A 55,421-nucleotide genomic window follows, 5' to 3' on the forward strand; every position below is an offset into this window, starting at 1 on the left:
CTGCGCCGCCGCGCGGTCGGCCTGCGGCGGCAACCAGACCCGCCAGCCGCGCGGGGTGTCGGTGACGTCCCGCGGCGCCGCACGCGCGACGAGCGGCGTCAGCCGCGCCCGCGCGGCATCGCGCGCGCCGGCATCGGGATAAGGCCCGAGCGCCAGACAGCGCAGCGGCGCCACGGTCGCGGTCGCGACCGGTGCTCTGGCCTCCGCCTCGGCCTCGGCCGGATCCGGGTCAGGTTCCGCTTCCTGCACGGGCGTGGCTGCGACGGCGGCAGAAGGCGCCGCGGCAACCTCCGCCTCGCCTGCCAGCTGCAGGCGCGGGACACCGGCCTCCAGGACCACCGGCGCCGGGCCGTCGGGCGCGCCACGGGTCGCCCACCACGTGGCGGCGCCGAGGTTGAGGATCAGCAACAGGACGACGAGCGCGCGGAGCAGCATCGGGCGATTCTAGCGGTGCGGCGGCGCGCTGCCGCCGGTCGCGTGGTGCCAGCGGGCGAGGCCGGCCAGTACGAGGTCCGCACGCAGCGAAGCCTCCGCGAGGCGCGCATGCAGATCGGGCGCGCCGCCGCCGTGCAGCACGAGACATGGACGCGCGCCGAGCAACGTCGTCGCCGCCGCGAGACTGCGCTCGATCAGGCCCAGCGCCGCGCCGTCGCAACCCGAGGCCAGTGCCGCGGCGGTGTCGTCCGCGAACTCGGCGTAGTCGCCGCCGGTCGCCGGCAGATGCGACGCGCGGCGATGCAGGGCCTCGCGCATCAGCGCCGGCGACGGCGCGATCCGTCCACCGCGGTGCAGGCCCGTGGCGTCGAGCAGATCGAGGGTCAGCGCGGTGCCCACGCCGACCAGCAAGGCCGGTGTCGTGGCGTCCGCGCGCAGCGCCAGCATGGCCAGGAAACGGTCCACGCCGAGCCGGGCGGGATCGGGATAGGCGACGGTCACACCGGCCAGGGCGCGTCGCGTGGTAGCCAGCGTGATCCGGCCACAGCGCGCGGTCAGCAGGTCCAGCAGCGCCACCCGCAACGCGGGCGAAGCGACGCTGGCGACCAGCGCGGCAGCGAAGCGCGCGGGCAGGCGCGCCACTTCCGCGGCATCGAACGCCTCGCCGTCATGGGCGATGCCGATGCTGTCGCCGACCGTGCCGTCGTCGTGCAGCGGCGCGCACTTGAGCCGGGTATTGCCGAGATCGAACAGCCAGGTGCTCACGCGCGCGGCGACCGCGGACGCACGCTGATCTCGCCCGCGTGGAAACTCGCCACGCCCGTCGACAAAGCCACGCGCAGCGCGCCGTCGTCGGCGATGCCCAGCGCGTCGCCGTCGCACTCGCCCTGCCCGCCGTGCACCGTCACCGCGCGACCCGCGAGCGCATCGACCGCGGCGAAGCGCGGCAGGAACGGGGCGAGTCCGTCGGCGTCGAACCGGGCCAGCGCCGGCACCCAGGCATCGAGCAGCGCCGCGGCGAGGGTGCTGCGCGAGATCGTCCTGCCGGCGCCCGCCAACGCCGCCAGGTCGACCCAGGGCTGATCGATGGCCGCGGCGGCGGCCTCGGGCATGCGCACGTTGAGGCCGATGCCGAGCACCGCGCGCGCAGGGCCGGCATGCTCGCCTCCGCCTTCGACCAGCACGCCGCCGAGCTTGCGCAGCCCGTCGCCATCGACGACCACGAGGTCGTTAGGCCATTTGAGACGGACCGGCGCGACGCCCAGTGCCTGCAGCGCTTCGACGGCGGCGATGCCGGCGACCAGACTCAGGCCGCCGAGCCGCGCGAGCCCGCCGTCGAAACCACGCTGCAGCGACAGGTACAGATGCGCCGCCAGCGGCGACTGCCAGACGCGACCGCGGCGCCCGCGTCCCGCGGTCTGGCGCTCGGCCAGCTGCGCCTCCGCCAGGGCGCCGGGCATCGGCCGTCGCAGCAGTTCGGCGTTGGTGGAATCCAGCGACCACGCGACATCGAGCGTCGCCAGCTGCGCGCGCGTGGCCGGCGACAGCGCGTCGACGATGGCGTCGGCATCGAGTAGCGTCAGCGGGTGCGCGAGCGTGTAACCCGTGCCGCGCCGCGCGACGATCGGCACGCCGGCCTCGCGCAGCAGGCCGATCCGCTTCCACACCGCGGCACGCGTCTGCCCGCATTCGTGCGCGAGGGCATCGCCGGAGACGGGACCGGCGATCAGGCGTTGCAGCAACGCGCGCTCGGACGTCGGCGGCGCGGCAGGCGGGTGGCGGGACACAGGCATGCCCGGATTATCGACGAGGTCGTCCGGCCTGTCGCGACCCGGCCCGGGTGTCACGCATCGTTGATATAGTGGCGCGCTACCCGCGCCTGCCCGTCCAGCCGGAGTTCCGCCATGTCGATCCGCCTTCTAGCCTGCAGCCTGCTGTTCGTGGCGAGCCTTCCGGTCGCCGCGCGCGACGCGCGGCTGGCGGATGCCGACGGAACGCCGCCGTGCCAGGCCGCGGCCGCGGCGGAATCGCCGGTCGCATCGGATGCCAATGGCAGCGGCAACCGCCGGGCACCGCCGGCCAGCGCGTCACGCGCCCGCAGCGTCTCGCCGGGCGGCGGCGACAGCGAGAACATCGTGCGTCCGCCGCGCTGGCACAGCTTCCTGCCGGGCATGTTCCGCTGACCTCGTGCGGTCGCTGATCCGGCGCCTGTTCGCAGGTCACGCAAACCATCCCGACGCCGGGGACTGGCAGGTCGTCCGCGCGCGTCTGCCGTGGGTGCGCGCCCTCGATGCGCCCCGCGACGCACGCCTGCAGTCGCTGGCGATGACGTTCCTGCGACGCAAGACCATCACCCCGATCGGCGATCTGCGGCTCGACGATCGCGACCGTCTGCTGCTGGCTGCGCTGTGCTGCCTGCCGCTGCTCGAATTCGGCGAGGAAGGCCTGCACGGCTGGTCGCAACTGATCGTCTATCCGGATGCGTTCCGCGTGAACCGCTCGCACGTCGATGCCGCCGGCGTCATGCACGAATGGGACGACGAGCTGATCGGCGAGTCCTGGGACAGCGGCCCGCTGGTGCTGTCCTGGGCCGATGTCGAGTCCGATATCGCCGAGCCCGACGCCGGCTTCTGCGTCGCGGTGCACGAGATGGCGCACAAGCTCGACGCCCTGGACGGCGTGCTCGACGGCACCCCGCCGCTGCCGCGCGACTGGCAGCGGCAGTGGGCACGGACGTTCCAGCAGGCGTACGACGCGTTCGTGGCGCGGGTCGACGCGGGCGACGACACGACGATCGATCCGTACGCGGCCGAGGCACCGGAAGAATTCTTCGCGGTCTGCAGCGAATACCACTTCAGCGCGCCGCAGCTGTTGCGCGAGGCCTGTCCCGACGTCGCCGCGCACCTCGCGCGGCTCTACGGACCATCGCCGCTGGCCTGAATGACCGCGGGCTCAGAAGCCCGGCGGCAGGCGCACCGAGAAACAGGCGCCGCCCAGTTCGTCCGAATGTCCGACGCGGAGTTCGCCGCGATAGCTGTGCACGATGTCCTGCACGATCGACAGGCCGATGCCGTGGCCCTGGACGCGCTCGTCGCCGCGCACGCCGCGCTGCAGGACCGCGTTGATCCGGTCGGCCGGAATGCCGGGGCCGTCGTCCTCGACGATCAGCACCAGGCCCGCGCGGCGGTTGGGCGCGGTGTCGCCGGCCTTGACCACCAGCAGCACGCGCGACTTCGCCCACTTGAACGCGTTCTCCAGCAGGTTGCCGAGCAGTTCCTGCAGATCGCCGGGTTCGCCGTGGAACCGCGCGGCCGGATCGATCTCGAATTCGCAGACCGCGCCCTTCGCCGCGTAGATCTTCTCCAGGCCGCGCACGATCTGCTCGGCGTGCGGCTCGATCTCGACCGCCGCCGCGAACAGCTGGTGGCCGCTCGATGCCGCGCGCGCCAGCTGGTAGGTCACCAGATCGGTCATGCGCTGCAGCTGGGTCGCCACCTCGTCGCGCAGTTCGGTCTCTCCGTCCTGGGCGTCGAGACGCGAGCGCAGCACGGCGAGCGGTGTCTTCAGACTGTGCGCGAGGTCGGACATCGTGTTGCGCTGCCGCGTGAGGTGTTCGCGCTCGCTCTCGATCAGCGCGTTGATGCTCTCGGTCAGCGGCTGCAGTTCGCGCGGATGCTGCATGCCCATGCGATCCGCCTGGCCGCGCTGCACGCGGACCAGTTCGCTCTCGACGCGCCGCAAGGGCAGCAGGCTCCAGCGCAGGATCAGGCCCTGCAGCAGCAGCAGGATCATGCCGGCGATCCCGAGATACCCCCACAGGGCGGCCCGGAACACGCGCACCTGACGCGGCACGGTGCCGGCGTCTTCCATCACGTAGATGGTGTAGGCGAACTCGCGGTCGACGCGCCCTTCCGGAGACCACACCAGGCCCAGACCGTAACGGTAGACGTCGCCCGCGGTGCCGTCGCTGCGGATCATCGGCAAGGGACCTTCGAACTTCTCTTCGCCGGCGCCGAGCATGCCCGCATCCGGCAACTGCGGCCCGAACGCGGACGGCGAACGCCACGCGTTGTTGGGCAGCACGACCTCCGCATAGAGGCCGCTGTTGGGTTGCTGGAACCGGGTGTCGCGTGGCGTTTCGGGCGGGTAGATCTCGCCGCCACGGGTGAACTCGATATCACCCGCATAGCCCATCACATAGGTGCGCAACCGATCGCGCTGGCCTTCGCTGGCGACGTCGATGAAGGCCCGGTCGAGTGCGTAGCCTGCCAGCGCGAGGAAGGCCAGCAGGCCGATGCTCGCGGCCAGCAGCTGACGCGCCTGCAGCGAGCGGGGGCGCCAGTGCAGCTGCCGGCGTTTGTCAGAAGCCATCGTGTGACGCCCCGCCTGCCTGGCGCGCACGCCGCGCCGTCACCGGCATCATCGCGCCGATTCCGGCGCGATGGACACCACGGCGAGCGGAAACGCCGTGCCTCACCCCTCGCCGTTGCGCGGGATCGCGAAGCGGTAGCCGCGGCCACGCACGGTTTCGATGGGCTTGAGCGCGCCATCGGGATCGAGCTTCTTGCGCAGGCGACCGATGAAGACCTCCAGCACGTTCGAGTCACGGTCGAAGTCCTGCTGGTAGATGTGCTCGGTCAGATCGGCCTTCGAGACCAGTTCGCCGGCGTGCATCATCAGGTACTCGAGTACCTTGTACTCGTAGCTGGTCAGGTCGACGTTCTTGCCGTCGACGCTGACGGTCTGCGCCGCCAGATCGAGCATCACGGTGCCGCACTCGAGGGTCGGCTTGCTCCAGCCCGCCGCACGGCGGACCAGCGCATTGATGCGCGCGAGCAGTTCCTCGACGTGGAACGGCTTGACCAGATAATCGTCGGCGCCCTGCTTGAGGCCGTCGACCTTGTCCTGCCAGCTCGAACGTGCCGTCAGGATCAGCACCGGGAACTGCTTGCCTTCCTCGCGCAGGGCCTTGATCAGTTCCATGCCGGACATTTTCGGCAGGCCCAGATCGATGATGCCGACGTCGAACGGCACTTCGCGGCCCATATACAGGCCTTCCTCACCATCCTGCGCCGCATCCACGGCAAAGCCCTCGCGCTTGAGGCGGGCGGCCAGGGTCTCGCGCAGGGGCGCTTCGTCTTCGACGAGCAGGATACGCATGGGTCAACTCCGGTCTTGACGGCCGGATCGGCCGTTGAATAGGGGCTCAGGATGCAGGATCAATCGTCGTCGCGGCGTGCACGGGTCGGGCCCCGGCGGGACTGCGGATCGTCGACGTAGATGCGGGCGGTTGAGATCGCGGCCGTCGGACTGCATGCGCTCGGCGCTGAGCACTCGACCGCGCGTGGAGCGTTCGATGCGGCGCACCGAATCGGACATCGAATCGTGGGCCCGCATGCGGCCCTGCGGCACCGGGCGGACCTCGCTGGTGCGCTCGGCGCGCGGCGGCGGCGGGTCGTTGAAGGCCTGGGCCGGCAACGCGAGACCACCCACGACGCACGCGGGCAACAGGATCAACAGCGACAGACGGGGTACCGCGACGGACACGAGCCGCTCCTGTGGAATCGGAAAGGGGTTGCTGCGGTAAGACGTTGAATTCTTGGGCCGAGGCAGTGAATCCGTCCTTAACTTTTTCTTTGCACCGCAGACCTCGTTCAGGTTGGGGCCGCGATCTGATCGTCAGCTGGTCAGAAGATTTCCGCAACGCAGCACCGCAGCGACCCGCCGGCCGCCTCGATCGCCGGCAGCGGGACGGTCTCGATCGCGAAGCCCAGCGTGGACAACGCGTCCCGCGCGTGGGCCGGCAGCGTCGCGCCGGCCCGCGCGCTCATCCAGACCCGGTCCGGAGACAAACTGATGGCATTGGCGACGAAGCCGGCCTGCGCCTCGCCGTCCACACGCAGTCCGCCGGCGCCATAGAACGCAGCGATGGCCTCGGCGACGGACGGGTCCGCGAAGCCCTGCGGACAGACGAGCGCCGCGCGGCCGGCGAGCACGGCGAGCACGACATTCGTGTGGTATTCGCCGGCGGCCAGATCGAACAGCAGGGTGGCGCGCAGCCCGAACGCGTCGTGCATCAATTGCGCGCCGACGGGATCGCAACGTTCCGACAGACCGCAGAACCCCAGGCCGCGCGCCCGGTCCACGACCAGGGCACCGGTCAGTTCGCAGGGATGCGGCTGGTCTGACAGGTCGATCTCGCGGTAGCCGAGCACGTCGCGGAAGAATCCGCGGATGTCGCCACGCGCGGCCTCGCGCTGGCGTACCGGATGCCGCATGCGGCCGACGATCGCGCGGCCGGCGACGGTCGCGAACACGTTGTTGGGGAACACCGCGTCGGGCGTCGCCGGATCGCCCGGAAAGCACAGCGTCGGCAGCACCTGCGACAGCCGCCGCTGCAGCACGCGATGCTCGCCCAGCGCGGCGTCGGCATCGAAGCCGTCGGCGCGGGCCATGTAGCGGTTGTCGCGCGCGGATTCGTCGGCGCGGGTGAACCCCTCGGGCGCCACCAGGAACGCGGCACGTGCGGTCGCCGGGCCAAAATCCCGGGCGCACGCGCGCGCCACCCGGAAGAACGCATCGACCTCGCGGGTGATCACGCGGCCGCCGAGCGCTGGGGCCGCGCGGTCGCGGCCAGCGCACGCTCGATCAAGGACCAGTCGGCGCCCGGCAGATGCGCGCCCTCGCTGAGCACCTGCCGGAACAGCCGCCCGCCCGGCTGTCCGTGGAACAGGGCGAGCACGTGGCGACTGATGTGCTTGAGCGCGACGCCGGCCGCGAGTTGCGATTCGACGTACGGCCGCAGCGACCGCAACAGCGCATCGCGCGGTTGCAGCGTGCCGCCACGCCACATCGCATCGAGCGCGTGCAGCAGATAGGGGTCGTGGTAGGCCGCGCGCCCCAGCATCACGCCGTCGACGTGGGGCCGCTGCGCCTCGGCGTCCTCGAGCGTCGCCAGTCCACCGTTGAGCACCACCGGCAGGCCCGGCCGTTCGCGCTTCAATCGATGCGCCCAGTCGTAGCGCAGCGGCGGCACGTCGCGGTTCTCCTTCGGCGACAGGCCCTGCAGCCAGGCGTTGCGCGCGTGCACGATCACCATCGCGGCGCCGGCCGCGACGACACCGTCGACGAACCCCGCGAAGGCCGCGTAGTCATCGTCGTCGTCGACACCGAGCCGGCACTTCACCGTCACCGGCACGTCGCTGGCGGCGGCCATCGCCGCGACGCAGTCCGCGACCAGCTGCGGCTCGCGCATCAGGCACGCGCCGAAGCGCCCCGCCTGCACGCGATCCGACGGACAGCCGCAATTGAGATTGACCTCGTCGAAGCCGTGATCGGCGGCCACCCGGGTCGCGGCGGCGAGCGTCGCCGGATCGCTGCCGCCGAGCTGCAGGGCCAGCGGATGCTGCGCGGGCGTCATCGCCAGCAGGCGCGTGCGGTCGCCGAACAGCACCGCCTTCGCATGCACCATCTCGGTGTACAGGCGCGCGCCCGGCGCCAGCAGACGGTGGAACTGCCGGCAGTGGACATCGGTCCAGTCCATCATCGGGGCGACCGAGAGCCGGATCGTCTCGGGGGGCAACATCGTCATCGTGGAAATCCAGTGCGGGCCATCCGTCGCGACGCGCCGTCGACGGCGTCGCGAGCGGCGAAGCGGGGGCGCTCGTCCGCCATTGTCGGTCGAAAGCGGCGACAGGCCCACACCGCGTGCCTGCTGTCACCGCCGCGTCCGGCGCCAGCCGCTACCTTGGCCGCCCGCCTGGCCTGCCCGGCCAGGGTCCCGCAGGCCCGGTTTCCCTCTCCCGCAGGAGCTGTCGATGGTGTTCGTCCTTCTCGCCGCCGCGTGCATCGTGGTCTGGAGTCTCGCCGCGCTGCTGCTGTGGGACGACAGCGGGCGGGCGAACGAGGCGCTCGTCTGGATCGGCGCGGGCCTGGCGTTCGGCGTCGTCGCCAGCCTCGGCTACGGCGCCTGGGGGCTGCTGCGGTTCGGCGACTGGCAGGCCCTCTCCACCGGACGGGCCGTGCACTGGCTGTTCGGGGAAGGCAGCGTGGCGCTGCGGCGGGCCGAGTGGGCCGGGCTGAACCGCGCGGCCGGGGTCTATCTCAATCTGGACATCACCTGGACGCTGGTCGCGCTGTGCGCACTGCAGTTCCAGTCGATCGGATTCTGGTCCCGCATCGCCGACACGAGGCGTCGGCGGCGCCGGCGGGCCGCGACGCGCGACGCGCCCGGCGCCTGAGGCGCTCGCCTCAGCGATCGACCGCTTCGGCCATCACCGACGGATCGCGGCGGGGCGCTTCGGTCGACACCGGCAGCACCTGCAGCTCGGCCTGGCCCCGCGGCCGCGCCAACGGTGCGCCTGCATCGCCTGCCATCGACTGCACCCCGTCCTCGGCGGACGGACTGACGATGCGCACCACCTCGCTGGAGCCATCCGGCCAGACGACGCGGAAGGTCTCGCCCGGCGCCAGGGTCTGGAACGGCGCGCCGGATTGCGCCCGGTGGAGCGCGGCGATCTGCGCGGCGCCGAGTTCCCGCTGCGCGACCGGGGAAGCGGCGGTGGTCTCGGTGACGCTCGACAATCGCCGGTAGTTCTCGGCGACCGCGTCGACCACCACGCCCGCAACCGCCGCCGAATACCCGACGAACAGCACGGCCCAGAACCAGAAGCGCGCCCGGCGCGCGAATGTCCGCTTCGTCATTTCGCTACCACTCCGACCAGTTGTTCTTCGTCGCGCACCAGCGCGTCGACCATTGCCTCGATTTCGTCCGCATCCGCTGGCGGTATCGCCGCCTCCCGGACGAGCGTCTCGAAGTCCGGTTCGCCGTTCTGCGCGCAGATGCCGCCGTTCGCGCAGTACTGCGTCATCAACGCGCTGTCCGGGCCACAGGCCTGGCCCAGCCGGCAGCCCGCCAGATGCCAGGCGAGTTCCGCGCCCTGCGTCCCGGCCACGCGACCGGCGAGCGCCGCATCGTCGCTGGCGGCGACGCCCATCGCCGGCGCCAGCGCGACGAACGCCTCGGGATCCCGCGAGGCCTGCACGCGATCGACCAGCGCCGCCTTGTAGTCCGCGTCGTCGTCGAGCGGTTCGCCCATCGCCAGCAGCGCGGCCTCGGCTGGCAGGCTGCCTGCCAGCGCCGCGGCCTGGCGCGCCTCGACCAGTTGCGTGAAGCTCAACGTGTCGGTCGGCAGGAAGCGGGCGCAGCGGTGACCGACCCGGCTGCGGGCGGCGCTCAGCGGCGCGGCGCCGCGCAGGCCGAGGCTGCCGATCAGCGCGGTATCGCGCGCGTAGCCGATCGGCGAACGGGCGACCGGCGCGCAATACTCGTGGACCCGGCTGGCCAGCCAGCGGGCTTCCACGTCCCCGGCAGCCGCGGCGGATTCCAGCGAGCGCAGCAGCACGAACAGATCGTCCGAGCGTTCGAAGGCGGTCCGCCAGTGCGGCGTCGCACCAGCGACTATCGTCGTGGAAGACACGGAAGGCCCGGCCACGGTGAACGGATCGAGACGCGTGTCGACGGACCCGGTACGGCGGGCAGGCGCCGCCTGGGTCGAATCGCCATCGGCGTACCCCTCGACCGCCGCAGGCTGACGCAGCGCCAGCACGGCCAGCAGGGCAGCGCAGACGAAGATCGCGATCGGCAGTCGTGCGGTCATGGACAGGGCGGGGCGTCGGCGGGGGCGCGACCGCGCCATTGTAGCGAGGGCCGCGCGCGGCGGCGCGACCGGACGCACATCGCGGCGCATGCGTCGTGACGCGCTCTCCCGACGCCGCCCGGCATGCTCGGGAATCCTTAGCTTCGAGACGACGCCCATGCGCCTGCCCCTGCTCTGCTGTCTGTCCGCCGGTCTGCTGGTCCTTGCCGCCTGCGATCGCCGGGACGACCAGGAACTCCTGTCGCCCGATCCCGCCGACACCACGATGCCCGCCCAGGAGACGCCGCCGCCCGACAGCGCCGGTGGCATCACCGCGAACGATCCCGACAACCAGCGCACCGCCGAGCCGGCGACGCCACCTGCGGAAGAGGCCGACGCGACTCCGTCGCGCCCCTGACCACGCCACACGCCGGGCTTTACGTCCGGCGCCTCCGGGCCGAAGATGCCCGCCCTCCCCCCGAGCCCCCTCCATGCCCTTTCTCGAACTGAGCCTGCGCTGCACCGAAGCCGACCAGCCGCGTCACGCGCAGGCACTGGAAGAGGTCGGCGCGCTGGCGGTGACGATGCTCGACGCCGATGCCGACACCAGCAACGAGCAGGCGATCCTCGAACCGGGTGTCGGCGAGACGCCGTTGTGGGATGCGGTCGTACTGACCGCCCTGTTCGACGGCGATGCGGACCCCCGCGCTCGACTGGTCGCGCGCGAGCTTCCGCAAGGTCGAAGACCAGGACTGGGAACGCGCCTGGATGGACCAGTACGTGCCGCTGCAGTTCGGCGCGCGTACCTGGATCGTGCCCTGGGACGCGCCGCTGCCCGACGGCGCCGACACGCCCGAGGCTGCCGTCGTGCGGCTCGATCCGGGCCTCGCATTCGGCTCGGGCACCCATCCGACGACCTCGCTGTGCCTGCACTGGCTCGACGGGCTCGCCGCGGCCGGCGAGCTCGAGGGCCGGCGCGTGCTCGACTACGGCTGCGGCAGCGGCATCCTCGCGCTGGCCGCGCTGAAGCTCGGCGCGCAGCACGCGACCGGCGTCGACAACGACCCGCAGGCGCTGCTCGCCTCGACCGACAACGCGGCCCGCAACGGCGTCGGTGATGCGCTCGCCGTGTCGCTGCCGGCCGATGCGCCGGAGGCGACCTATCCCGTCGTGCTCGCCAACATCCTCGCGTCCGCGCTCGACGCGCTGGCCGAAACCCTGGCGGCGCGCGTCGAGGTCGGCGGGCGCATCGCGCTGTCGGGCATCCTCGACGGTCAGGAAGAGGAACTGCTGCGGCGCTACCGCCCCTGGTTCGACCAGCTCGCGGTGACGCGAGAAGGCGACTGGGTGCGCATCGACGGCGTGCGCCGCGCGACCTGAGTGCCGCATCACGCGCCGCAGCGGCCGTGATTCAATAGCGCGATGTTCATCAGCTGCAGGCATTGCCGCGCGCTGGTCGCGACCGATCCGGTCAGCGACCTGCCGCCGCTGCGCTGCCCGCGATGCCGCGGCGTGCTCCGCGTCGAAGCGGATCCCCCGCACGCGCCGCCGTCGGTCGCGACCTTGCTGCGGCCGGCGGACGCGGACGGCTCCACGTCGGCGCCGCAGACGGACACGACGACGACCGGACGCGAGGCCCATGCGCCGGCAGAAGCGCCGACTGCCGCGGCGCCATCCGGAGACGCATCGGCGGTCGCCGACGACGATCTCGCGACGCCGTCGGCGGCTCCCGACACCGGCACGACCGGCGATGCCGCGCCACCTGCGCAAGCCGCACCCGCGGCGCCGATCGTCGAGCCTGACACCGACCTCCAGGACGTTCCGGACGCGACGCCGGTCGCGCCGCCGCCCGCCACGAACATGTCATCCGCCACAGCGACCTCGCCGTCACGCCCGTCGCCGAGCTTCGTCCGCATCCGCTCGCGGGTCGCCGCGACGCCGGACGCCCGCCGCCAGCGTCGCTGGCTGGTCGCGGCGGTCGTCGCGTTGTCGCTGCTGCTCGCACTGCAGGTGCTGCTGGCCGATCGCGCGCGACTGGCGCGGGATCCCGGCTGGCGGCCCGTGCTGCTGTCGGTCTGCGCCGTGCTGCGCTGCGCGGTGCCGCCGTGGCACGAGCCGGACGCATTGACCCTGCTCGCACGCGACGTGCGCCCGGATCCCGGCACGCCCGGCCAGCTCCAGGTCAGCGCGACGTTCCGCAACGACGCGCGCTGGCCGCAGGCGTGGCCGCGGCTCGTGCTCACGCTGTCGGATCTCGACGGGCATGCCATCGGCACGCGCGTGTTCGCGCCCGACGAGTATCTCGCCGAGGCGCCCGCGACCGGCGTGCTCGGCGCCGGCCAGAGCGCCGCCATCCGCCTGGCGATCGTCGAACCCGACGTACCGGCGGTGTCGTTCGCGTTCGCATTCCATTGAACCGCGTCGTGGCGCGGTTCCGGGCGAGGCGATAGACTGCCCGTCCGCCCTGATCCGGATCGCTGCGCGCCCGCGCGCGGCGGCCCCGTCGACGCTGCCACGAGAGTCTCCTTGAACGCCGCAGACCGATCCGACAGCTCCGCTCGCGCGATGCCGCGCACGCCGTTGCGCGAGCACGTCGCGGTGTCGATCCAGCGCTATCTCGGCGACCTCAACGGCAACGACACCGACAACCTCTACGAGGTCGCGCTGCGCGAGCTGGAGATTCCGCTGTTCGCCGAAGTGCTGAATTTCTGCGATGGCAACCAGAGCCGCGCCGCGGCGATGCTCGGCATCCACCGCGCGACGCTGCGCAAGAAACTGCGCGATTACGGCCTGGTCTGAGCGATCACCGCGTCGCCCCGGGCGATCTGCACCGACAGGTCCCGGCCGGCGCCCGCGGCGCCCGACGCTATAATTCGCGGCCCGCTCCGTTGCCCGCATTCCCCATGACCCAGACGCCCTCCGGCGCGCCCGTGCAGATCCGCCGCGCGCTGCTGTCCGTGTCCGACAAGACCGGCCTGCTCGAACTCGCCCGCGCCCTCGCTGCGCGCCACGTCGAACTGCTGTCGACCGGCGGTACCGCGAAGGCCCTGCGCGACGCGGGCCTCGCGGTCCGGGACGTCGGCGACCTGACCGGCTTCCCGGAAATCATGGACGGTCGCGTCAAGACCCTGCACCCCAAGGTGCACGGGGGCCTGCTCGGGCGTCGCGGCCAGGATGATGCGGTGATGGCCGAACACGGCATCGAGGCGATCGACCTGCTGGTGCTCAATCTGTATCCGTTCGAGCGCGTCGCCTATGCGCCGGACGCCCGCTTCGACGACATCGTCGAGAACATCGACATCGGCGGTCCGGCGATGCTGCGCGCCGCGGCGAAGAACTTCGCCCACGTCGCCGTCGCGACCGCACCGGCGCAGTACGACGCGCTGATCGCCGAACTCGCGGCGCACGACGGCGCGGTGTCGGCGTCGACGCGGTACGCGCTGGCGGTCGCCGCGTTCAACCGCGTCGCCCAGTACGACGCGCGCATCAGCGACGTGCTGTCGTCGATCGCCGAGCCCTCCGATGCCGGCGCACGCGATCGCGCGCCGTTCCCGGCGCAGAGCAACGGCAACTTCGTCAAGACGCTGGACCTGCGCTACGGCGAGAACCCGCACCAGCAGGCCGCGTTCTACCGCGACCTGTTTCCGGTGCCCGGCACGCTGGCGACCTTCGTGCAGCTGCAGGGCAAGGCGCTGTCGTACAACAACATCGCCGACGCCGATGCCGCGTGGGAATGCGTGCGCCAGTTCGACGCGCCGGCCTGCGTCATCGTCAAGCACGCCAACCCCTGCGGCGTCGCCGTGGGCGCGGCCTGCGGCGATGCCTACGAGCTGGCCTACGCGACTGATCCGACTTCGGCCTTCGGCGGCATCCTCGCGTTCAATACCCGGCTCGACGCCGCGACGACGAAGGCGATCCTCGACCGCCAGTTCGTCGAGGTGCTGATCGCGCCGGATTACGACGACGACGCCCTGGCCTACTGCGCGAAGAAGGCCAACGTGCGCGTGCTGCGCATCCCGCACGGCGACGGACGCAACCTGATCGACGTCAAGCGCGTGGGCTCCGGCCTGCTGATGCAGACCGCCGACAACCGCGATGTCACGCGCGCCGAACTCACCGTGGTGACGAAGCGCGCGCCGAGCGCGCAGCAGCTCGACGATCTGCTGTTCGCGTGGAAGGTCGCCAAGTACGTGAAGTCCAACGCGATCGTCTATGCGCGCGACCAGCGCACCATCGGCGTCGGCGCCGGACAGATGAGCCGCGTGTACTCGGCGCGGATCGCCGGCATCAAGGCGACCGATGCGGACCTGCGCGTCGCCGGCTCGGTGATGGCGTCGGACGCGTTCTTCCCGTTCCGAGACGGCATCGATGCCGCCGCCGAGGCCGGCATCGCCGCGGTGATCCAGCCGGGCGGCTCGATGCGCGACGCCGAGGTCATCGCCGCCGCGGACGCGCACGACATCGCGATGGTGTTCACCGGCGTGCGACATTTCCGTCACTAGGGTGACGGCATTGCAGACCGGGATGTCGCCATGCGCCGCTTCGATCCGATGGCCGTCCGCCCGCCGCTGACGGCGCCATGGGCCGCGCTCTGCGCGAGCTTGTTGCTCGCCGCCTGTGCCGAAACACCTGCGGATCCTGCGGGTGCTGCCCTGCCTTCCGCCACGGCGGCGTCCGCCGACACCGCGGTCCGCGCTGCGCCTACAGCGGACGCCGCGGGCATCGCGCCTGACGCCGCGCCCGTCGGTCTGCCCGGCGACGCGGTCCGCGACTTCCTGGTCGCGCGCTACGGCGCGCTCGCGCAGCTGGCCGGCGACTGGCCGGGCACGCCGTTGACGGATGCGGGACTCGGCGACGCGGCTGCGTTACGCGATGTCTGCGTCCGTGCGCCGGTCGGCGAGGCCGATGCACCTGCGGAACTGGTCGTGGTCTGCGGCCTGCCCGACGGCGCCGGCCACGTCACGCCGGCGATCACCGACTTCTTCCTGCTGCGCCGGGACGGCGACACCATCGCGGCGGCGGCCGAATCGCACCAGCAGACGTTCGGCAGCTTCGGCGATCTCGCCGACATCGCCGTGCATCGCGTCGGCGCCAAGCGCTACGGCGTCGTCATCGAAAGCGGCTTCACCGGCCAGGGCATCACCCTCGGCACGCGCGACATCGTGTTGCCGCGGGACGGCGGCTTCGCAGCCGCGGCGTCGTTGCGCAGCACGCTCGACAACGCGGGGTGGATGTCCGCTTGCCTGGACGCCGGCACCTGCGCCGCCGAAGATGCCTTCGACCTGCAGTTCGATCTCGACCTCGACGACAGCCGCTCGGCAGCGGAGGTCTATCCGCTGCTGGTCCGCGAACGCGGCACGGCCTGCGGCCGGCGCATCGACGCGACCTACCGGCTGGCGTTCGATGCGGCCACCGGCGCCTGGCCCGTGCCCGCGGCGCTGCAGCGCGACGGCTGCGACTGAGCGACCCGCGTCGCCGGCGCCGGCATGACCTGCGCATCGGGTCTTGCTGACATCGCACGCTGGCGATGCCGCCGCGTCCGGATGGACGTCGCCCGTCTCGAACCGCCGCGGTCAGCGCGCGCGTTCGCCTGCCCCGTCCGCACCGTCCGGCATCGGTGCCACGGTCTTCGCCGCCGTCCAGATGCTGCGGTCGATGCGATCGCCGAGTTCCGGAAAGTCCGCGGCATCGAAGCGCGGCGACGGATTGCCGGCGCGGATCTGGCGGTCGTAGTCGCGGGTCACCCGGATCACGACGCCCGACAGCAGCACGATGGCGACCAGATTGACGATCGCCATCGTGCCCATCGCCGCGTCCGCGGTGCTCCAGACCAGATCGACCTTCGCGAACGCGCCCCAGGCGACCATCGCCAGGCAGCCCACGCGCAGCAGCAGGATCCCGACCCGGCCGCCGCGCAGATACAGCACCGCGCTTTCGGCGTAGGCGTAGTTGCCGAAGATCGAGGTCGTCGCGAACAGCGACAGCGCGACCGCGATGAACACCGGCCCGAGGCCGCCGAAATGCACGGCCATCGCCTGCTGGGTCAGCACCGCGCCATCGCCGCCGGCCGTCTCGAGCGCGCCCGAGAGCAGGATCATCAGCGCGGTCGCGGTGCAGATCACCAGCGTGTCGATGAACACGCCGAAGGCCTGCACCAGGCCCTGGCTCGCCGGATGATGCGGCGCCGGCGTCGCCGACGCGGCGATGTTCGGCGCGCTGCCCATGCCGGCCTCGTTCGAGAACAGCCCGCGCTTGACGCCGTTGAGCAGCGCGACCGCGAGACCGCCGAGCACGCCGCCCGCCGCCTGCTCGAGGCCGAAGGCGCTGCGCACGATCAAGGCCAGCGTCGCCGGCACCTCGGCCAGATTGACCACGATCACCCAGGCCGCCAGCAGCAGATAGGCGACGGCCATCGCCGGCACCACGATTTCCGACAGCTTCGCCACGCGGCGCAGGCCGCCGAAGATCACCGGCGCCGCGACCAGCACCAGCACGCCCGCGGTCCAGGCCGACGGCACGCCCCAGGCGGCGGCAACCGCTTCGGAAATCGAATTCGCCTGCACCGCGCTGAACACCAGCCCGAACGCGAGGATCAGGCAGACGGAGAAGATCGCGCCGAGCCACGGTGCGCCGAGGCCGCGGGCCATGTACGACGCCGGGCCACCGCGGTACTGGCCGGCCGCGTCGCGCTGTTTGTACAGCTGCGCCAATGTGCTTTCCACATAGGCGGTCGCCATGCCGACGCACGCGACGATCCACATCCAGAACATCGCACCGGGCCCGCCGACGCCCAGCGCGATCGCCACGCCGACCAGGTTGCCGGTGCCCACGCGCGAGGCGAGGCTGGTGCACAGCGACTGCAGGGGCGAGATGCCGGCCCTGTCGTCGCCGGTCCCGCGCAACAGGCCGGACAGCATCTTGGGAAAACGGCGGAACTGGATCGCGCCGAGCCGCACCGTGAACCACAGACCCACCAGCGGCAGCACGCCGACCAGCACGTAATTCCACAGCACGCCGTTGATCGCATCGACGATGGGCGACAGGGTGGCTTCGATCAGCTGGACAAGCGCCATCGCGTCGGCGGCTCCGTGGATGGCAGGGCGATCGAGCCTAGCACCCGCACCGTCGACGGCCCGCGCGCGTCGACACCGGCGCGCTGCGGCGCGGCTGTCGTTAAAATCGACGGTCCTTCCGATGCCCTGGTGTTGCCATGTTGAAGTTGCTCGTCATCGGCGCCGGTGGGCGCGAACACGCGCTGGCGTGGAAGCTGGCGCAGTCGCCGCGGGTCGCCGAGGTCCTGGTCGCGCCCGGCAACGCCGGCACCGCGCACGAGGCCAAATGCCGCAACGTGGCGATCGCCGCGACCGATCTCGACGCCCTGCTCGACCTGGCCCGCAGCGAGGACGTCGCATTCACCGTGGTCGGCCCGGAGGCGCCGCTGGTCGCCGGCATCGTCGATCGCTTCCAGGCCGCCGGCCTGCGCATCTTCGGGCCCAGCGCCGCGGCCGCGCAGCTGGAAGGCAGCAAGGCGTTCGCGAAGGACTTCCTCGCCCGCCACCGGATTCCGACCGCCGACTATGCGGTGTTCACCGATGCCGATACGGCGCTCGAGTACGTGCGCCAGCACGGCGCGCCGATCGTCGTGAAGGCGGACGGCCTCGCCGCCGGCAAGGGCGTCATCGTCGCGATGACACAGGAGGACGCGGAAGCGGCGATCGTCGACATGCTGTCGGGCAATGCCTTCGGCGCAGCCGGCGCACGCGTCGTCATCGAGGAATTCCTCACCGGCGAGGAAGCGAGCTTCATCGCGATGGTCGACGGCACGACCGCCGTGCCGATGGCGACGAGCCAGGACCACAAGCGCGTCGGCGACGGCGACACCGGTCCGAACACCGGCGGCATGGGCGCGTATTCGCCGGCGCCGGTGGTCACGCCCGAGGTGCAGGCACGCATCCTGCGCGAGGTCATCGACCCGACGGTACGCGGCATGGCCGCCGACGGCGCGCCCTTCAGCGGCTTCCTCTACGCCGGGCTGATGATCGACGCGCACGGCGCGCCGAAGGTCATCGAGTTCAATGTGCGCTTCGGCGATCCGGAAACCCAGCCGATCCTGCTGCGCCTGCAGAGCGACCTGTCGGACCTAGTCGACGCGGCGCTCGATGCGCGCCTCGCCGATGTCGACGTGCAGTGGGATCCGCGGCCCGCGCTCGGCGTGGTCATGGCCGCGTCGCCCTACCCCGAGACCCCGCGCACCGGCGACGTCATCGTCTTCGCCGACGCGCCGGCAGCGCCCGACACCAAGGTGTTCCATGCGGGCACGACGCTCGTCGACGGCCAGATCGTGACCGCCGGCGGCCGCGTGCTGTGCGTGGCGGCGCTCGGCGATTCGGTGGCCGATGCGCAGCAGCGCGCGCATGCGGCGATGGCCTGCATCTCGTGGGACGGCGCCTTCCACCGCAGCGACATCGGCTGGCGCGCGATCGAACGCGAGCGCGCGGCGAACGCCGGCCGCTGACGGGCGTCGCGCCGCAGTGCAGAATCGCGGCGTCGTCCGCATCCGTCGCCCGCCACCGAGGTGTCCCGTATGACTCCAGGCAACGCCGAGCTCAGCATGACCGTGCTGATGACGCCGGACATGGCGAACTTTTCCGGCAACGTCCATGGCGGCACGCTGCTGAAGTATCTCGACGAGGTCGCCTACGCCTGCGCCAGCCGCTACGCCGGGCGTTACGTCGTGACCCTGTCGGTCGACCAGGTCACGTTCCGCGAGCCGATCCACGTCGGCGAGCTGGTGACCTTCCTCGCGTCGGTGAACTACACCGGGCGCACGTCGATGGAAGTCGGCATCAAGGTCATCACCGAGGACATCCGCGAGCGCTCGGTGCGGCATACCAACAGCTGCTTCTTCACGATGGTCGCGATGGACGAGGACGGCCGGCCGACGCCGGTGCCGCCGCGCGAGCCGACGACCGAGGAAGGCCGGCGCCGGTTCCGCCAGGGACACCAGCGCCGCGAGATCCGCCAGGAGCTGGAGCAGCGCTACCGCGCCGTCCGCGACACCGCCGAACCGCCGACGGCCTGATCGCGACCGCCTGCCCGTGACGCGCGATGCGTCATCGTCGTTTGCTAGGCTGCGCGCCTGACGCAAGGAACCTGCATGGCCGGCCACTCCCAGTTCGCACTGCTGCGCCAGCGCAGGTTTCTGCCCTACTTCACCGTCCAGGCCCTGGGCGCGTTCAACGACAACGTCTACCGGCAGTCGATCATCGCGCTGCTGTTCTTCCTCGGCGTCGGATCGGCCGAGAAGACGCTCTACACCAACCTCGCGCCGGCGCTGTTCATCCTGCCGTACTTCCTGTTCTCCGCGATCGCCGGCCAGATCGCCGAGCGCATGGAGAAACAGAAACTGATCGTCATCACGACGGCGATGGAGATCGGCATCATGTCGATCGCCGCGCTCGGCTTCGTGCTCGAAAGCATGACCGTGCTGCTGGTCGCGCTGTTCCTGACCGGCACCCAGTCGACGCTGTTCGGCCCGGTGAAGTATTCGATCCTGCCGTCGGTGCTCAAGCCCGAGGAACTGACCGGCGGCAACGGCCTCGTCGAGATGGGCACGTCGATCTCGATCCTCGTCGGCATGCTCTACGGTGGGCTGATCTTCCAGGTGGCCGGCCAGTACGGTCCGGAAGCCGCGGCGGTCTCGGTGATCGTGCTGGCGATCGCCGGCAACGTGGTCGCGCGACGTATCCCGAAGGTCGACGCCGGCGCGCCGGATCTCAAGATCAACTGGAACCCGATCCCCGAATCGATCGCCGTGCTGCGGCTGGCGCGGCGCCAGCTCGCGGTGCGCAACGCGATCCTCGGGGTGTCGTGGTTCTGGTTCGTCGGCACCGTGTTGACCGCGCAGCTGCCGACCTACGGCGAGGTCTACCTGGGCGGCGTGGCCAACGACACCTCGCTGTACATCTTCGCGCTGGCGCTGTTCTCGGTCGGCATCGGTGTCGGCTCGCTGCTGTGCGAGAAACTGTCGGGACGTTCGGTCGAGATCGGCCTGGTGCCGCTGGGCGCGTTCGGCATCAGCGCGTTCCTGCTCGATCTGTACTTCGCGCGCCCCGGCCTGCCACCCGCGACCGGGCTGACGCTCGCCCAGTTCCTCGGCGACTGGGCCGGCTGGCGCATCGCGCTCGACCTGACCGGCATCGGCCTGTGCGCCGGATTCTTCGTGGTGCCGCTGTTCGCGCTGATCCAGAGCCGCACGCCGCGCTCCGAACTCTCGCGCGTGATCGCCGGGCTCAACATCCAGAACTCGCTCTTCATCGTCGGCGCGGCCGTGCTCGGCATCGCGCTGCAGATGGAGGGCGTGACGCTGGGCGGCGTCACGATCCCGCTGCCCGGGCTCGGCATCCCGCAGGTGTTCCTGGCGCTGGCGATCGCCAATGCACTGGTCGCGGTGTGGATCTTCACGATCGTGCCCGAATTCCTGATGCGCTTCGCCAGCATGCTGCTGGTGCGCGCGCTGTACCGCCTGCGCGTGCGCGGCGCCGACACCGCGGTGCCCGACACCGGCCCGGCGCTCGTGGTCTGCAACCACGTCAGCTACATGGACGCGCTGATCCTGTCGGCGGCGATGCCGCGGCCGGTGCGCTTCGTCATGTACCACCGCATCTTCGCCGTCCCCGGCCTGCGCTGGATCTTCCGGCATGCGAAGGCGATCCCGATCGCCGGCGCAAAAGAAGACGTCGCGATGATGCAACGCGCGTTCGACACGGTCGATGCGGCGCTGGCCGAGGGCGAGGTCGTGGGCATCTTTCCCGAGGGCCGGCTGACGCGCGACGGCGAGATGACCGCGTTCAAGACCGGCGTCGAGCGCATCCTCGCGCGCGCCGCGGCACGGGGACAGACGGTACCCGTCGTGCCGATGGCGCTGCGCGGCATGTGGTCGAGCATGTGGAGCCATCACGACACGCGGCTGGGCCGCATGCGCGTGCCGCGCCGGTTCCGCGCCGCGATCGAAGTCGTCGCCGCACCGCCGGTCGACACCGGCGTGCCGACGGCCGCCGAGCTCGAATACAAGGTGCGCGCGCTGCGCGGCGACGCCGCATGACCTGCGCGCGGCATCGCGCCCGGCGTGCTGCGCCGCGTCGCGTCACGGCGTTACAGTAGCGGCGTCACGCCGGCAGCGCCGGACGTGGATCCGTTGTCACCACCCGTTTTTTCTCCAGGAGATCCGACGATGAGTTCGATGCCACCCTCGCCACCGCCACCCCCGCCGCCGCCGCCGCCGACCGATCCCTATGCGGCACCCTACGGCGCGCCGCAGCCGGGCGCGCCGCTCGCGCCTGGCACGGTGCCGAACTACCTGGCGTGGTCGATCGTCGCCACCGTGCTGTCGCTGTGCCTGTGCTGCGTGATCGGCACCATTCCGGGCATCGTCGCGATCGTGTTCGCGGCCAAGGTCAACACGCTGCTGGGCATGGGCGATCTTCCCGGCGCGCAACGCGCGTCGAACACCGCCAAGACCTGGTGCTGGGTGACGACCGGCCTGTGCATCATCGGCCTGATCTGGACGATCTACTCGCTGACGCTCGGCGGCGGCATGGCGATGTACCAGGAAATGTTCGAGCAGATCCAGGCCGGCAACTGATGGCCTCCGCGCACGGCCAGATGCGCCTGCCGCGCGTCCGCGCCACGACCGTCGCCCTCGCGGGCGCCGGCGTGGCCGCGGGCGCGGCGGGCCTCTGGCTGCTGCGCACGTTCGACCCGACGGCGCCGGGCAGCCCGTTTCCGCCGTGCATGTTCTACACCGTGACCGGCTGGCATTGCCCGGGTTGCGGCCTGACCCGTTGCCTGCACGCGCTCGCCCACGGCGACGTGCCGCAGGCCTTCGCGATGAATCCCCTGCTGCTGGTGCTGCTGCTCGCCACGCCGGCGTTCGTCGCCTGGCGTGCGGGTTGGCGACCGCAGTGGCTGCGCCCGGTCGCCCGCCTGCTGTCGACGGCGACGTTCTGGATCGGCCTGCTCGCGCTGTTCGGCATCGCGCGCAATCTGCCGTGGGCTGCGTTCCGCTGGATGGCGCCAGGCTAGACACCCGCGCGGTGCAGTTCGCAGGTACGGGCCGGCTCTTCGCCTCGCATGCCCCGCGCGCTCGGCAGGCGTCCGGCACTCGCGCCGTTCCACCATCCGGGTGCGGACCCATCCCGGACGTTGCCTGTTCGACAGGCGCCTTGCGGCCCCTGTCGTGACACGCGTGCGGTGGCAAGGCAGCGGGCATGCCGCTGCGGATCCGTATTCCGTCGCTACGCGCGTCCCGCGTCCACGTGCTGCGCGTGCCACTGCGCGATCAGCCAGCGCGAGATCGAGAGCTTCGGCGACAGCAACACGCCCGTGTCCCCCGACGCGTCCCGCAAGGCCGCGCCGATCTCGTCGGCGGTGAACCAGCGCGCCTCCTCGAGTTCGTCGTTGACCTGCGGCGTGTCCGGCATCGCCTCGGCGATGAAGCCCAGCATCAGCGACGAGGGAAACGGCCAGGGCTGCGACGCGAGATAGCGGCAGCTGCGGATGCGCACCGCGCTTTCTTCGAAGACCTCGCGCACCACCGTCTGCTCCAGGGTTTCGCCCGGCTCGACGAAGCCCGCCAGCGTGGAATAGCGCCGCGGCGGCCACGCCGCCTGCCGGCCGAGCAGCAGGCGCGCGCCGTCGGTCACGGCCACGATCACGGCCGGATCGGTGCGCGGATAGTGTTCGAGGCCGCACTGCGGGCAGCGGCCGAGCCAGCCGGCACGCGCCCACGTCAGCACGCCGCCGCAGGCGCCGCAGAACCGGTGCCGCGTGCGCCAGTGCAGCACCGCGCGCGCCTGGGCGAAAGCCGTCGCCGCGCGCGCGGGCCAGTGCGCGGCCGCCGTGCGCAGATCCACGACCGCAGCGGCGGCCAGGCTGGCGGGTGCATCGCTGGCCGGCAAGGCGAACCAGGCCTGCGCGTCGTGCAGGCCGAGGAAGATCGCAGTCTCGGGCCGTGCGCCGACGGCGGTGCCGGTCAGCGCCGGCGGCAGGCCATCGGCGTCGACCGCGGCATCACCCGCGGTGTCGAGCAGCAGGACGCGGGCATCGGGCCAGAGGCGCGCCAGCGCCGCGGAATCGGTGCGCAGGTGTTCGGCGCGATCGAGGGGATCGTCGAGGAAACTGAAGGTCATGCGCGCGATTATCGCCGCGCGGCGTGCGAACGCGAGGTCGCGTCGACGTCAGACGGTGAAACTGCTGCCGCAACCGCAGGTCGATTTCGCATTCGGGTTGCGGATCGTGAACTGCGCGCCGTGCAGGCTTTCGACGTAATCCACCGCCGCGCCCATCAGGTACTGGAGGCTCAGCGGATCGACCACGAGAGTGACGTCGTTGGTGGTGATCGCCAGATCGTCCTCGGCGCGCGCCTCGTCGAACTCGAAGCCGTACTGGAACCCAGAGCAGCCGCCGCCCTGGATGTAGACACGCAGGTTCAGCGCCGGATTGCCCTCGCCGGCGATCAGTTCGCGGACCTTCGCCGCCGCAGCGGGCGTGAAGTCCAGCGGGCGGTCCAGCGACTGGTATCCGGGACTTTCAATGGCGAAGACATCGTTCATGCCCCACAGGATGGGGGGCGCATGCCGCTCGATCAAGCGTCGGGGGCGGAACGCGGCGTCACGTCGGCCCAGCTGAACGCACGTTCGACCGCGGCGCCGCCGTCGGGCGCCAGCCGCACCGTGACCCGCAGCGGCTGGAAGCCGGGCGGCAGCACGATGTCGCCTTCGACCTGCTGGAAATACTTGAACGAATAGGCCACCGCTTCCGCATCCGCCTGCTGACGCAGATCGCCCCAGTCCAGGGTTTCGAGCTGGCCGTTGCGGGTGCCCTCGATCGACAGCCGCACCCGGCCGGCACTGGCCGCGTCGCGGTTCAGGCTCTGGGTCAGCGTGGCGGTGAAGTGCCAGCCCTGGTCGGTCTGCGGCTGCAGACGCAGTTCGTGCACGGTCAGGCCGCGACGCTGCGCCGTCGCGCCGACGAACTGTTCGTAGAACGCGACATCCGCCCGCAGCGCGGCGATCTCTTCATCGCGCTCGGCCAGCGTGCCCTGCAGCTCACGGTTGGCGTCCCGGCTGATCTGGTCGGAGCGGGTCAGCGTCGCGACCTGCTGCTCGAGGTCTTCCAGCGTGCCGGCCTGACGGGCGAGCTGCTGGTGCGGATCGTCGGCGGGCGGCAGCAGCACGCGCCAAGCGCCCCACAGTCCGAATGCCAGCGACACGAGCACGAGCGCCGCGACGACGAGCATCCAGCGGGCCGGCGCCAGCGGTGGCGCGGCGGACGGCGCGCGCGGCGGCGGCGCGGCCGCGGGCTCGACGGGCGCGGGCGGGGGTGAGGACGGCTCGGTCATCGCGACGGTATAGCGAGCGGGCGGAACGCGCGTCAACCCGGAGGCGCTTCTATACTCGCGGCCGTTGGGCAGACGTTCCGTTCCGCCCGCCCGGAGTCCGCGATGTCGGAAGCCCATCTGTTCGCGATCGGCGTCCTGCTGGCCTGGCTCGCCGGCATCCGCGTCTACCTGACCGTCTTCGGTCTCGGCATCGCCGGCCTGTTCGGCTGGCTCGATCTCCCGCCGGCGCTGGCGATCACCGCGTCGCCGTGGGTCATCGGCGTGTCGGGCGTGCTGGCCGCGGTGGAATTCTTCGCCGACAAGATCCCCGGTGTCGATTCGGGCTGGGACCTGCTGCAGACGCTGGCGCGCGTGCCGGCGGGCGCGTTCCTCGCCGCGGCCACGCTGTCGCCCGACGGCGATCTCGGGGCCGGCATGCTGGCGACGGGCGCCGGCGTCGCCCTGACCAGCCATGTGCTGAAGGCCGGCACGCGGCTGCTGCTCAACACCTCGCCGGAGCCGGTCAGCAACCTCGCGGCCTCCTTGACCGAAGATGTCGTGACGGTGTCGGCCCTGGCGCTCGCCTTCGCGTATCCGTGGATCGCGCTGGGGCTGGTCGTCGGCATCGGTGTGCTGGGCGCGTGCCTGGTGTGGTGGATCTGGCGACGCGTGTTCCGGCGGGCGCCCCGGGTGCCGGCCACGCGCTGACACGGCGGCAGCGGGCTCCGTTCGCGGCCCGCGCGCTGCCCTCGCGCGCAGACCGCGGATGGGCGTCCTCACAGCCGGGTCGCTAAAGTTGCCTGTTTCCCCACATCCCGGCACAGTCCTCCTCATGTCCGCAGCAGATTCCCGAGACCGCGCAGAAACCCCGCCCACCGCCTACTGGCGTCGCTGGGTCGCGGACGCGGCGCCTGCGGTCCTGCCCGGCCGCGCCACCGACGACGGCAATGCGCCGACGCGCGAGGCCACGGCAGCCGCCGCGTCGGCCGATGCCGCGGCCGAACCGCCGTATCGCGTGCTGGTGGTCGAGGACGACCCCAGCCAGGCGCTGTTCGCCGAAAGCGTGCTCAATGGCGCCGGCATGGAAGCGCACGTGGTGCCGGTCGCCAACGAATTCATGACCACGCTGCAGCGCGTGCAGCCCGATCTGGTGCTGATGGACCTGCACATGCCGGGCATGGACGGCAACGAGCTGACCACGCAGCTGCGGCAGCAGCCGGCGTTCTCGCACATTCCGGTCGTGTTCCTGACCGGCGACGAGGACCCGGACCGCCACTTCGAAGCGCTGGAAGTCGGCGCCGACGACTTCCTGACCAAGCCGGTGCGGCCGCGACACCTGATCGCCGCGGTGCAGAACCGCATCCGCCGGGCCCGTTCGCTTCAGCAGATGCCCGAGCCCGGGCGCCATCCCGTAACCGGCCTCAATAGCCGGCTGCAGATCCTGCAGCGGCTGGCCGAGGCGATTCCCGGCAGCGCGCGCGGCGCACTAGGCTTCATCGAGATCGAAGGCATCACCGCGTTGCGGGACCGCTACGGCTACGCCGGACTGGAGTCGATCCTGACCGACGCCGGTCGCCACGTGCGCGAACTTGTCGGCGACGCGCCGGCGACGCGGCTCAACGACAACACGTTCCTGGTCTTCGCCCCGGGCGTCGCCCGTGTCGAGCTCGATGCGTGGGCGCGCAGTCTGCGCGACGGCATCGGCAGCCATCCGTTTCCGCTCGCCGACCAGCAGATCCGACTGCGCGCCCTCGTCGGCTACGCCGATCTGGCCCACGGCTACGGCGAGCCCGGCGCCGCGCTCGCGGCTGCCGAGCAGGCCCTTCGCGAATCGCGCGGTACGCCGCTCGGCATCGCCGTGCACATGCCGTCCGACGAGCCGGTCGGCGACGAACAGAACGCATTCGGCCAGGACCTCGCCGGCGCGCTAGCCGACAACCGCATCGAACTCGCGTTCCAGCCGATCGTCGCCGTCGCCGGCGGCGACGAGGCGCAATACCAGACGCTGCTGCGGCTGCGCGGTCGCGACGGCGAGCTGCATTCGGCGGCGCGGATCCTGCCGGCTGCCGAAGCGGCCGGCCTGCTGCACGAGATCGACCGCCGCGTGCTCGAGCTAGCCCTCGACACGCTCGAGGTCCACCAGCAACGCGGCGCGCCGATGCGGCTGTTCGTGTCGCAGTCGTCGCGCAGCCTGATCGAGCCCGGCCAGGCCGAATGGCTGGTCGGCACGCTCGCCTCGCGCGGCCTGCCCGGGCCGTCGCTGGTCATCGACGTGCGCCAGGACGATGCGCTGATCCACGCGCTGTCGCTGCAGGATTTCTGCGCGAAGATGGTCCCCGCCGGCGTGCAGCTGTGCCTCGGCCAGTACAGCGCCGGCGACGAGGCCAATGCGCTGCTCGCGCAACTGCCGCTGGGCTTCGTGCGCCTGGCCGCGCGTTACTCGCGGCAGCTCGACGAACCCAAGGTCCGCGACGAAATGCGGGTCTCGGTCGAACGCGCCCACCGGCTCGGCCTGCAGGTCATCGGCCAGCAGGTGGAAGACCCGCAGGCCGCGGCGACGCTGTGGATGAGCGGCATCGACTTCATCCAGGGCAACCTGGTGCAGCGCGTCGATGGCGGCCTGAACTTCGACTTCCACCACTCCGTCCTCTGACCGATGATCTCGCGCCGGCGCCCTTCCGCTCTGATGCTGCGCTGGCTCGCACTCGGGGCCGCCGCCGGTGCCGCGATCACGATGCTGCTCGAGACCCTCGGCCTCGCCGGCCCGTGGCAGGCGATCGCCCTGGTGCTGGCGCTGCTCGCGGTATTCGCGTCGATCGCGGTCAGCGTGCGCATGCACCAGAGCGTGCGCGAACTCGAAGCGGCCGACGAGCGCGTGCGACGCGACGAACTGGCCCTCGGCGAGCTGCAGCGCGAGCTCGACCAGCGCACCCAGCTGGAACTCGAACTGCGTGAAGCCAAGCAGGCCGCCGAGTCGGCGGTGATGGCGAAAGGCGAGTTCCTGGCGACGATGAGCCACGAGATCCGCACGCCCCTCAACGGCATCACGCCGATGCTCGACCTGCTGATGCACGCCAAGCTGGCGCCCGACCACGCGGAACTGGTGCGCACGGCTTACCTGTCGTCGCAGCAGATGCAGCGCATCGTCGACGACATCCTCGACTACTCCAAGCTGGAGTCGAACAAGCTCGATCTCGAGGTCACCGGCTTCCATCTGCGCGAACTGCTCGACAGCGTGATCCAGCTGATGGAGCGCGCCGCCCAGACCAAGGGCCTGCGCATCAGCCTGCAGGTCGATCCGTCCGTGCGGCTGCCGGTGCGCGGGGATCCGGTGCGGATGCGGCAGATCCTCAGCAACCTGCTGAGCAACGCGGTGAAGTTCACCGAGCGCGGCAGCATCGGCGTCAGCGTGCGCCGCATCGGTGAAACCGCGGCCCAGCACCAGTTGCGTTTCGAGGTCCGCGACACCGGCATCGGCATCTCGCCGGAAGGCCGTGCGCGCCTGTTCCAGGCATTCAACCAGGCCGACGCGTCGACTACTCGGCTCTATGGCGGCACGGGCCTCGGGCTGGCGATCTCGCGCCGCATCGTCGAACTGATGGGCGGCCGCATCGGCGTCGACTCCGAGCCCGGCGTCGGCTCGACGTTCTGGTTCGAACTGCCGCTGCTGAAGGCGCAGGGCGACATGCCTGCCGAAGACCACCATCCGCGCGAGGGCCGCGTGCTGTTGCTGAGCGCGGATCCGCGCCTGCGCCTGCGCCTGAGCATGCTGATGCCGAACTGGGGCATGCGTGTGAGCGCGGTCGAGACCACGCAGGAAGCGCTCGACCGCCTGCGGACCGCGGCCAGCCAGGGCGCGCCGTGGGCCTACTCGATCGTCGTCGCCGATCTCACCGGCATGCGCAATACCGCGGTCGCGCTGTACCGCAACGTGACCCGGCAGGCCGCGTACGGGCAGCTGCGCCTGGTCTGCCTGTACGGCGACGAGCCGGTGCCCGAGGAGCTGCGCGGCAACGTCGCCCTGCTCAACCGGCAGGCGCCGGATGCCGATCTGCGGGTCGCGATCCTCGATCTCGACGCCCCGTCCGCGATCGCGCCCGCCGCCGACACCGGCGCAGCGGCAGCCACGGCCGAGCATGCGCCGGCATCGTCTGCGCCAGTGGCGACGCCGGCCGGTGGCGTCGACCTGTCGCCGCAGCCGATTCCGCCCGATAGCCCCGATGCCGCGCGCAGCGCCACGCCGCGCAAGCCGCGCGTGCTGCTGGTCGAGGACAACCCGGTCAACCTGATGGTCGGCCAGCGCCTGCTGGCGGTCCTCGGCATCACCTGCGACACCGCGAGCAATGGCGAAGCCGCCCTGTTGCGCATCACGGGGTCGCGCTACGACATCGTGCTGATGGATTGCCAGATGCCGGTCATGGATGGCTACACCGCCACCCGCCGCTGGCGTGAGCACGAGGCCGAGGAGCATGTCGGACGGCGCCTGCCGATCGTCGCGATGACCGCGAACGCGATGGCGGGCGATCGCCAGAAGTGCCTCGATGCCGGCATGGACGACTATCTGGCGAAGCCGGTCACGCGCAGCGAGCTCGAACGCTGCCTGCACCGCTGGTTCGACCCGGACGCCCCGGCGCCGCAGGTCAGCGCACAGCCGGTGGACGAGACGGAAGAGAAGACCGAGCAACCCGCAACAGATCTGCAGGGCGATGCGATCGAGATGGCGCCGGGCGCCGCTTCGGAGCGCGACGTCATGCCGGCGCAGGACGACGTCGCACCGCAAGCGGCTCACCATCCTGCGCCCACACTCGCGCCGGCCGACGCACGCGCGGACGCACCGGTTGCCGAAGACGCACTGCCGCCCGCGGTGATTCCCGCTGCGATGCCGGCGCCAGCGGCGCCGCCGGCTGCCGCGCTGCCGCCGATCCTCGATCAGGAAGTGCTCGACGATCTGCGCACCATGCTCGGCGACGAGGTCGATGCGCTGGTCGAGATGTTCCTCGACGACACGCCGCGTCTGCTGACCGCGCTGGAGAATGCGGTCGACGGACCCGACTACGACGCCTTGCGCGACGCGGCGCACTCGTTGAAGTCGTCCAGCGCGAACCTCGGTGCGATGTCGCTGTCGGCCGCGGCCAAGCGCGTCGAGCTGGGCGCACGCGAACGGCACCTGGAACGTCCGGCGGTCGCGGTGGCGCTGGTCTCCAACGAATTCGCACGCGCGCGCCGGCTGCTACGCGAACAGCATCCGTCGATTTCCGCCTGAGCAGACAGCTCTGCCGCCCGATCGATGCGGACAGCGGCATCGGATTCGCATCGCGAACCCGTTGCATCCCGATGCCCCATCGCATCCACTCGCCTGCGTCGCGATGACTGGGCACGCGGCATCCGGATCAACCGGGATGCGGGTGCCGCGTCATGCCCGGCAGCCAAGGCGGCGAGAGCTCAATGCTGGTCGCCGCCCATCTGGCTCTGGAGATAGTTCTCCGCGCCGATCCTCGCCACGAGATCGAGCTGGGTTTCCAGCCAGTCGACGTGTTCTTCTTCGTTCTCGAGGATGTCCGACAGCAGCTTGCGGCTGACGAAGTCGCCGACCTGTTCGCAATGCAGGATCGCCTCGCGCAGCAGCGGGATGCCTTCCATCTCCAGCGCGAGATCGCACTCGAGCAGTTCGACCGGATGCTCGCCGATGCGCAGCTTGCCCAGTGCCTGGAAGTTTGGCAGGCCTTCGAGGAAGAGGATGCGCTCCGACAACACGTCGGCGTGCTTCATCTCCTCGATGGACTCCTTGTACTCGTGCTTGGCGAGCGCATCGAGTCCCCAGTTCTTCAGCATCTTGGCGTGCAGGAAGTACTGGTTGATCGCCGTCAGCTCGTTGTACAGCGCCTGGTTGAGGTAGCGGATGACCTGCGCGTCGCCCTTCATCGGGATGCTCCATGTGTCGCGAATTCGGCCACTCTAGCCACTCGTGGACGACCGTGACGGAACGCGAATCGTGCGCATCGCGTGGCGACCGGCCGCAGCCGGTCGCGATGCCTCAGGCGGCGGAGGCGATCAGCGGGAACTCGTACAGCGCGCCGGCAGACTGCAGCGCGTGATCCGCGTGGCTGCGGCGCAGCAGGTCGCTGGCCATGTCCAGGCAGCTGCCGCAGGTCGCGCCGCAGCCGGTCCGCATCGTCAGTTCCGCCACCTCGCGGCAGCCGGCGGCGGCTGCCTGACGGATCTGGGAGTCGGTGACACCGTTGCAGATGCAGACGTACAAGGCGGAAGTCCTGGGCGGAGCGCGAACCCGCATTTCGCCACAGAACGAGAATCATTGTCAAACGCGAACGATTCAGGCCCCGCTGCTGCCGTCGGAATCGCGGCCCCGGACGTCACCCATGCGCGACCGGGCACGTCGTGGTGCGCCGAACCGGCTGCGGGCGCGCGCCTCGATCGCGGCCTGCGGAATGGCCTGCTGCCCGGCGATCTGGCGCGCGAACGGCGCCAGGTGCAGCAGCGCGCTGGCGTAGACGCCCCGTTTGAACATCACCACGTGCTCGAGCGGATACCAGAAGTCCACCCAGCGCCAGTGATCGAACTCCGGCGTTTCGGTCAGATCGAGGCACAGATGGTCGTCATCGCCCACGAACTGCAGCAGGAACCAGACCTGCTTCTGGCCGATGCAGATGATGCGGTCGTTGCGGCGGATGGCGCGCTGCGGCAGGCGGTAGCGCAGCCAGCCGGGCGTCGCGCCCAGCACGTCGACGTGCTCGGGCAGCAGGCCGGTTTCCTCCCGCAGCTCGCGATACATCGCCTCGAGCGGCGTCTCGTCGGTATTCATCCCGCCCTGCGGGAACTGCCAGCCATCGCGACGCACCCGGCGCGCCCAGAACACACGGCCGTCCGGACGCATCAGCACGATGCCGACATTGGGTCTGAACCCGTCCGGATCGATCACGATGCGGACTCCTCGATACGATTGACTTGCGTCACTGGCATCGACTCTGCCACGGGCACGCGGACCCGACAAGCCGAGACGCCGACGCTGCACTCGGCGATGGCCCGGAAAACCGGTCCTGCAGATGCGAAAAACCCGCCGGCAAGGCGGGTTTTCGTGTGGTGGCTATGGGTGGACTCGAACCACCGACCCCAGCATTATGAGTGCTGTGCTCTAACCGGCTGAGCTACATAGCCATCGGCTCGCGCGGACATCGCCACGACGAGCCGCGCATTCTGCTATCCCCGAGCGCCCGCGTCAATCCGCGAACCGGCATCGTGACCGGGGTCCGGCCTGCCCCGCTCAGCGGGCCGAGGCCTGGGCAGCGCCGATGCCCAGCTGGTCGAGCATGAACGCATACATCTCCGCCGACTCGCGGTAGCGGCGGAAACGGCCCGACTTGCCGCCGTGGCCGGCCTCCATGTTCGTACGGAACACCACCGGCCCCGCCCCGGTATTGAGATCGCGCAGCTTGGCCACGTATTTCGCCGGCTCCCAGTACTGCACCTGCGAATCCCACAGCCCGGTGCCGACGAACATCGCCGGATAGGCCTTGGCGTCGAGGTTGTCGTAAGGCGAGTACCCGAGGATGTAGTCGTAGTAGCGCTTTTCTTCCGGGTTGCCCCACTCGTCGTATTCGTTGGTGGTCAGCGGAATGCTCGGGTCGAGCATCGTCGTGACAACGTCGACGAACGGCACCTGCGACAGGATCACGCGGTACTTTTCCGGCGCCATGTTCGAGATCGCGCCCATCAGCAGACCGCCGGCACTGCCACCGAAGGCCGCGACGCGATCCGGGGCGGCGTAGCCCTGCCTGACCAGATCGTCGGTGACGTCGATGAAGTCGGTGAACGTATTGATCTTGTTGAGCAGCTTGCCGTCGTCGTACCAGGCCCGCCCCATCTCCTCGCCGCCGCGGATGTGCGCGATGGCATAGACCATGCCGCGGTCGAGCAGGCTGACGTTGGTGACCGAGAAGCCCGGATCCATCGACGCGCCGTAGCTGCCGTAGCCGTACTGCAACAGCGCCGCGGTGCCGTCCTTGTCGAAACCCTTGCGATAGACCAGCGAGACCGGAATGCGCTTGCCGTCGCGCGCCGTCGTCCACACGCGCTCGGTGACGTAGTTCGCCGGGTCGTAGCCGATCACGGCCTGCTGCTTGAGCTGGCGACGCTCGCCGGTCTGCGTATTGACCTCGAACGTCGTCGCCGGCGTGGTCAGCGAGGTGTAGCTGTAGCGCAGCCACGCGGTGTCGGCTTCGGAATTGACCGCCAGGCCCATCGCATACGCGGGCTCGTCGGCCTGCACGAACTCGTCGCTGCCGTCGGCCTTGAGCACGCGCACGCGGGTGAGCGCCTGCGCGCGTTCCTCGATCGCGGTAAACCCGTCGAACAGCTCATAGCCTTCGATGTAGACGTCGTCGCGATGCGGCACCAGATCGGTCCACTGCCGGCGCGAGGTGGCGTCGCTGGGCGCGGTGACGAGCTTGAAGTTCGTCGCCTTGTCTGCGTTGGTGCGGATCACCCAGCGACCGCCGTAATGGTCGGCGTCGTATTCGACGTCGCGCGCGCGCGGCGCGAGGACGGCGAAGGTGGCCGGGTTGTCGGCCGGCGCATAGCGGAGTTCGCTCGACACGGTGCTGCCGACCCCGATGACGATGTACTTGTCGTCGCGCGTGCGGTCGATGCCCATGTAGAAGCTGTCGTCCTTCTCTTCGTACACCAGCACGTCATCGGCGACCGGCGTGCCGAGCACGTGCTTCTTCACGCGCACGGTCAACAGCGTTTCCGGATCGTTCTCGACGTAGAACAGCGTCCTGTTGTCGTCTGCCCAGACGAGGTTCGCCGACACGCCCGGGATCGATTCGGGATAGACATCGCCGGTCTCGAGATTTTTGAAACGGATCGTGTACTGGCGGCGGCCGTTGGTGTCGTCGGCGTAAGCGAGAATGCGGTTGTCGCGGGTCACGTCCCAGTCGCCGACCGCGTAGTAGTCCTTGCCGTCGGCCAGCTGGTTGACGTCGAGCATGACCTGCTCGCCGCTGAAATCGGCGCGCGCGTTCGCGGCCTGGATCGACAGGGCATCGACGCCCGCCGCATCGGCGCGGCGCGCGTGCACCGGATAGTCCTTGCCGGTCTCGAACCGCGCGTAGTACCAGAAGCCGCGGTCGCGGTACGGCACCGAGCTGTCGTCCTGCTGGATGCGGGCGACGATCTCGTCGTACAGCGTGTCCTCGACCGGCTTCAGCGACGCGAGCATCGCGTCGGCGTAGGCGTTCTCGGCGTTGAGATAGGCCAGCATCGCCGGATCTTCGCGCTCGTCGTCGCGCAGCCAGTAGTAGACGTCCTCGCGCGCTGCGCCATGCGGCGCGGTGACGGTGTGCGGGCGCTGTTCGGCGTCGGGCGGGACCGGCGCGGCGGCGTGGGACGCGGGAGAAACACTCATCAGGCTCAGGCTCGTCAGGATCGGCGCGGCCAGCAGTGCGGCCGCGCGCGGGAAAGATGTCTTCATAGGTGGGTCCACTCGCTGCCGATGCAACGCCGAAAAGAACACCGGCCGCGAGAAGCGGCCGGTGCGGGATCGAATCACTTGCCCAGTTGCTGCCACAGGAACGTGAGGTAGAGCGCGTCCATGTGCGCCTGCTGGCGGTTGTTCGCGGCGCCGCCGTGGCCGCCTTCAATGTTCTCGTAATAACGCACGTCCTTCCCGGCTTCGGACATCTTCGCCATCATCTTGCGGGCGTGGCCGGGATGGACGCGGTCGTCGCGGGTCGAGGTCAGGATCAGCGTCGGCGGATAGTCCTTCGCCGGATCGAATAGGTGGTACGGCGAGAAGGTGCGGATGAAGTCCCACTCTTCCGGCTTGTCGGGATTGCCGTACTCGGCCATCCACGACGCACCCGCCAGCAGCTGGTGATAACGCTGCATGTCGAGCAGCGGCACCTGGATCACGACCGCGCCGAACAGCTCCGGATACTGCGTGAGCATGTTGCCGGTCAGCAGACCGCCGTTGCTGCCGCCGCGGATGCCCAGATGGGCCGGCGACGTGATCTTGCGCTGGATCATGTCCTGCGCGACCGCGGCGAAATCCTCGTAGGCCTTGTGGCGGTTCTGCTTGAGCGCCGCCTGGTGCCAGCGCGGGCCGTACTCGCCACCGCCGCGGATGTTGGCGACCGCGTACACGCCGCCCTTCTCCAGCCAGCCCTTGCCGACGCCGCCGGAATAGCCGGGCGTCAGCGAGATCTCGAAGCCGCCGTAGCCGTAGAGCAGCGTCGGATTGCTGCCGTCGAGCGGCATGTCCTTCGGACGCACGAGGAAGTACGGCACGCGCGTGCCGTCCTTGGACGTGGCGAAGTGCTGCTCGACTTCATGCGTGCTGGCGTCGAAGAAGGCCGGCATCGTCTTCAGCGTTTCCGGCGCAGCGTTGCCGCCCACCTCGGCCAGCATCAGCGTGCTCGGCGTCAGGTAGTCGGTGACCGTCATCCACACCGCGTCGGACTCGTCGCTGTCGACGGCGCTGACCGCAACGGTGCCGAGCTCCGGCACGCCGGTCAGGGCGCTGCGCGCCCAGCCATCGGCGCCCGGCGTCAGCACGGTGAGCTTGTTCTTGACGTCCTCGAGCACGTTGAGGACGAGGTGGTTCTTCGTCCAAGTGGCGCCGGCGAGCGAGGTGGTCTCGCTCGGCTCGAACAGCACATCGAACTCGCGCTTGCCGCCCATGAAGGCGTCGAAATTCGCCGCGAGCAGCGAGCCGGCCGGATACGTGCGCCCGCCCACGTCCCAGGCTTCGCGCAGTTCCAGCATCAGCCAGTCGTGATGCACGGACTTGTTGGCCGAGTTCGGCGCGTCGATCTTGGTCAGCTGGCCATCGGCGCCGCGCAGGTAGAGCTCGTCGTTGTAGAAGGCCAGCGTGCGGCTGACGAAATCACGCTCGAAGCCCGGCGTGTCGTCGTGCATCGCGGCGATGTACATGTCGTCCGGTTGGCCTTCGTACACCAGCGTGGCCTGATCCATCGACTGGCCGCGCGCGAGCTGCTTGACGATGCGCGGGTAGCCCGACGAGGTCAGCGAGCCGTCGCCGAAATCGGTGTAGACGTAGACGTTGTCCTGGTCGATCCAGCCCAGTGCGCCCTTGGCTTCCTCGCGGAAGAAGCCGCCGTCGACCCAGGACTTCGACGCGACATCGAACTCGCGCGTCACGTCGGCATCGGCGCCACCGCGCGACAGCGCGATCAGGCAGCGCGTGTACGCCGGACGCAGACAGTCGGCGCCGTGCCACACCCAGTTCTCGCCTTCCGACTCGTTGAGCGCGTCGAGGTCGAGCACGGTCTCCCACTTGGGCTGCGGCCTGCGGTATTCCTCGAGCGTGGTGCGGCGCCAGATGCCGCGCTCGTGGTTCCGATCGCGCCAGAAGTTGTAGTACCACTCGCCCTGCTTGTAGACGGCGGGAATCTTGTCGTCGGAGTCGTAGATGCCCAGCAGGTCGGATTCGAGCTGCTTGAATTCGGGCGTCGCAGCCAGTTCGGCCTCGGCCTCGGCGTTATGCGCGCGGACCCAGTCCAGCGCCTTCTCGTCGGTGACGGCTTCGAGCCACTGGTGGGGATCGGACACGGCGGCCTCCTGGGCAGATGCGGCGCCCATCGACAGGCCGGCAGCAACGGCCGCGGCGAGGCAGAGCTTGGAAACGTGGGACATGGACACTCCGGTGGCGCATGGACAGACAGCCGCCAACGCTAGCACGCACTCCCGGCCCGGGCCGCATGACCAAAGTCACGCCGCCCTTGTTGCCTGCGCGAGATGGGCTCAGCGCAGGCCGGGCAGCAGGCCCGCGGCCACAAGTGCCGCGCGGACCGAGAGCCGGCCGCGACGGCGCGGGACCGGCCGGCGCCGGGCCTGGGCAAGGCCTGGCCGACGCCGCCGCAAGACCGCTGACGAGGCCAGCTTGCGGCGGCGCGGCAGGCGACGCAGGAACAGGGTGAGCCAGGCGACAGCCGGCATGCCGATCAGCCACAGCGGCGGCCAGCCGACCGCAGTGGCGCCGGTCCGCAGACCGGGGAACGACAGCAGCGCGACCGCGCCGAGGAACAGCGCAGCGGGCAGCAGCGCGCGCAGGGCGGCATCGGCAGGGACATCGGCATCGGGCGAGGCATGGGCGATACGGGACATCTCGGCAGCTCCTGTGGACGCGGTGATCGATGGCCCGGCTGGGCATGGCCGCAGTCTGTGCGGCGCGCATCTCACAGGCTGCGACCCCGGCGGCGCTCGCGGCTGCTACGCGATGCCGTGGCGAGGGAGACCGCTCGGCGCGCCGCCCGGCGCGACTGCCAGGGCCCGATCGACGACGCGGCCGCAGCGGCCCAAGCGAGCGGGACCCGTCGCGATGACGTCCGCTGCGCGTTCCGGCGCGAGGGTTGACCCGCGCCGACGCGCGTACCGCGCATGGCCCCGTCGATGCGGAAGGCGTTCCACGACACGCCCGCGACCGTCACGTCCTGCAGGCCTCGTGACCTGCGACCGACGTTCCGGTCGCCGCATGCCCACGGGCCGTTCGGGAGGCAGCGCGCGAAGACGCCGCCATCACCCTGCGACGCCGCTCAGTACCCGGCGTCGTCCAGCGCGCGGGTCGCCTGCAGACGACCGACGTCGATCAGTTCGGCGGCGCGCCAGAACTCGTAGAACAGGCACACGTCGCGCGGAATGCGGATCACCAGCTCCGGCGGATCCAGCGCCAGCTGCACGCGGGAGATCTGCGCCTGCATGGTGTCGAGCGCGCGCGACATCGTTTCGACCAGGCCCATGCGGCCGTCCTCGTCGTCGCCCGCATGCGTCTCGCCTGCGTGTGCCGGCGTGCCCGGTGGCTGGGTCGGCCAGCCGTGCATGTCGACGGCGATCAGCCGGTGCGCGTCGGACAGTCGGGTCGCGGCGATCGGCAACGGCGCCAGCAGGCCGCCGTCGACGAGGTTGCGGCCGTTGATCTCGTGCGGCGTGAACAGGCCGGGGATCGCGAACGACGCGCGCAATGCATCCCACAGGCGGCCCTCGCGGATCCATACTTCGCGCTGCCGTTGCAGGTCGACCGCGACGGCGGTGAACTCGATCGGCAGGTCTTCGATCCGCGGATCGCCGACGACGTCGCGCATCGCGTCGAGCAGGCGTTCGCCGCGCAGCAGGCCGCCGCGGCGCAACGTGGGATCGAGCAGGCGCAGGAAATCGCGTCGCGACATCGAGCGCAGCGTGTCGTCGAACGCGCGCAGGCGGCCGGCCGCATGTATGCCGCCGACCAGCGCGCCGCTGGACGCGCCGGAGATCGCGACGATGCGGAACCCGCGCTCCTCCAGCACCTCGATGACGCCGATCTGGGCCAGCCCGCGCGCACCGCCGGCGCCGAGCGCCAGGGCGACCGGCTCGTGCATCGTCATGCGCGGCGCCTCAGCCTTCGTACTTCTGCAGCGCCATCATCAACAGCGAGCGGGCCTGCTCGCGCAGCGCGACCGGCTCGATGACCTCGGCGTCGGCGCCGTAGTGCAGCACGTCCATCAGCAGCTCGCGCGCGCCGCTGTAGGGCACCTTTAGCTCGAACCGGCCGTCGGGCAGGAACCGTCCCTGCTGCTGCGAATGCCAGTGTTCGTCGGCGACCCAGCGCGCGGCCTTCGCGCTGAAGACGATCGTCGCGATGCCCTTCGGCGGCCCGGAGAAGATGCCGTAGCTGCCGGCCAGGTGGGTGTCGAGTTCGGCGTCGTCGATGTCGCGCGCGGCCGTGTCGAGCACGCGCGCGGTGGCGATGCGGTCGACCGAGAAACTGCGCAGCGCATCGCGTTCGTTGTCCCACGCATCGAGATACCAGTTGTCGCGGTAATGGGTGATGCGCTGTGGCGAGACGACGCGCTTGGTCTTCTCGTCGGTCGAGCGCGCGCGGTATTCGAACGCCAGCTGTTTGCGCTGCAGCACCGCCGAGCAGACGTTGCGGAACGCGTGCTCGTCCATGCGCCGGCCGCGATGCGGAATCACCCGCACGCGCTGCACCGGCCACTGCTTGCCCGCGGAATGCTCGTCGAGCAGTTTCTCGATGCGCGACTGCAACGGCGCCAGGGCGCTCGACAGCACGCCGCCGCTGCTGCGCGACATCAGCTGCTGCGCGGCCAGCAGGGCGTGCAACTCGTCGGAGTTGAGCCACAGGCCCGGCAGCTCGAAGCGACTGCCGTCGTCGGTGTCGTAGCGGAACCCGGCATCGCCGTCGCCGATCACCGGCGCCATCAAGGCATCGCGCAGGAACGCCAGGTCGCGATAGACGGTGGCGCGCGAGCACTCCAGTTCGTCCTGCAGCTTGGCGACCGTCACCGGATAGCGCGAGGTCTTGAGGATGCGGTGCAGCGAGAGAATGCGTTCGTATCGGTCCATGGGCCGATTATGGCGTGTCCGGCGGTCGCCGCGATGTCGCGGACCGCGCGCGGTGCGGCGGCCGCGGCTAACCCCGGCTTAACCCGACGCACCTAGACTCGCGACGGGGCACCGGCGCGGAGTCAGGGATGGCGCGACAGCGGGACAGGGAGCCGGTCTGGAACCCGGCGTTGCTCGGCACACTGGCCTTGCATGCCGCGGCCGGGTGGTGGCTGTGGCAGACGCGCGAGCCGCCCGTCGTGTCGCCAGCCGGCGCCGCGCTACAGGTCGTGTGGATCGCACGCCCGGTCGCGTCGCCATCGCCATCGCCATCGCCCGTAGCAGTCCCGGCGCAGCGCGACCCGCATGAGCGTCGGCCCGCGCCCGCAGTCGCCACGACGGGATCACGACCGCGCAACCCGACGCCCGATCCCGCACCGTCGCTCGACGCCGGCGCCCCCGAAGCCGACGCGCCGTCGCCGGGCGCGTCGCTTCGCGAACAGGCCCGCGACTGGGCGCGCCGCGAGGTGCCGTCGCCCGACTTCGTTCGCGATCCGCTGCAGCATCGCCCGCCGCCATCGCCTGACGGTCGCTTCGCGATGCGCGAACCGCTGTCGACCGAAGACGTGGTGCTGGCGATCGGCAGCCTGTTCGGCGGTGGCCCCAGCGATCCCTGCCCGCGCATCCGTCGCAACATCGCGCACCTGGGCACCGGCGGCGACGCGGCGTTGCTGGCCGAAGAGCTGCGCCGCCTGCAGCAATACTGCCGCTGAGGCCGATCAGCCCTGGTGCGCGTGTGCGAGCGCGCCGCGCACCTCGGCGGCCACGCGCTCGGCCTGGCCACGCAGTTCCGGCATCGCGATGCTTTCCCACAGGCTGCCGATGCGCAGGGCGCCGAGCGTCCACAGGCCCGGCACCGGCGCGCCGTCCGCACCGACCAGCTGTCCTTCCGCCGTGGTGTCGATGCCGATGTCGTGCGGCCCCGGCCGGACCAGTCCGCGCGCCTGCAGCGCCGGCAGCAGCGCCCCGGGTGCACGCGCCAGCCGCTTCTCCATGCCGGTCGCATTGACGACGACATCGACCGCAAGCGTTTCGGCAGGCGCGCCGCCGCGTGGCTGCCAGTGCACGCGCAGCGGCGGGCCCGGCTCGATGCGCTGCACCCGCCCCGCGTGCAGGGCGAAGCCTCCCCTCTCGCGCAAGGTCGCCAGCAGCGCCGCGACCTCCGGTGCGATGCGATGGCGATGAATGTCCCACAGCCGCACCACATGCCGCAGGAACCGGCGCTGCTCGGCCGCCGACAGCGTGGTCCACAGGCGAGTCACCTGCGGGCGCAGGCGCTCGAGCACGTCCTGCCAGGGACGGCCCTGCGCCGTCGCCTCGGCCACCCAGTCGCGGACCACGCGCAAGCGCGCGCGCGTGCCCAGCGGCAGCAGCGCGTCCACGCCACCGGCCTGCGGGACCGTACCGGGCGCGTGCCCCAGCGGCAGCAGGCCGTGCCGCGACAGCGCGGTGATGCGGCCACAGTGTCCGTTCGCGTGCAGCGTCAGCACCACGTCCACCATGCTCAGCCCGGCGCCGACGATGCCGACATCCGCGCCCGGATCGATCGCGGCGACTCCCGCGTAATCCCAGGCCTCCACGACGCCATGCCCGGGCGGTGTGGCGCCGCGCGGCAGGGGCAGCGCCGCCGGCAGGTTGCCCGTCGCGAGCACCGCTGCGCGCGCGCGCAGGATCTGCCCGGACGCCAGCGTCAGCTGCAGGCCCTGCGCCACCGGCGCGATGTCGACGACGGTGTCCGTCCAGCGCGCCAGCGCGCCCGCATTCGGATGCGCCGCCAGTCGCCCGGCGAGATACCGGCCGTAGACGCGACGCGGCGCGAAGCCCGTCGCCAGCGATGCGGTCTCGCGCCCCTGCGCTTCCGGCTGCGTCTGCAGGAACTGCAGGAAATCGTCGGGCGTCGCGTCGAAGGCGCTCATCCGCGCGGCGTTGACGTTGAGCAGGTGTTCGCCTCGCGCCGTCGCATAGGCCGTGCCTTGCGCCACCTGTGCGCGGGGTTCGATCAGCGCGACCCGCAGCGTCGCATCGCCGAGCAGATGCCAGGCCACCAGGGCGCCGGACGCGCCGCCACCGATCACGGCGACATCGACAGCAGGAGAGGTGGACTCGGACACGGCGTGACTCGGCGACGGAGAGGCCGCCAGTATCCCATCGCACCACCGCGCCCGCCGATGCCGCGCCCGTGCCGGCGCGCCTTCACGCCGCCACTGCCACCATCGCGGCGCATCGACATCCCGCGTCGTCCTGCCGATCATAGGCGCCGTCGCCGCGGCCCCGATCGCGCGCAATCCGCTTCTTCGAGGAACTCGCGTTCGATGGATCCGTCCCGCATCGATCTGTGGTTGACGCTGGCCGTGATGGCCGGCGCGATCTATCTCTTCATTTCCGAGAAACTGCGCGTCGATGTCGTCGCCCTGCTGGTCACGGTGTCGCTGCTGGTGCTCGGCGTGGTCACGCTACCCGAGGCGCTGGCGGGTTTCAGCAACCAGGCGACGGTGATGGTCGCGGCGATGTTCGTGCTCAGCGGCGCGCTGCAGCGCAACGGCGCGCTGGTGTCGGTCGGTGACCTGCTCGCGCGCATCCGCTGGCCGTGGCTGTTCCTGCTGGTGATGATGTGCCTGGTCGCGGGCGTGGCCGCGTTCGTCAACAACACCGCGACCGTCGCGGTGTTCCTGCCGCTGGTGCTCGCGGCGACGACGGCCAACCGCTGGGCGCCGTCGAAGTTCCTGATCCCACTGTCCTACATCTCGCAGGCCGCCGGCGTGTGCACGCTGATCGGCACGTCGACGAACCTGCTGGTCGACTCGATGGCGCGCGAGACCGCGGGGGTCGGGTTCACGCTGTTCGAGTTCGCGCCGCTGGGGGTGATCTTCGTCGGCATCTGCATGGTTTACCTGCTGACCGTCGGCCGCTTCCTGCTGCCTGACCGCGGCATTCCCGGCGGCGACACCTCCGAGCATGTCGGCCGCTACGTCGCCGAACTCGTGGTGTCCGAAGCGTCGCCGGTGATCGGCCGGCCCGGCCCGCTCGCGCTCGGCGACGGCCACGACGACGTGCTGGTGCTCGAAGTGCTGCGCAAGGGACGGACGGTGCACGGCGACGACGCCATCGTGCAGGCCGGCGACCATCTGCTGCTGCGCGGCGAATGGCAGCACATCCAGGCGACGCGCAAGGCGCTGAAGCTGCAGTTCGACCGGGTGGCGCGCGATCTCGACGGCGACATCGCGGCCGAGCGCCTGCATGTCGAGGCGATGGTCTCGCCGGGCTCGCACCTGGTCGGCCACACCCTCGCCGGCATGCGCTTCGGCCACACCTACCGCGCCCGCGTGCACGGCCTGCACCGCCGCCAGCTGGCGATCCGCCAGCCGCTCGACCAGGTCTCGCTGGCCGTCGGCGACGTGCTGCTGCTCGATGCGCCGACGCGCGCGATCGACGAACTGCGCGTCGACCGGGGCCTGATCGTGCTCGGCGCCCACGCCCAGCGGAAGGTCGATCCGACCAAGGCGACGCTGTCGGCGATCGTCATGGTCGCGGTGATCGCGGCCGCGGCGCTGGGCTGGATGTCGATCGTGGCCTCGGCGCTGCTGGGCTGCATCGCGCTCGTCGTGCTCCGGCTGATCGATCCCGACGAGGCCTACCAGGCCATCGACTGGCGCGTGATCCTGTTGCTGGCCGGCATCATCCCGCTCGGCGTCGCGCTGCAGAAGACCGGCGGCGCCGCACTGGCCGCGACCTCGCTGCTCAACGTGGTCGGCCATCACGGGCCGGTCGCGACCCTGGCCGCGGTGTACCTGATGACGTCGGCGCTGACCGAGTTCATGAGCAACAACGCATCGGCGGTGCTCGTCGTGCCGATCGCGCTGGCGACCGCCGAATCGATGGGCGTCGATGCCAAGCCGTTCCTGGTCGCGGTCGCGTTCGCCGCGTCGACGAGCTTCGCCACGCCGATCAGCTACCAGACCAACACGATGGTCTACACCGCCGGCGGCTACCGCTTCCGCGATTTCGTCAAGGTCGGCATGCCGCTCAACATCATCTTCCTGATCGCCGCGACGCTGCTGATCCCGCGCTTCTTCCCGTTCTGAGACCTGCGCCGCACGGCGGCACTGGGCTGCCGTCCGGCCCCGTGGCAGGCTTGGCGGCCACGCCACGCGTCCGGGGTTGCTGCATGCCGTCGTCCGTTCCGAGCAGTCTGCTGCGCGCCCTGTCCGCCTTCGGCCTCGGCCTGTCGACGTGGACCGCGGTGACGATCGCGCTGCTGCAATTCCGCGGCGGCGCGACGACATCGCTGCAGCCGCTGCAGTGGTTGGCCCTGTCGATCGGCGGCGTACTGGTGCTGGTCGGCCTGATCGCGGCGCCAGCCCGGCGACGCCTGCGGGCCCGCGCGGAAACACCGCGGTCGGCCTGGACGGTGCGCGCCGCCCGGCTGTCGCTGCTGGTGCTGGTGCTGACGGCGCCGCTGGTGCTCGTCCTGCAGACCGGCCTGGCGATTCCCGCGCGCGGCGTGATCCAGACGCTGCTCGCCATCGCCGTGCTGGCGACGTGCGTCGCGACCGCCGTCGCGGCCGGGCTCGGCGAACGCGAGGACACCGCAACGGCCGCATGGCGGCATCCGCTGGCGCTTCCGATCCAGCTGCTGACCGCGCTGACGGGCGGGCTGGCGCTGCTGTATCTGCTGATGAGCCTGCTGTTCCCCACCGGGCGGGACGTCGGCGCGATGCTGCTGACGCTGACCGTGCTCGGCGGTCTGCTCGCGCTGTGCCTGTGGGTGCAATGGCGCGAGCTCGATCGCGGGACGGGGACGGGACGGGACACCACGCGGGGGCGTCGCGATGCGACACGCCGGCGCGTGCTGACCGCCGGACTGTTCCTCGGCTCGCCGCTGGCGGCCTGGCTGCTGTCGGGTCTGCGCGTGGTGCCGGCGCCGGCGTTGCTGCTGGCGACCAGCGTCGGTCTGCTGGCCGCCGCGGCCGTCGCGCGCGGCCTGCTCGCCGCCCCGGGATCGGCAACGGCGGGCCACGTGCCGGCGGCCGCACCGGCGCCGTGATTCCTGTCGCGTTGCGGAACACGCGGCGCGTGCGGACTTGGAAGCGTCATCCGGCCGCGGCATACTGACCTGTAATCGATTACATGAATGGACCGCCATGTTTGCCGGATGGTGGCTGGCCATCGCAGGCCTGCCGATCTACACGCAGCCTTTCCCGGCGGCGCCCGAGGAGGCTGCGATCGTCGCGGTCGCGTCGCGGCAGGTGTCGATGCGCCGGCCGTGCTACGCGCTGCAGTGCCGGGATGCCGAATGGCAGCCGGTCGCGACCCGCGAGCGCATCTGGCAGCCCCGCGCCCCGGGCGTGCGCCCCAAGACGGTCGCCGCGCCGCTGGTGAAGCTGCCCAACCGGCAGCCGATCGCGCTGTACTCGCCGTTCTCGCAGCGCGACAGCTTCCGCTCGGGCGGCAATCACGTGAAATGGGACACGAGCTACGGCATCGAGGCGATCCGCAGCCCGCAGACCACCCTGCAGCTGGAGTTCGGCACCGGCCTGCGGATCGAGCCCTATACCGACTTCGGCACCGCGGCAATGGGGCCGGTCGCGCGCGGCCGCATGCAGCTGTCCCAGGAGCTGGGCCGGCGCGCCTCGTTCACCCAGCAGGTGCAGGTGGAGACGGGCCGCGAGAACACCTTCCTGCGCCAGACGCTCGCGTTCGACTACGAGCTGTTTCCGCAGTGGACGCTGCGTTCGGACTTCGAGCTGCGGCACGACACGCTCGGCAACGGCGGCAAGGGCAGCACCGACAGCGAAGGCTCGTTGCGGGTCCGCTACACGTTCTGATCGCGCGGCTTGCGGGGCTCAGCCGGGCAGGAACGCACCGGCGCCCGCGGCGAGCAGGCGCGCGGCGACTTCCGAACCCAGCGATTCCGCCGCACCGGCCGCCGCCTCGCCCGAGGCCCGGACCAGCTGCCCGTCGCTGGCCGAGCCCACGAGGCCCGACAGCTGCAGCCGCCCGTCGTGCAGCTGCGCGAATGCCGCCACCGGCACGTGACAGCTGCCGTGCAGGGCGCGATTCATCGCCCGCTCGGCCTCGACCTGGGTGCGGGTGAAGCGGTCGTCGAGTCGCGCCAGCAGCGTCTGCACCGCCGGCGTGTCGTCGCGGCATTCGATCGCGATCGCGCCCTGCGCCGGCGCCGGCAGCCAGTCCGGCGCATCCAGCCGCAGGCTGATGCGATGCCCGAGGCCGAGCCGGTCGAGTCCGGCGCAGGCCAGCACGATGGCGTCGTAATCGCCGGCGTCGAGCTTCGCCAGTCGCGTGTTGACGTTGCCGCGCAGGTCGGCGAGCACCAGGTCGGGCCGGCGTGCGCGCAGCTGCGCCTGTCGCCGCAACGACGACGTGCCGACGCGCGCACCCGGCGGCAGCGCTTCGATCGACGCATGCGTGTTGCTGACGAACGCGTCCGCATGATCGGCGCGCGCCAGGATCGCCGGCAGCATGAAGCCCGGCTCCAGCCACATCGGCACGTCCTTCAGCGAATGCACGGCGCAGTCGGCGTCGCCGTTGGCCATCGCGATCTCGAGTTCCTTGAGGAACAGGCCCTTGCCGCCGATCGCCGCCAGCGAGCGGTCGAGCACCTCGTCGCCGCGGGTGCTCATCGGCACCAGCACGACCTCGAGTTCCGGCGCGAGCGCCTGCAGCAGCGTGGCGACGTGTTCGCTCTGCCACAACGCGAGCGGGCTCTTGCGGGTGGCGATACGCAGACGATCCATGCGCGCATTATCCGCGATCGTCCGGTCGCGACGCGAATCGCGGCAATTTCCGGGGCGTCACCTGACCCGATGCGGGGACACGAGCTGCGCCGACACCGCGCGGTGTGCGTCCGATCCCGCATGCGCCGCGCGACGCCTGCGCCACGCATCCGCCGCTCAGCGCTGGCGTACGACCTCGCGCAGCGGCGTCACGCAGCGCCGGCTCACTTCCAGCGGTTTGTCGCCGTGGCGCAGCACGGCGTGCACGTGTCCTTCGAGATCGCGGCGCAGCTCGACCAGCTCGTGGCGTGCGACCAGGCAATTGCGGTGGATGCGCAGGAAACGCGCGCCGAATTCGTCCTCGAGCGACTTCAGCGATTCCTCGACCAGGTCTTCGCCGCGCGCGTGGTGCACGACGACATACTTCTCTTCGGCCTGCAGGTAGCGGATTTCCTCGATCGGAATCAGTCGCAGGCTGCCGCGCAGGCGCGCACACAGGTGCGTGCGGTGTTTCTGCGACGGCGCGCCGGCCACGCTGTCGCGCCCGGCGTTGTAGGTGCGCGCGCGTTCGAGCGCGGCCTGCAGCCGTTCCGGCCGCACCGGCTTGACCAGGTAATCGACCGCGGCCGCCTCGAACGCCATCAACGCGTGGGCGTCGTAGGCGGTGCAGAACACGACCGCCGGTCGCGGCTCGAATGCGCTCAGGTGGCGCGCGACCTCGAGCCCGTCGATGCCGGGCATCGCGATGTCCAGCAGCACCAGCGCGGGATCGTGCGCCGCGCAGGCCTCGAGCGTGGCGCGGCCGTCGCCGGCTTCGGCCACGATCTCGATGCCGCCCAGCTGCGTCAGCAGCAGCCGGAGCCGCTCGCGCGCGAGCGGTTCGTCATCCGCGATCACCACCTTCATGGCCTGCGTTCTCCCAGAATTCGCATCGCGCCCTCCCTCGGCACCGGCGCTCCGATGGTGCACGTATCGGGGTCCGTGTTCCACCCGGAGGCCCCCCGAGGCACGGCACGGAGGTGGCCCTGATCGGACGAAAGCGGCGCGGAATGCGGGCCCGACAGCGGACCCGCCCATACGCATGTCGCGAATCCAGCCGAACCGAACCAGGGCGCTGCACGCGCCGCCAGCCTGGATCGTGACGCCCCGCGTCGACGGGCCACGAGCCGGCCACGCAGCCGACGCCATGTTCCCGCAATCCTCGCCTGTTTCCCTGCCACTCCGGCGGCCCGGGGCACGGACGCACCGCTGCCGGACCACCTCCCCCACACGTTCAACCGGAGACACCCCGATGCTGCAATCCCCTGCCCGCGCCCGCCGGCGAATCCCGCTCTTGTTCCCATTCGCTGCCGTGCTGGTCGCCAGCCTGGCCGGCTGCGTCTCCGGCGCCGAGCGCCAGTATGCGAACCTGCAGGAAGATGCCGGCACCTGCGCCAGTTTCGGCTCCGATCGCGGCTCGCGCGCCTACACCGACTGCATGCTCACGCAGCAGCGGCGGCGCGACGACCGGGATCGCGAGTCGCTGGAAAAGACCCGCCTGACGTCGGAGATCGCCCGAGACGCGCAGATCATGAGCGACCGGGCGCGCAAGCAGCGCTGCGATCGCGATCCCGACCGGCGCGAGTGCGGGACGGGCGACCGTTGATGCGCACGGGTTCCATGCGGTTGCGACAGGATGCCCATCTCGAACGCGGACCCGTGACCGCGCGCGCCGGCGCGTGGCCGCACGACACGTGCCGACGACGCCACGCGCTGCGTCCGTCGCGACGCACGCGCCACGCAGCCACCGCCATGCAACACACGTCCGGGCAGCGCCCGGACGCGTCGCGCGCCAAGGCGAGGCGCTGACGACATGCGCTGGGATTATCTCGTCGTCGACCAGACGCTCGACACCGACGCGCTGCGCGCACTGGGCGTGCAGGGATGGGAACTGGTCGCGGTCGCGTCACCGGGGCATTTCGTGCTGCATTACTTCTTCAAGCGGCCACTGGACCGGTGAGCATGTCGCGGCGCCCGCGTGGCGCCGCGCGCCGCCCGGCATTCGCCGCATGCAGGGTATCGGGCGTCGTGAACGCACGGCGGTTGGCGCGCCAGCCGTCGTGCCGAAACGCGCGTCCGATCCTGTGCACCACGTGGCGTGCCGCATTGCACGCAGCGGGCGACGCGCCGACGCAAGCGGTCGTCGCCCTCTCCAGTGCACGCACAGCCGAGCCCGTGGTCGACCGCTGCCAGCGCTCCCACGACATCGTCGGCAAGGGCAGGCTCACGGCGGCGCCAGGTCCACGCGCACGCGCGTGCCGCCGCCCACCGCATCGGTGATCGACACGCGTCCGCCATGGCGCTCGACCACCTGCTGCACCAGGTTGAGGCCGAGACCGCTTCCCGTTGCACGTGGGCGCAGTCGATGGAACGGCTCGAAGACGCGCTCGCGTTCTTCGGGCGGAATTCCCGGGCCATCGTCCTCGACCTCGAAGCCGGCACCGCGGACGCGGACGACGACATGGCGCCCGCCGTGTTCGGCCGCGTTCTGGACGAGATTGGTCACCACGCGCTCGAGCGCCGCGGCATCGCCGCGACACGGCAGTGGCGCCTCGATCCGCACTTCGATGGTCCGCTCGGACGCGATCAGCAGCGGCGCCAGGTCGGCGACGACACGCCGCACGAGCGCCGCCAGATCGAGGGCCTCGTCCTGCATGTCGGTATCGAGTCGTTGCAGGTCGAGCAGTTGCTCGCTCAGGGTGGCGAGACGCTGCACGTCGGTGGCGAGGCGGCGTGTTTCCGCGGACGCGGCCGCGTCGACCTTGGCCTGCAGCACCGCGATGGGCGTGCGCAGTTCGTGCGCCGCGGAGGCGATGAAGCGCCGCTGCTGCTCGTAGCCCTCGTCGAGGCGCCGCAGTGCGTCGTTCACCGCGCGCACCAGCGGCGCAATCTCGGTCGGCACCTGGGCCTCGCTCAGGCGACGCCCGCGCCGGTCGACGTCGATCTGCGCGGCCTCGCCCGCGATGTGCGACAGCCCGGCGAGCGACCGTCGCACCACCCACGGCGTGACCAGCAGCGACGTGAGCGCCAGCAGCAGGAAGATCGGGACGATGACGACGTTGGTCGCCAGCAGCACGATGATGCCCAGCTCGTTGAGCTTGCCGTGCCCGAGGATCGTCACCGGCCCCGCCGGCGACGCCTCGCGGCGGATCACGGCGGCCAGCGCATACGGCGCTTCGCGGGCGCGCAGCTGGGCATACGACAGATCGCCGAGCCGGCCGAGCAGCGACGCGTAATGGATGGGCATGTCGCCGAATCCGACGCGCCGCCCGGCATCGTCCTCGGCCACGAACCACAGGTCCGGCGTCGCCGCCTGCAGCTCGGCCAGTTCCGGCGTCCTGCGGAGTGCGAGGCCGCCATCGTCGGCGCGCACGAGGGCGCGCGCGATCACCGGTGTGATCTGTTCGTCGGTGTACGGGCCGCCGCTGTCCAGACGTATCGCCACCGCGAGCAGTACCGCGAACGAGAGCAGCAACGTCGACAGATGGAACACCAGCGGCAGGACGATCAACGGCCGCTTCAGCGAGGAGAACATCGGCATCAGGTCGACTCGCGCAGCAGATAGCCGACACCGCGGATCGCGTGGATCTCGAGGCCGGCGCCCGCGTCGGCCAGCTTGCGCCGGAGCCGTGAGATGTGCGAATCCAGCGTGTTCGATTGCACCGCGTTGTCGAAGCCGAACACCGCCTGCTCGAGCGACTCGCGCAGCACGGTCCTGCCGCGGCGCTTGAGCAACGCCGCCAGCACGCGCAGCTCGCGACGGGGCAGGTCCAGGCGCAGGCCGTCCACCACGACCTCCTCGTTGGACAGATCGAACACCAGTGCGCCCGCGTGGATCGTTTCCCCGGCCAGGTCGGCGGGGCGCCGGCGCAATGCGCGGATGCGCGCGAGCATTTCGTCGATCGAGAACGGCTTGATGAGGTAGTCATCGGCGCCTTCGTCGAGGCCGGCGATCCGGTCGGGCACGTCGCCACGTGCGCTCAGCACGATGATCGGCACGCCGGGATTCGCCGCACGCAGCACGGGCACGAGCGACAGGCCTTCGCCGTCGGGCAGCGTGCGATCCAACAGCACCAGATCGAAGGTGGCCAGCGCCGCGGCTTCGCGCGCCGTCGCCAGCCGGTCGGCGTGATCGACGATGTAACGCTCCCGCGCCAGCACGACGCGCAAGGCGTCCGCCAGTTCGGGTTCGTCCTCGATCAGCAGCACCCTCATGTCATCACCTCACAACGGCCGCTACCGGCTGACCCCGATGTCGGCGGGGTCGCGCGTCACGGCCCGCGTTCGCAGGAGCGCTGCAAGGCCGCATCCGGCGGCACCGGCAGTTCGATGGTGCAGGCGTAGCGGCCGTCGCTCCACCCGTAGCGCATGCGCGCGCGCGGGCCGAACGCGAAGCCGAGCCGCTGCGCGATGCTGCGCTGCGCGTGGCCGGCGCCCTGCGCCGGGGCGGTGTCGGGAGCCAGCGACGGATTGGACACGCCGATGGCGAGCACGCCGTCCGCCATCGTCAGGCGCACAGCGATCGTGCCGCCTTCGGGCAGGCGCGAAATGCCGTGCAGAACGGCGTTCTCCAGGATCGGCTGCAGTACCAGGCGCGGCATCGGCAGCGCCCACGGCAGTGCGCCGGGCGTGTCCCAGGCCACCTGCAGGCGGTCGCCGAGGCGCAGCTGCTCGATCGACAGATAGCGCTCCGCCAGTGAGACCTCTTCGGCCAGCGTCGAGCTGCCCTCGCCGGCGCCGAGCGCGGCGCGGAACAGATCCGACAGGTCCAGCACCGCGCGTTCCGCGACGACCGGGTCGCGGCGCAGCAGGGTCGCGATCATGTTCATGCTGTTGAACAGGAAATGCGGGCGGATCCGCGCCTGCAGCGCATCGGCTTCCGCCCGCGCCTGCGCGGCGACCTGCCCCTGCCAGCGATCGATGATGTAGAAGTAGCGCAGCGCGATCGCCGTCAGCAGCGCGACGACCGCGGCGCTGCCCAGCACGAAGCGGCCGAATCCGGGCAGCGCGCCGTCGCTCTCGATGCTCGCGAACAGGCCGTGCACGATGGCCGCCGCCACGCCCGCCACCAGCATCGCCAGCGCGACGGCCAGCAACGCGCCCAGCCGCATCGGCAGCCGCGACAGGCGTTTGCGCGACGCGCACAGCAACACCGAGACCGACAGGGCGAGCCACAACGCATAGCCGCTGGCGGTGACGAACCCGCGCGCATCCCAGGCCGGCGTGGCGTTGGGCACCAGCGCGACGACGACCACGGTGACCTGCGCCAGGCCGAGCATCGTCGCGAGTCGCGGCAGCCGGCACAGGTCCGGCAGCCAGACACCGTCGGGTGCCGGCGTGCCCATGTCAGCCGGCCGCGAAGCGCTGCGTGAGCCAGTCCCCGACGGCGACGATCTCTTCGGCGCAGACCGAATGCGGCATCGGGTAGGTGTGCCACTGCACGTCGAAGCCGAGCGAGCGCAGCAGCGTCGCGCTCTGTTCGCCGGCGATCGGCGGCACGACCGGATCCTGGGTGCCGTGCGCCATGAACACCGGCTGGCGTTCCGCGCCGGCGACCCGCGCAGCCTGCGCGCCACGGGCCGCAGGCATGTAGGTCGACAGACCGATCAGGCCGGCCAAGGGCTCACGCCGACGCAGCCCCGCGGCCAGCGTCACCGCGCCGCCCTGCGAGAAGCCGGCCAGCACGATGCGCGAGGCCGGCACGCCGCGCGTGGCTTCGCGGGCGATCAATGCGTCGATCTGCGCGACCGATTCCAGCACGCCGGTTTCGTCGGCGCGGTTGGCCAGGTCGAAATCGACGATGTCGTACCAGGCCCGCATGCGCGCGCCGTTGTTGATCGTCACCGCGCGGTGCGGGGCATGCGGAAACAGGAAACGGATCGCGGGCCAGTCGGGCCGCAGCAGTTCGGGCAGGATCGGGACGAAATCGTGGCCGTCGGCGCCGAGGCCGTGCAGCCAGATCACGCTCCACTGCGGCTCGGCGCCGGTCTCGCGTTCGATGCACTCGAGCAATGCGGTGGTGTCCATGCGGTCCTGTCGAAACGGGGCGGGCCAGTGTAGACGCTGGCCCGGGACCGGCGCGCGGCGGCGTCAGTCGAGACGGGCGTTGGCGGCGGCCTCGGCCACTTCCGCGCGCAGCTCGCTCGCCCGCACCAGCACGCGCGGCGGATCGCGTTCTTCCGGCGTCGAGAACAGGCCGACGCGGCGCATCCACAAGCCGATCCGCCGCGACGACGTCAGCCGCACGATCGGAATCGACGCGGCCAGCCCCACGATCACCGGCGACATCCAGAGCGCCAACCCGGGCGACATCCACCATGCGGCCACACCCATGACCAGACCGAGCAACGTGGTGCCGCGGTAGTTGCGCCACAGGTCGCCGAACGTCTGACGGCCGTCGTCGCGCTGCTGCGCATCCCAGCCCGAGTCGCGGCCGGCGAGCACTTCGGCCACGCCGCGCGACTGCACGTACATCGTCACCGGCGCCATCAGTGCGGCGAAGACGTTTTCGATCAGCACGCTGACCAAGCTGCGCAGCGCGCCGCCACAGCCGCGGCGCATGCGCGGGTCGAGCAGGGTCACGACGTAGCCCATGACCTTGGGCGCGAACAGCATGCCCATCGTCAGCAGGAACACGGCGAGGAAGCGGTCGGGATCGAGCGCCATCCAGTACCCCGCGGCGGAGAAGCCGTCCTGGCCCGGAATGCCGTGCTGCAGTGGAATGGCCAGGCCGACGAGTATCAGCATCGCCCACAGCGGCGCGGTCAGGTAATGGCCGATGCCGATCAGCAGATGCCACCGGCTGACCCAATGCAGGCCGCGCGTCGGCAGCACGCCGCCATGCTGCAGGTTGCCCTGGCACCAGCGCCGGTCGCGGACCAGCATGTCGGTCAGCGACGGCGGGCCTTCCTCGTAGCTGCCCTCGAGCGTCGGAATCATGTGCAGCGCCCAGCCGCCTCGGCGCATCAGCGCCGCCTCGACGAAATCGTGGCTCAGCACGTTGCCGCGGAACGGCACCGTGCCCTGCAGCGCGGGCAGTCCGGCGTGCGCCGCGAAGGCGGCCGTGCGGATCATTGCGTTGTGGCCCCAGTAGTTACTCTCTGCGCCGTGCCACCAGGCCACGCCATGCGCGATCACCGGCCCGTACATGCGACCGGAGAACTGCTGCATGCGCGCGAACACCGTCGCGCCGTTGACGATGACCGGCAGGGTCTGGATCAGCGCGACGTCGTCGTTGCGCGCCATCGCGTCGGCCAGCCGCACCAGGGTGTCGCCCGTCATCAGGCTGTCGGCATCGAGGATCAGGAACTGCGGATACGCCCCGCCCCAGCGACGCACCCAGTCGGCGATGTTGCCGGCCTTGCGTTCGTGGTTGTCGTCGCGGCGCCGGTAGAACAGGTTCTGCGCCCCGGTCCGCGCGCGCAGGCGCTCGAAAGCCTTCACTTCGCGCGCATGGATGCCGGCATCGCGCGTATCGCTGAGCACGAACAGATCGAAACGGTCGCCCAGCCCCGTGTCCTGCAGCGATTCGCGGATCGCCTCGAGCCCGGCCAGCAGGCGTTCGGGATCCTCGTTGTAGGTCGGCATCAACAGCGCCGTGCGCACAGAGAGCGGCGGCAGCGGTCGTGCAGGATCGATACCCAGACGCGCAGGCCGTCGCATCAGCACCAGCACGAAACCCGCGAGCGAACTGGTGAACGACTGCACGATCCACGCGAACAGCGGCACGAAGACCAGCAGCAGCAGGCCTTCGAGCACGTCGATCCCGCCGACGCGCAGCAGCCACCAGATCTGGTACGTCGCGATCACCGTCAGCAGGGCCGCGGTCACGACGATCGACGCCCGGCGCCAGCCCATGCCCCGCGGCGACGACGGCCGCGGGCGTGTGTCGAGGCGTCCCACCGTCAGCGACTGCACCGGCATCGCGACCGGCGACTCGGACGGCATCGCCGTGGATTGCGTGGTGGTCGACGTGGTCATGCGGTCCACCGGTACAACCACGTTTCCGAATAGGGAGCGCCCGCATGCAACAGGCGCATGCGCAGCTCGACGACCGTCGCGCCCTGCGGTTCGAGCTCGACACTCACGCGCCAGCCGCCGTCGGGACGCCGATGGATCACAGGATTGCGCAAGGTGCCGGCCGATGCCGCAGCCTCGATCACGGGCAGCGTGTCGCCCTCGAGCACCGCACCGCCATCGAGATCGATGATGCAGAGCCGCGAACCGGTCGTGGTCTTCGGGACCGCTCCGATGCGGGTCGCGCTGACGGTCGCCAGTTGCGGCAGCCAGACATGACCGGCGGTCCAGTGGATCCGGTAGCGCCAACGCGATTCGGTTCCCGCGGCGAGCGGCGCGGCAGGCCGCCAGAAGGCGACGATGTTGTCGTGGTATTCGTCGGCGGTCGGAATCTCGACCAGATGGACTTCGCCGGTGCCCCAGTCGTCGAGCGGTTCGATCCAGGCGCCCGGGCGGCGCTCGTAGCCTGCCTCCGCGTCCTGGAACTCGGCGAAGGTGCGTTTGCGCTGCATCAAACCGAAGCCCCGCGACGCCCGGTCCTGGAAGCCGCTGTGCTGCAGGGCCGCCGGATTGCCGAGTGCGCGCCAGACCTGCTCGCCGGTGCCGGTCAGCATCGCGAGCCCGTCGGAGTCGTGGACGGCCGGGCGGTAGTCGTCGATGCCGACGCGATCGCCGGCGTCGAACTGGAACATGCTGGTCAGCGGCGCGATGCCGGGCGCGGCGATCTCGACCCGCGGGAAGAGGCGCGCGTCGACATCGAACACGGTCTCCCGGCCCGGTGTGATCGAGAACCGGAATGCGCCGGCGACGCTGGGACTGTCGAGAAGGGCGTCGACACGGATCGACGCTGCACCCGGTTGCGGACGATGCAGCCAGAACGCACGGAACACCGGGAATTCCTCCGGCGCCGGATCGCCGGTGCCGATCGCCAGCCCGCGCGCGGACAGCCCGTAACCGAGTCCCTGCGCCACGGCGCGGAAGTAGCTCGCGCCGAGGAAGGCACAGAGTTCGTCGTAGTAGTCGGGACCGTTCAGGGGGCCATGCAGGCGGAACCCCGCGAAACCGATATCGTCCAGCGGCGGCGCGGCGCCGGGGCTGTAATCGAAGTCCTGCGTGGTGAACGGCAACGAGCGCGCCCGACCGTCCTCGACGACCCGGATCTCGATACGCGGCCTGAAAAGGAAGCCGCGGTGGAAGAATTGCGCCTGGAACGGCACCCCGTCCCCACGCCACAGGGCACGATCGGGGCGGAACCGGAAGTTGCGGTACTGGTCGTAGTCGGCCCCGGCGAGCGAGGCGGGCAATGCGGTGTCAGGTGCGACATAAGCGTCGGCCGCCAGCGCCCGCGCCAGTTCGACGACCGTGTCGTCCGAGAATGCGTCCGCGGGTCCTGTCGTCGTCGCCGCCAGCGCCGACCACCAGCCCCCGGCCAACGGCAGCGCCATCGCACCCGCCAATACATCACGTCGTTTCAAAGCACATTCCCGCGTATTCAGGATCAGGCGGCACTGTAGCGGCCGATGCGTAAGATTTCGCGAAGTCACCGCGAGTGGTGGGCCCACCAGGACTCGAACCTGGAACCAAAGGATTATGAGTCCTCTGCTCTAACCATTGAGCTATAGGCCCGACGGGCGGCATCGTAGCAAGGCGCGGGTTGGGGGCATACCGCGGGTGCGCGGCGTGGCGCTCGCCTCAAGTCGGCGCGGTCTCCGTTCTGTTGGATCAGGTGCTCTGCTGCACTGGCGTTCGATCGCTCGCCCCGATGCC

General features: G+C 70.8%; 52 protein-coding genes, 2 tRNA genes and 2 pseudogenes. 23 read left to right on the forward strand and 33 right to left on the reverse strand.

All coding sequences use genetic code 11. The features are described from left to right. The 3 genes and pseudogenes from CJ022_RS03230 to birA form a co-directional block, all read right to left on the reverse strand. A pseudogene (locus CJ022_RS03230) lies at positions 1 to 435 on the reverse strand (hypothetical protein); the annotation flags it as partial. Between the two features lie 9 nt (positions 436 to 444). Continuing rightward, positions 445 to 1,200, reverse strand: a complete 756-nt coding sequence (locus CJ022_RS03235) for a type III pantothenate kinase (RefSeq protein WP_101925260.1) — start codon at positions 1,198 to 1,200, stop codon at positions 445 to 447. Beyond that, positions 1,197 to 2,228, reverse strand: a complete 1,032-nt coding sequence (gene birA / locus CJ022_RS03240; protein WP_101925261.1) for a bifunctional biotin--[acetyl-CoA-carboxylase] ligase/biotin operon repressor BirA — start codon at positions 2,226 to 2,228, stop codon at positions 1,197 to 1,199. Before birA ends, CJ022_RS03235 begins: the two co-directional genes overlap by 4 nt. Positions 2,229 to 2,339: 111 nt before the next feature. Between birA and CJ022_RS17750 the strand changes: the two genes are divergently transcribed. Continuing rightward, positions 2,340 to 2,618 (forward strand): hypothetical protein, encoded by a 279-nt coding sequence (locus CJ022_RS17750; RefSeq protein WP_425490868.1) that lies wholly within the window; start codon positions 2,340 to 2,342, stop codon positions 2,616 to 2,618. A gap of 85 nt (positions 2,619 to 2,703) precedes the next feature. After that, positions 2,704 to 3,375, forward strand: a complete 672-nt coding sequence (locus CJ022_RS03245) for a M90 family metallopeptidase (RefSeq protein WP_425490869.1) — start codon at positions 2,704 to 2,706, stop codon at positions 3,373 to 3,375. A gap of 12 nt (positions 3,376 to 3,387) precedes the next feature. Here CJ022_RS03245 and CJ022_RS03250 read toward each other — a convergent pair whose 3' ends face one another. The 5 genes from CJ022_RS03250 to dusA form a co-directional block, all read right to left on the reverse strand. After that, the gene (locus tag CJ022_RS03250; protein WP_101925262.1) at positions 3,388 to 4,806 is read right to left on the reverse strand and encodes an ATP-binding protein; all 1,419 of its coding nucleotides are present in this window, start codon (positions 4,804 to 4,806) and stop codon (positions 3,388 to 3,390) included. 102 nt (positions 4,807 to 4,908) lie between these two features. Then, entirely contained in the window at positions 4,909 to 5,595 is a 687-nt protein-coding gene (locus CJ022_RS03255) for a response regulator transcription factor (protein WP_101925263.1), read from the reverse strand. Positions 5,596 to 5,598: 3 nt separating this feature from the next. Then, positions 5,599 to 5,982 carry a hypothetical protein gene (locus tag CJ022_RS16665; RefSeq protein WP_143703869.1) on the reverse strand — a complete coding sequence of 128 codons (384 nt, stop codon included), beginning with the start codon at positions 5,980 to 5,982 and terminating at the stop codon, positions 5,599 to 5,601. A 140-nt stretch (positions 5,983 to 6,122) separates the two neighbouring features. Then, on the reverse strand, positions 6,123 to 7,034 hold the full coding sequence (locus CJ022_RS03260) for an arginine deiminase-related protein (RefSeq protein ID WP_101925264.1): 912 nt from the start codon (positions 7,032 to 7,034) through the stop codon (positions 6,123 to 6,125). Beyond that, positions 7,031 to 8,026 carry a tRNA dihydrouridine(20/20a) synthase DusA gene (dusA, locus tag CJ022_RS03265; RefSeq protein WP_101925265.1) on the reverse strand — a complete coding sequence of 332 codons (996 nt, stop codon included), beginning with the start codon at positions 8,024 to 8,026 and terminating at the stop codon, positions 7,031 to 7,033. Before dusA ends, CJ022_RS03260 begins: the two co-directional genes overlap by 4 nt. A gap of 226 nt (positions 8,027 to 8,252) precedes the next feature. On the opposite strand from dusA, the gene CJ022_RS03270 reads away from it, so the two are divergent. Beyond that, complete coding sequence (locus tag CJ022_RS03270; RefSeq protein ID WP_101925266.1) at positions 8,253 to 8,675, forward strand: hypothetical protein; 423 nt, start codon at positions 8,253 to 8,255, stop codon at positions 8,673 to 8,675. 10 nt (positions 8,676 to 8,685) lie between these two features. Here CJ022_RS03270 and CJ022_RS03275 read toward each other — a convergent pair whose 3' ends face one another. Beyond that, positions 8,686 to 9,138 (reverse strand): hypothetical protein, encoded by a 453-nt coding sequence (locus tag CJ022_RS03275; protein WP_233198579.1) that lies wholly within the window; start codon positions 9,136 to 9,138, stop codon positions 8,686 to 8,688. Next, positions 9,135 to 10,094 (reverse strand): hypothetical protein, encoded by a 960-nt coding sequence (locus CJ022_RS03280; RefSeq protein ID WP_233198580.1) that lies wholly within the window; start codon positions 10,092 to 10,094, stop codon positions 9,135 to 9,137. The genes CJ022_RS03275 and CJ022_RS03280 overlap by 4 nt, the downstream gene beginning before the upstream one ends. A gap of 157 nt (positions 10,095 to 10,251) precedes the next feature. Between CJ022_RS03280 and CJ022_RS03285 the strand changes: the two genes are divergently transcribed. The 6 genes and pseudogenes from CJ022_RS03285 (at position 10,252) to CJ022_RS03310 (ending at position 15,535) form a co-directional block, all read left to right on the forward strand. Next, positions 10,252 to 10,491, forward strand: coding sequence for a hypothetical protein (locus CJ022_RS03285; RefSeq protein ID WP_101925267.1), 240 nt, complete (start codon positions 10,252 to 10,254; stop codon positions 10,489 to 10,491). Positions 10,492 to 10,564: 73 nt separating this feature from the next. Further along, positions 10,565 to 11,453, forward strand: a pseudogene (gene prmA, locus CJ022_RS03290) (50S ribosomal protein L11 methyltransferase). Positions 11,454 to 11,495: 42 nt separating this feature from the next. Beyond that, positions 11,496 to 12,488, forward strand: coding sequence for a DUF3426 domain-containing protein (locus tag CJ022_RS17390; protein WP_233198581.1), 993 nt, complete (start codon positions 11,496 to 11,498; stop codon positions 12,486 to 12,488). 111 nt (positions 12,489 to 12,599) lie between these two features. Then, entirely contained in the window at positions 12,600 to 12,872 is a 273-nt protein-coding gene (gene fis / locus CJ022_RS03300; RefSeq protein ID WP_255407548.1) for a DNA-binding transcriptional regulator Fis, read from the forward strand. A 104-nt stretch (positions 12,873 to 12,976) separates the two neighbouring features. Next, entirely contained in the window at positions 12,977 to 14,575 is a 1,599-nt protein-coding gene (purH, locus tag CJ022_RS03305) for a bifunctional phosphoribosylaminoimidazolecarboxamide formyltransferase/IMP cyclohydrolase (RefSeq protein ID WP_101925269.1), read from the forward strand. Between the two features lie 30 nt (positions 14,576 to 14,605). Then, positions 14,606 to 15,535 (forward strand): hypothetical protein, encoded by a 930-nt coding sequence (locus CJ022_RS03310; RefSeq protein ID WP_101925270.1) that lies wholly within the window; start codon positions 14,606 to 14,608, stop codon positions 15,533 to 15,535. A gap of 111 nt (positions 15,536 to 15,646) precedes the next feature. Here the strand turns inward: CJ022_RS03310 and CJ022_RS03315 are convergent, their stop codons facing one another. Then, positions 15,647 to 17,146 (reverse strand): alanine/glycine:cation symporter family protein, encoded by a 1,500-nt coding sequence (locus CJ022_RS03315; RefSeq protein WP_199171426.1) that lies wholly within the window; start codon positions 17,144 to 17,146, stop codon positions 15,647 to 15,649. A gap of 140 nt (positions 17,147 to 17,286) precedes the next feature. On the opposite strand from CJ022_RS03315, the gene purD reads away from it, so the two are divergent. The 5 genes from purD to CJ022_RS03340 all read left to right on the forward strand — a co-directional run bounded on the left by purD (position 17,287) and on the right by CJ022_RS03340 (position 22,157). Continuing rightward, a complete protein-coding gene (gene purD / locus CJ022_RS03320; RefSeq protein ID WP_101925300.1) occupies positions 17,287 to 18,588 on the forward strand; it encodes a phosphoribosylamine--glycine ligase in 1,302 nt (433 codons plus the stop codon). A gap of 69 nt (positions 18,589 to 18,657) precedes the next feature. After that, entirely contained in the window at positions 18,658 to 19,155 is a 498-nt protein-coding gene (locus CJ022_RS03325; RefSeq protein ID WP_101925271.1) for an acyl-CoA thioesterase, read from the forward strand. A 75-nt stretch (positions 19,156 to 19,230) separates the two neighbouring features. After that, on the forward strand, positions 19,231 to 21,177 hold the full coding sequence (locus CJ022_RS03330; RefSeq protein ID WP_101925272.1) for an MFS transporter: 1,947 nt from the start codon (positions 19,231 to 19,233) through the stop codon (positions 21,175 to 21,177). A gap of 129 nt (positions 21,178 to 21,306) precedes the next feature. Continuing rightward, positions 21,307 to 21,717, forward strand: coding sequence for a CD225/dispanin family protein (locus CJ022_RS03335; protein WP_101925273.1), 411 nt, complete (start codon positions 21,307 to 21,309; stop codon positions 21,715 to 21,717). Next, positions 21,717 to 22,157 (forward strand): DUF2752 domain-containing protein, encoded by a 441-nt coding sequence (locus tag CJ022_RS03340; RefSeq protein WP_233198582.1) that lies wholly within the window; start codon positions 21,717 to 21,719, stop codon positions 22,155 to 22,157. Before CJ022_RS03335 ends, CJ022_RS03340 begins: the two co-directional genes overlap by 1 nt. A gap of 212 nt (positions 22,158 to 22,369) precedes the next feature. On the opposite strand, the gene nudC is transcribed toward CJ022_RS03340, so the two are convergent. Genes nudC through CJ022_RS03355 form a run of 3 tightly spaced genes read right to left on the reverse strand, consistent with a single transcriptional unit; the run spans position 22,370 to position 24,474 of the window. After that, entirely contained in the window at positions 22,370 to 23,263 is an 894-nt protein-coding gene (nudC, locus tag CJ022_RS03345) for an NAD(+) diphosphatase (protein ID WP_101925274.1), read from the reverse strand. Positions 23,264 to 23,311: 48 nt separating this feature from the next. After that, on the reverse strand, positions 23,312 to 23,686 hold the full coding sequence (erpA, locus tag CJ022_RS03350; RefSeq protein ID WP_101925275.1) for an iron-sulfur cluster insertion protein ErpA: 375 nt from the start codon (positions 23,684 to 23,686) through the stop codon (positions 23,312 to 23,314). A gap of 32 nt (positions 23,687 to 23,718) precedes the next feature. After that, positions 23,719 to 24,474 (reverse strand): DUF6776 family protein, encoded by a 756-nt coding sequence (locus CJ022_RS03355; RefSeq protein ID WP_233198583.1) that lies wholly within the window; start codon positions 24,472 to 24,474, stop codon positions 23,719 to 23,721. Between the two features lie 102 nt (positions 24,475 to 24,576). On the opposite strand from CJ022_RS03355, the gene CJ022_RS03360 reads away from it, so the two are divergent. From CJ022_RS03360 to CJ022_RS03370, 3 genes are all read left to right on the forward strand, one after another. Further along, complete coding sequence (locus CJ022_RS03360; RefSeq protein WP_101925276.1) at positions 24,577 to 25,161, forward strand: DUF4126 domain-containing protein; 585 nt, start codon at positions 24,577 to 24,579, stop codon at positions 25,159 to 25,161. 124 nt (positions 25,162 to 25,285) lie between these two features. Next, positions 25,286 to 27,106: an EAL domain-containing protein gene (locus CJ022_RS03365; RefSeq protein WP_101925277.1), complete on the forward strand. Its 1,821-nt coding sequence runs from the start codon at positions 25,286 to 25,288 to the stop codon at positions 27,104 to 27,106. A 33-nt stretch (positions 27,107 to 27,139) separates the two neighbouring features. After that, entirely contained in the window at positions 27,140 to 29,716 is a 2,577-nt protein-coding gene (locus tag CJ022_RS03370) for a hybrid sensor histidine kinase/response regulator (protein ID WP_233198584.1), read from the forward strand. Between the two features lie 179 nt (positions 29,717 to 29,895). On the opposite strand, the gene bfr is transcribed toward CJ022_RS03370, so the two are convergent. The 9 genes from bfr to CJ022_RS03415 all read right to left on the reverse strand — a co-directional run bounded on the left by bfr (position 29,896) and on the right by CJ022_RS03415 (position 38,826). After that, positions 29,896 to 30,375 carry a bacterioferritin gene (bfr, locus tag CJ022_RS03375; protein ID WP_101925278.1) on the reverse strand — a complete coding sequence of 160 codons (480 nt, stop codon included), beginning with the start codon at positions 30,373 to 30,375 and terminating at the stop codon, positions 29,896 to 29,898. A gap of 112 nt (positions 30,376 to 30,487) precedes the next feature. Further along, positions 30,488 to 30,712: a (2Fe-2S)-binding protein gene (locus CJ022_RS03380; RefSeq protein ID WP_101925279.1), complete on the reverse strand. Its 225-nt coding sequence runs from the start codon at positions 30,710 to 30,712 to the stop codon at positions 30,488 to 30,490. A gap of 72 nt (positions 30,713 to 30,784) precedes the next feature. Further along, a complete protein-coding gene (locus CJ022_RS03385; RefSeq protein WP_101925280.1) occupies positions 30,785 to 31,390 on the reverse strand; it encodes an RNA pyrophosphohydrolase in 606 nt (201 codons plus the stop codon). 159 nt (positions 31,391 to 31,549) lie between these two features. Continuing rightward, positions 31,550 to 31,626, reverse strand: a tRNA-Met gene (locus CJ022_RS03390). A 106-nt stretch (positions 31,627 to 31,732) separates the two neighbouring features. Next, positions 31,733 to 33,940, reverse strand: coding sequence for a S9 family peptidase (locus CJ022_RS03395; protein ID WP_199171427.1), 2,208 nt, complete (start codon positions 33,938 to 33,940; stop codon positions 31,733 to 31,735). 74 nt (positions 33,941 to 34,014) lie between these two features. After that, positions 34,015 to 36,123, reverse strand: a complete 2,109-nt coding sequence (locus tag CJ022_RS03400) for a prolyl oligopeptidase family serine peptidase (RefSeq protein WP_101925281.1) — start codon at positions 36,121 to 36,123, stop codon at positions 34,015 to 34,017. 108 nt (positions 36,124 to 36,231) lie between these two features. After that, positions 36,232 to 36,594, reverse strand: a complete 363-nt coding sequence (locus CJ022_RS03405; protein ID WP_101925282.1) for a hypothetical protein — start codon at positions 36,592 to 36,594, stop codon at positions 36,232 to 36,234. Positions 36,595 to 37,022: 428 nt separating this feature from the next. Beyond that, entirely contained in the window at positions 37,023 to 37,847 is an 825-nt protein-coding gene (locus tag CJ022_RS03410) for a patatin-like phospholipase family protein (RefSeq protein ID WP_101925283.1), read from the reverse strand. Between the two features lie 10 nt (positions 37,848 to 37,857). After that, complete coding sequence (locus CJ022_RS03415) at positions 37,858 to 38,826, reverse strand: helix-turn-helix transcriptional regulator (RefSeq protein WP_101925284.1); 969 nt, start codon at positions 38,824 to 38,826, stop codon at positions 37,858 to 37,860. A gap of 128 nt (positions 38,827 to 38,954) precedes the next feature. On the opposite strand from CJ022_RS03415, the gene CJ022_RS03420 reads away from it, so the two are divergent. Next, a complete protein-coding gene (locus CJ022_RS03420; RefSeq protein ID WP_143703870.1) occupies positions 38,955 to 39,578 on the forward strand; it encodes a hypothetical protein in 624 nt (207 codons plus the stop codon). 6 nt (positions 39,579 to 39,584) lie between these two features. Here CJ022_RS03420 and CJ022_RS16670 read toward each other — a convergent pair whose 3' ends face one another. After that, on the reverse strand, positions 39,585 to 40,976 hold the full coding sequence (locus CJ022_RS16670; RefSeq protein WP_233198585.1) for an FAD/NAD(P)-binding protein: 1,392 nt from the start codon (positions 40,974 to 40,976) through the stop codon (positions 39,585 to 39,587). 201 nt (positions 40,977 to 41,177) lie between these two features. Between CJ022_RS16670 and CJ022_RS16675 the strand changes: the two genes are divergently transcribed. From CJ022_RS16675 to CJ022_RS03435, 3 genes are all read left to right on the forward strand, one after another. Next, on the forward strand, positions 41,178 to 42,947 hold the full coding sequence (locus tag CJ022_RS16675) for an SLC13 family permease (RefSeq protein ID WP_158238334.1): 1,770 nt from the start codon (positions 41,178 to 41,180) through the stop codon (positions 42,945 to 42,947). Positions 42,948 to 43,030: 83 nt separating this feature from the next. Beyond that, positions 43,031 to 43,909 carry a hypothetical protein gene (locus CJ022_RS03430; protein WP_101925287.1) on the forward strand — a complete coding sequence of 293 codons (879 nt, stop codon included), beginning with the start codon at positions 43,031 to 43,033 and terminating at the stop codon, positions 43,907 to 43,909. Between the two features lie 97 nt (positions 43,910 to 44,006). Further along, positions 44,007 to 44,690: a DUF481 domain-containing protein gene (locus tag CJ022_RS03435; protein ID WP_101925288.1), complete on the forward strand. Its 684-nt coding sequence runs from the start codon at positions 44,007 to 44,009 to the stop codon at positions 44,688 to 44,690. An 18-nt stretch (positions 44,691 to 44,708) separates the two neighbouring features. Here the strand turns inward: CJ022_RS03435 and hemC are convergent, their stop codons facing one another. Next, positions 44,709 to 45,620 carry a hydroxymethylbilane synthase gene (hemC, locus tag CJ022_RS03440; RefSeq protein ID WP_101925289.1) on the reverse strand — a complete coding sequence of 304 codons (912 nt, stop codon included), beginning with the start codon at positions 45,618 to 45,620 and terminating at the stop codon, positions 44,709 to 44,711. 156 nt (positions 45,621 to 45,776) lie between these two features. Further along, complete coding sequence (locus CJ022_RS03445; protein ID WP_101925290.1) at positions 45,777 to 46,505, reverse strand: LytR/AlgR family response regulator transcription factor; 729 nt, start codon at positions 46,503 to 46,505, stop codon at positions 45,777 to 45,779. Between the two features lie 385 nt (positions 46,506 to 46,890). Here CJ022_RS03445 and CJ022_RS03450 point away from each other — a divergent pair, with 385 nt between their 5' ends. Continuing rightward, positions 46,891 to 47,244, forward strand: a complete 354-nt coding sequence (locus tag CJ022_RS03450; RefSeq protein ID WP_101925291.1) for a hypothetical protein — start codon at positions 46,891 to 46,893, stop codon at positions 47,242 to 47,244. A 207-nt stretch (positions 47,245 to 47,451) separates the two neighbouring features. Next, positions 47,452 to 47,598 (forward strand): hypothetical protein, encoded by a 147-nt coding sequence (locus tag CJ022_RS17210; RefSeq protein WP_199171428.1) that lies wholly within the window; start codon positions 47,452 to 47,454, stop codon positions 47,596 to 47,598. A 264-nt stretch (positions 47,599 to 47,862) separates the two neighbouring features. Here the strand turns inward: CJ022_RS17210 and CJ022_RS03455 are convergent, their stop codons facing one another. The 7 genes from CJ022_RS03455 to CJ022_RS03485 all read right to left on the reverse strand — a co-directional run bounded on the left by CJ022_RS03455 (position 47,863) and on the right by CJ022_RS03485 (position 55,280). Beyond that, the gene (locus CJ022_RS03455) at positions 47,863 to 49,179 is read right to left on the reverse strand and encodes a sensor histidine kinase (RefSeq protein WP_101925292.1); all 1,317 of its coding nucleotides are present in this window, start codon (positions 49,177 to 49,179) and stop codon (positions 47,863 to 47,865) included. Beyond that, complete coding sequence (locus CJ022_RS03460) at positions 49,179 to 49,853, reverse strand: response regulator transcription factor (RefSeq protein WP_101925293.1); 675 nt, start codon at positions 49,851 to 49,853, stop codon at positions 49,179 to 49,181. Before CJ022_RS03460 ends, CJ022_RS03455 begins: the two co-directional genes overlap by 1 nt. A gap of 56 nt (positions 49,854 to 49,909) precedes the next feature. Then, the gene (locus CJ022_RS03465) at positions 49,910 to 50,983 is read right to left on the reverse strand and encodes a sensor histidine kinase (protein ID WP_101925294.1); all 1,074 of its coding nucleotides are present in this window, start codon (positions 50,981 to 50,983) and stop codon (positions 49,910 to 49,912) included. Position 50,984: 1 nt separating this feature from the next. Beyond that, positions 50,985 to 51,665 carry an alpha/beta hydrolase gene (locus CJ022_RS03470; protein WP_101925295.1) on the reverse strand — a complete coding sequence of 227 codons (681 nt, stop codon included), beginning with the start codon at positions 51,663 to 51,665 and terminating at the stop codon, positions 50,985 to 50,987. Between the two features lie 63 nt (positions 51,666 to 51,728). Next, entirely contained in the window at positions 51,729 to 53,618 is a 1,890-nt protein-coding gene (mdoH, locus tag CJ022_RS03475; protein WP_101925305.1) for a glucans biosynthesis glucosyltransferase MdoH, read from the reverse strand. After that, the gene (locus CJ022_RS03480; RefSeq protein WP_101925296.1) at positions 53,615 to 55,129 is read right to left on the reverse strand and encodes a glucan biosynthesis protein; all 1,515 of its coding nucleotides are present in this window, start codon (positions 55,127 to 55,129) and stop codon (positions 53,615 to 53,617) included. The genes mdoH and CJ022_RS03480 overlap by 4 nt, the downstream gene beginning before the upstream one ends. Positions 55,130 to 55,204: 75 nt before the next feature. Then, positions 55,205 to 55,280: transfer RNA gene (locus CJ022_RS03485), tRNA-Ile, on the reverse strand. Positions 55,281 to 55,421 lie beyond the last annotated feature (141 nt).

Origin of the sequence: Luteimonas rhizosphaerae, from assembly GCF_002849595.1 — a bacterium.
Classification (GTDB): domain Bacteria; phylum Pseudomonadota; class Gammaproteobacteria; order Xanthomonadales; family Xanthomonadaceae; genus Luteimonas; species Luteimonas cellulosilyticus.

What these genes read in the sequence shown, in the direction of transcription:
- birA (WP_101925261.1), bottom strand. Translation starts at nt 2,228, where the DNA reads ATGCCTGTGTCCCGCCACCCGCCTGCCGCGCCGCCGACGTCCGAGCGC.
- CJ022_RS03420 (WP_143703870.1), top strand. Translation starts at nt 38,955, where the DNA reads ATGGCGCGACAGCGGGACAGGGAGCCGGTCTGGAACCCGGCGTTGCTC.
- CJ022_RS17390 (WP_233198581.1), top strand. Translation starts at nt 11,496, where the DNA reads ATGTTCATCAGCTGCAGGCATTGCCGCGCGCTGGTCGCGACCGATCCG.
- CJ022_RS03335 (WP_101925273.1), top strand. Translation starts at nt 21,307, where the DNA reads ATGAGTTCGATGCCACCCTCGCCACCGCCACCCCCGCCGCCGCCGCCG.
- mdoH (WP_101925305.1), bottom strand. Translation starts at nt 53,618, where the DNA reads ATGACCACGTCGACCACCACGCAATCCACGGCGATGCCGTCCGAGTCG.
- hemC (WP_101925289.1), bottom strand. Translation starts at nt 45,620, where the DNA reads ATGGATCGTCTGCGTATCGCCACCCGCAAGAGCCCGCTCGCGTTGTGG.
- CJ022_RS17750 (WP_425490868.1), top strand. Translation starts at nt 2,340, where the DNA reads ATGTCGATCCGCCTTCTAGCCTGCAGCCTGCTGTTCGTGGCGAGCCTT.
- CJ022_RS03450 (WP_101925291.1), top strand. Translation starts at nt 46,891, where the DNA reads ATGCTGCAATCCCCTGCCCGCGCCCGCCGGCGAATCCCGCTCTTGTTC.
- CJ022_RS03275 (WP_233198579.1), bottom strand. Translation starts at nt 9,138, where the DNA reads ATGACGAAGCGGACATTCGCGCGCCGGGCGCGCTTCTGGTTCTGGGCC.
- CJ022_RS03255 (WP_101925263.1), bottom strand. Translation starts at nt 5,595, where the DNA reads ATGCGTATCCTGCTCGTCGAAGACGAAGCGCCCCTGCGCGAGACCCTG.
- CJ022_RS03395 (WP_199171427.1), bottom strand. Translation starts at nt 33,940, where the DNA reads ATGAAGACATCTTTCCCGCGCGCGGCCGCACTGCTGGCCGCGCCGATC.
- CJ022_RS03325 (WP_101925271.1), top strand. Translation starts at nt 18,658, where the DNA reads ATGACTCCAGGCAACGCCGAGCTCAGCATGACCGTGCTGATGACGCCG.
- nudC (WP_101925274.1), bottom strand. Translation starts at nt 23,263, where the DNA reads ATGACCTTCAGTTTCCTCGACGATCCCCTCGATCGCGCCGAACACCTG.
- purH (WP_101925269.1), top strand. Translation starts at nt 12,977, where the DNA reads ATGACCCAGACGCCCTCCGGCGCGCCCGTGCAGATCCGCCGCGCGCTG.
- CJ022_RS03340 (WP_233198582.1), top strand. Translation starts at nt 21,717, where the DNA reads ATGGCCTCCGCGCACGGCCAGATGCGCCTGCCGCGCGTCCGCGCCACG.
- erpA (WP_101925275.1), bottom strand. Translation starts at nt 23,686, where the DNA reads ATGAACGATGTCTTCGCCATTGAAAGTCCCGGATACCAGTCGCTGGAC.
- CJ022_RS03370 (WP_233198584.1), top strand. Translation starts at nt 27,140, where the DNA reads ATGCTGCGCTGGCTCGCACTCGGGGCCGCCGCCGGTGCCGCGATCACG.
- CJ022_RS03415 (WP_101925284.1), bottom strand. Translation starts at nt 38,826, where the DNA reads ATGGACCGATACGAACGCATTCTCTCGCTGCACCGCATCCTCAAGACC.
- CJ022_RS03460 (WP_101925293.1), bottom strand. Translation starts at nt 49,853, where the DNA reads ATGAGGGTGCTGCTGATCGAGGACGAACCCGAACTGGCGGACGCCTTG.
- CJ022_RS03315 (WP_199171426.1), bottom strand. Translation starts at nt 17,146, where the DNA reads ATGGCGCTTGTCCAGCTGATCGAAGCCACCCTGTCGCCCATCGTCGAT.
- CJ022_RS03430 (WP_101925287.1), top strand. Translation starts at nt 43,031, where the DNA reads ATGCCGTCGTCCGTTCCGAGCAGTCTGCTGCGCGCCCTGTCCGCCTTC.
- CJ022_RS03405 (WP_101925282.1), bottom strand. Translation starts at nt 36,594, where the DNA reads ATGTCCCGTATCGCCCATGCCTCGCCCGATGCCGATGTCCCTGCCGAT.
- CJ022_RS03445 (WP_101925290.1), bottom strand. Translation starts at nt 46,505, where the DNA reads ATGAAGGTGGTGATCGCGGATGACGAACCGCTCGCGCGCGAGCGGCTC.
- CJ022_RS03270 (WP_101925266.1), top strand. Translation starts at nt 8,253, where the DNA reads ATGGTGTTCGTCCTTCTCGCCGCCGCGTGCATCGTGGTCTGGAGTCTC.
- CJ022_RS16675 (WP_158238334.1), top strand. Translation starts at nt 41,178, where the DNA reads ATGGATCCGTCCCGCATCGATCTGTGGTTGACGCTGGCCGTGATGGCC.
- CJ022_RS03435 (WP_101925288.1), top strand. Translation starts at nt 44,007, where the DNA reads ATGTTTGCCGGATGGTGGCTGGCCATCGCAGGCCTGCCGATCTACACG.
- CJ022_RS03470 (WP_101925295.1), bottom strand. Translation starts at nt 51,665, where the DNA reads ATGGACACCACCGCATTGCTCGAGTGCATCGAACGCGAGACCGGCGCC.
- CJ022_RS03465 (WP_101925294.1), bottom strand. Translation starts at nt 50,983, where the DNA reads ATGGGCACGCCGGCACCCGACGGTGTCTGGCTGCCGGACCTGTGCCGG.
- CJ022_RS03355 (WP_233198583.1), bottom strand. Translation starts at nt 24,474, where the DNA reads ATGACCGAGCCGTCCTCACCCCCGCCCGCGCCCGTCGAGCCCGCGGCC.
- CJ022_RS03285 (WP_101925267.1), top strand. Translation starts at nt 10,252, where the DNA reads ATGCGCCTGCCCCTGCTCTGCTGTCTGTCCGCCGGTCTGCTGGTCCTT.
- CJ022_RS03365 (WP_101925277.1), top strand. Translation starts at nt 25,286, where the DNA reads ATGTCCGCAGCAGATTCCCGAGACCGCGCAGAAACCCCGCCCACCGCC.
- CJ022_RS03310 (WP_101925270.1), top strand. Translation starts at nt 14,606, where the DNA reads ATGCGCCGCTTCGATCCGATGGCCGTCCGCCCGCCGCTGACGGCGCCA.
- dusA (WP_101925265.1), bottom strand. Translation starts at nt 8,026, where the DNA reads ATGACGATGTTGCCCCCCGAGACGATCCGGCTCTCGGTCGCCCCGATG.
- CJ022_RS03360 (WP_101925276.1), top strand. Translation starts at nt 24,577, where the DNA reads ATGTCGGAAGCCCATCTGTTCGCGATCGGCGTCCTGCTGGCCTGGCTC.
- bfr (WP_101925278.1), bottom strand. Translation starts at nt 30,375, where the DNA reads ATGAAGGGCGACGCGCAGGTCATCCGCTACCTCAACCAGGCGCTGTAC.
- CJ022_RS03330 (WP_101925272.1), top strand. Translation starts at nt 19,231, where the DNA reads ATGGCCGGCCACTCCCAGTTCGCACTGCTGCGCCAGCGCAGGTTTCTG.
- CJ022_RS03280 (WP_233198580.1), bottom strand. Translation starts at nt 10,094, where the DNA reads ATGACCGCACGACTGCCGATCGCGATCTTCGTCTGCGCTGCCCTGCTG.
- CJ022_RS03250 (WP_101925262.1), bottom strand. Translation starts at nt 4,806, where the DNA reads ATGGCTTCTGACAAACGCCGGCAGCTGCACTGGCGCCCCCGCTCGCTG.
- CJ022_RS03410 (WP_101925283.1), bottom strand. Translation starts at nt 37,847, where the DNA reads ATGACGATGCACGAGCCGGTCGCCCTGGCGCTCGGCGCCGGCGGTGCG.
- CJ022_RS03455 (WP_101925292.1), bottom strand. Translation starts at nt 49,179, where the DNA reads ATGCCGATGTTCTCCTCGCTGAAGCGGCCGTTGATCGTCCTGCCGCTG.
- CJ022_RS03400 (WP_101925281.1), bottom strand. Translation starts at nt 36,123, where the DNA reads ATGTCCCACGTTTCCAAGCTCTGCCTCGCCGCGGCCGTTGCTGCCGGC.
- CJ022_RS17210 (WP_199171428.1), top strand. Translation starts at nt 47,452, where the DNA reads ATGCGCTGGGATTATCTCGTCGTCGACCAGACGCTCGACACCGACGCG.